The sequence below is a fragment of the Spirosoma arcticum genome, from assembly GCF_054779955.1.
Map to the genome: position 1 here is coordinate 286,769 of NZ_BAAGXG010000009.1, position 53,783 is coordinate 340,551.

Annotated in this window: 50 protein-coding genes (1 of these 50 cut by a window edge); 30 read left to right on the forward strand and 20 right to left on the reverse strand. The window is 54.2% G+C overall.

Features of this window, described 5'->3' with window-relative positions:
• Nucleotides 1-1,729, forward strand: the 3' portion of a protein-coding gene (locus ACYVHB_RS21475; protein WP_461053846.1) for a pyruvate dehydrogenase complex dihydrolipoamide acetyltransferase. 167 nt of this gene lie to the left of the window's left edge; the window shows 1,729 of its 1,896 coding nt (coding positions 168-1,896); its start codon lies off the left edge, out of view; the stop codon is at nucleotides 1,727-1,729.
• A 156-nt stretch (nucleotides 1,730-1,885) separates the two neighbouring features.
• Here ACYVHB_RS21475 and trxA read toward each other — a convergent pair whose 3' ends face one another.
• Nucleotides 1,886-2,230, reverse strand: a complete 345-nt coding sequence (trxA, locus tag ACYVHB_RS21480; protein ID WP_461053847.1) for a thioredoxin — start codon at nucleotides 2,228-2,230, stop codon at nucleotides 1,886-1,888.
• A 111-nt stretch (nucleotides 2,231-2,341) separates the two neighbouring features.
• Nucleotides 2,342-3,541: a molybdopterin molybdotransferase MoeA gene (locus tag ACYVHB_RS21485; RefSeq protein WP_461053848.1), complete on the reverse strand. Its 1,200-nt coding sequence runs from the start codon at nucleotides 3,539-3,541 to the stop codon at nucleotides 2,342-2,344.
• 121 nt (nucleotides 3,542-3,662) lie between these two features.
• Here ACYVHB_RS21485 and moaC point away from each other — a divergent pair, with 121 nt between their 5' ends.
• The 8 genes from moaC (at nucleotide 3,663) to ACYVHB_RS21525 (ending at nucleotide 13,097) form a co-directional block, all read left to right on the forward strand.
• Nucleotides 3,663-4,163 carry a cyclic pyranopterin monophosphate synthase MoaC gene (gene moaC / locus ACYVHB_RS21490; protein ID WP_461053849.1) on the forward strand — a complete coding sequence of 167 codons (501 nt, stop codon included), beginning with the start codon at nucleotides 3,663-3,665 and terminating at the stop codon, nucleotides 4,161-4,163.
• Nucleotides 4,135-5,079, forward strand: a complete 945-nt coding sequence (mobA, locus tag ACYVHB_RS21495; protein WP_461053850.1) for a molybdenum cofactor guanylyltransferase — start codon at nucleotides 4,135-4,137, stop codon at nucleotides 5,077-5,079. Before moaC ends, mobA begins: the two co-directional genes overlap by 29 nt.
• 30 nt (nucleotides 5,080-5,109) lie before the next feature.
• Nucleotides 5,110-5,718, forward strand: a complete 609-nt coding sequence (locus ACYVHB_RS21500) for a DUF6992 family protein (RefSeq protein ID WP_461053851.1) — start codon at nucleotides 5,110-5,112, stop codon at nucleotides 5,716-5,718.
• 64 nt (nucleotides 5,719-5,782) lie between these two features.
• Complete coding sequence (locus tag ACYVHB_RS21505; RefSeq protein ID WP_461053852.1) at nucleotides 5,783-6,604, forward strand: nucleotidyltransferase domain-containing protein; 822 nt, start codon at nucleotides 5,783-5,785, stop codon at nucleotides 6,602-6,604.
• 107 nt (nucleotides 6,605-6,711) lie between these two features.
• On the forward strand, nucleotides 6,712-7,374 hold the full coding sequence (locus ACYVHB_RS21510) for a thiamine diphosphokinase (protein ID WP_461053853.1): 663 nt from the start codon (nucleotides 6,712-6,714) through the stop codon (nucleotides 7,372-7,374).
• A 173-nt stretch (nucleotides 7,375-7,547) separates the two neighbouring features.
• Nucleotides 7,548-7,892 (forward strand): PadR family transcriptional regulator, encoded by a 345-nt coding sequence (locus ACYVHB_RS21515; RefSeq protein WP_461053854.1) that lies wholly within the window; start codon nucleotides 7,548-7,550, stop codon nucleotides 7,890-7,892.
• Nucleotides 7,889-10,486, forward strand: a complete 2,598-nt coding sequence (locus tag ACYVHB_RS21520; protein ID WP_461053855.1) for an ABC transporter permease — start codon at nucleotides 7,889-7,891, stop codon at nucleotides 10,484-10,486. The genes ACYVHB_RS21515 and ACYVHB_RS21520 overlap by 4 nt, the downstream gene beginning before the upstream one ends.
• A 4-nt stretch (nucleotides 10,487-10,490) precedes the next feature.
• Nucleotides 10,491-13,097 carry an ABC transporter permease gene (locus ACYVHB_RS21525; RefSeq protein ID WP_461053856.1) on the forward strand — a complete coding sequence of 869 codons (2,607 nt, stop codon included), beginning with the start codon at nucleotides 10,491-10,493 and terminating at the stop codon, nucleotides 13,095-13,097.
• 35 nt (nucleotides 13,098-13,132) lie between these two features.
• On the opposite strand, the gene ACYVHB_RS21530 is transcribed toward ACYVHB_RS21525, so the two are convergent.
• Nucleotides 13,133-14,374, reverse strand: a complete 1,242-nt coding sequence (locus ACYVHB_RS21530; protein WP_461053857.1) for a hypothetical protein — start codon at nucleotides 14,372-14,374, stop codon at nucleotides 13,133-13,135.
• Nucleotides 14,371-17,751 carry a putative type IX secretion system sortase PorU2 gene (porU2, locus tag ACYVHB_RS21535; RefSeq protein WP_461053858.1) on the reverse strand — a complete coding sequence of 1,127 codons (3,381 nt, stop codon included), beginning with the start codon at nucleotides 17,749-17,751 and terminating at the stop codon, nucleotides 14,371-14,373. Before porU2 ends, ACYVHB_RS21530 begins: the two co-directional genes overlap by 4 nt.
• Before the next feature lie 347 nt (nucleotides 17,752-18,098).
• Between porU2 and ACYVHB_RS21540 the strand changes: the two genes are divergently transcribed.
• The 3 genes from ACYVHB_RS21540 (at nucleotide 18,099) to ACYVHB_RS21550 (ending at nucleotide 22,119) form a co-directional block, all read left to right on the forward strand.
• Nucleotides 18,099-20,018: a helix-turn-helix domain-containing protein gene (locus ACYVHB_RS21540; RefSeq protein ID WP_461053859.1), complete on the forward strand. Its 1,920-nt coding sequence runs from the start codon at nucleotides 18,099-18,101 to the stop codon at nucleotides 20,016-20,018.
• The gene (locus ACYVHB_RS21545; protein WP_461053860.1) at nucleotides 20,015-20,908 is read left to right on the forward strand and encodes a TniB family NTP-binding protein; all 894 of its coding nucleotides are present in this window, start codon (nucleotides 20,015-20,017) and stop codon (nucleotides 20,906-20,908) included. Before ACYVHB_RS21540 ends, ACYVHB_RS21545 begins: the two co-directional genes overlap by 4 nt.
• A gap of 155 nt (nucleotides 20,909-21,063) precedes the next feature.
• Nucleotides 21,064-22,119, forward strand: a complete 1,056-nt coding sequence (locus ACYVHB_RS21550) for a TniQ family protein (RefSeq protein ID WP_461053900.1) — start codon at nucleotides 21,064-21,066, stop codon at nucleotides 22,117-22,119.
• Nucleotides 22,120-22,210: 91 nt separating this feature from the next.
• Here ACYVHB_RS21550 and ACYVHB_RS21555 read toward each other — a convergent pair whose 3' ends face one another.
• Nucleotides 22,211-23,239, reverse strand: a complete 1,029-nt coding sequence (locus ACYVHB_RS21555; RefSeq protein ID WP_461053861.1) for a TniQ family protein — start codon at nucleotides 23,237-23,239, stop codon at nucleotides 22,211-22,213.
• A gap of 474 nt (nucleotides 23,240-23,713) precedes the next feature.
• Nucleotides 23,714-24,280: a hypothetical protein gene (locus ACYVHB_RS21560; protein WP_461053862.1), complete on the reverse strand. Its 567-nt coding sequence runs from the start codon at nucleotides 24,278-24,280 to the stop codon at nucleotides 23,714-23,716.
• A gap of 133 nt (nucleotides 24,281-24,413) precedes the next feature.
• Between ACYVHB_RS21560 and ACYVHB_RS21565 the strand changes: the two genes are divergently transcribed.
• Nucleotides 24,414-24,701 (forward strand): helix-turn-helix domain-containing protein, encoded by a 288-nt coding sequence (locus ACYVHB_RS21565; protein WP_461053863.1) that lies wholly within the window; start codon nucleotides 24,414-24,416, stop codon nucleotides 24,699-24,701.
• 451 nt (nucleotides 24,702-25,152) lie between these two features.
• Here the strand turns inward: ACYVHB_RS21565 and ACYVHB_RS21570 are convergent, their stop codons facing one another.
• The 3 genes from ACYVHB_RS21570 to ACYVHB_RS21580 are packed head-to-tail and all read right to left on the reverse strand — an operon-like array spanning nucleotide 25,153 to nucleotide 28,759.
• Complete coding sequence (locus tag ACYVHB_RS21570) at nucleotides 25,153-25,992, reverse strand: NmrA family NAD(P)-binding protein (protein ID WP_461053864.1); 840 nt, start codon at nucleotides 25,990-25,992, stop codon at nucleotides 25,153-25,155.
• A gap of 45 nt (nucleotides 25,993-26,037) precedes the next feature.
• Nucleotides 26,038-27,129, reverse strand: coding sequence for a response regulator (locus ACYVHB_RS21575; protein ID WP_461053865.1), 1,092 nt, complete (start codon nucleotides 27,127-27,129; stop codon nucleotides 26,038-26,040).
• The gene (locus tag ACYVHB_RS21580; RefSeq protein WP_461053866.1) at nucleotides 27,107-28,759 is read right to left on the reverse strand and encodes a sensor histidine kinase; all 1,653 of its coding nucleotides are present in this window, start codon (nucleotides 28,757-28,759) and stop codon (nucleotides 27,107-27,109) included. The genes ACYVHB_RS21575 and ACYVHB_RS21580 overlap by 23 nt, the downstream gene beginning before the upstream one ends.
• A 212-nt stretch (nucleotides 28,760-28,971) precedes the next feature.
• Here ACYVHB_RS21580 and ACYVHB_RS21585 point away from each other — a divergent pair, with 212 nt between their 5' ends.
• The 8 genes from ACYVHB_RS21585 (at nucleotide 28,972) to pstB (ending at nucleotide 35,278) form a co-directional block, all read left to right on the forward strand.
• The gene (locus ACYVHB_RS21585) at nucleotides 28,972-29,304 is read left to right on the forward strand and encodes a thioredoxin family protein (RefSeq protein WP_461053867.1); all 333 of its coding nucleotides are present in this window, start codon (nucleotides 28,972-28,974) and stop codon (nucleotides 29,302-29,304) included.
• A 97-nt stretch (nucleotides 29,305-29,401) separates the two neighbouring features.
• Complete coding sequence (locus tag ACYVHB_RS21590) at nucleotides 29,402-29,845, forward strand: 5-fold beta-flower protein (protein WP_461053868.1); 444 nt, start codon at nucleotides 29,402-29,404, stop codon at nucleotides 29,843-29,845.
• 36 nt (nucleotides 29,846-29,881) lie between these two features.
• Complete coding sequence (locus ACYVHB_RS21595; RefSeq protein WP_461053869.1) at nucleotides 29,882-30,700, forward strand: universal stress protein; 819 nt, start codon at nucleotides 29,882-29,884, stop codon at nucleotides 30,698-30,700.
• A gap of 32 nt (nucleotides 30,701-30,732) precedes the next feature.
• Nucleotides 30,733-31,743 (forward strand): 2-hydroxyacid dehydrogenase, encoded by a 1,011-nt coding sequence (locus tag ACYVHB_RS21600; RefSeq protein WP_461053870.1) that lies wholly within the window; start codon nucleotides 30,733-30,735, stop codon nucleotides 31,741-31,743.
• A 61-nt stretch (nucleotides 31,744-31,804) separates the two neighbouring features.
• Nucleotides 31,805-32,797: a PstS family phosphate ABC transporter substrate-binding protein gene (locus ACYVHB_RS21605; RefSeq protein WP_461053871.1), complete on the forward strand. Its 993-nt coding sequence runs from the start codon at nucleotides 31,805-31,807 to the stop codon at nucleotides 32,795-32,797.
• Nucleotides 32,798-32,801: 4 nt separating this feature from the next.
• Complete coding sequence (pstC, locus tag ACYVHB_RS21610; protein WP_461053872.1) at nucleotides 32,802-33,686, forward strand: phosphate ABC transporter permease subunit PstC; 885 nt, start codon at nucleotides 32,802-32,804, stop codon at nucleotides 33,684-33,686.
• Nucleotides 33,680-34,522 (forward strand): phosphate ABC transporter permease PstA, encoded by an 843-nt coding sequence (gene pstA / locus ACYVHB_RS21615; protein ID WP_461053873.1) that lies wholly within the window; start codon nucleotides 33,680-33,682, stop codon nucleotides 34,520-34,522. Before pstC ends, pstA begins: the two co-directional genes overlap by 7 nt.
• Nucleotides 34,523-34,525: 3 nt before the next feature.
• Nucleotides 34,526-35,278 carry a phosphate ABC transporter ATP-binding protein PstB gene (gene pstB / locus ACYVHB_RS21620; protein WP_461053874.1) on the forward strand — a complete coding sequence of 251 codons (753 nt, stop codon included), beginning with the start codon at nucleotides 34,526-34,528 and terminating at the stop codon, nucleotides 35,276-35,278.
• Between the two features lie 377 nt (nucleotides 35,279-35,655).
• On the opposite strand, the gene ACYVHB_RS21625 is transcribed toward pstB, so the two are convergent.
• The 5 genes from ACYVHB_RS21625 to ACYVHB_RS21645 form a co-directional block, all read right to left on the reverse strand.
• Entirely contained in the window at nucleotides 35,656-36,210 is a 555-nt protein-coding gene (locus ACYVHB_RS21625) for a DUF1003 domain-containing protein (protein ID WP_461053875.1), read from the reverse strand.
• A gap of 64 nt (nucleotides 36,211-36,274) precedes the next feature.
• Nucleotides 36,275-36,718: a hypothetical protein gene (locus ACYVHB_RS21630; protein ID WP_461053876.1), complete on the reverse strand. Its 444-nt coding sequence runs from the start codon at nucleotides 36,716-36,718 to the stop codon at nucleotides 36,275-36,277.
• A 17-nt stretch (nucleotides 36,719-36,735) separates the two neighbouring features.
• On the reverse strand, nucleotides 36,736-37,851 hold the full coding sequence (locus tag ACYVHB_RS21635; protein WP_461053877.1) for an Acg family FMN-binding oxidoreductase: 1,116 nt from the start codon (nucleotides 37,849-37,851) through the stop codon (nucleotides 36,736-36,738).
• A complete protein-coding gene (locus ACYVHB_RS21640) occupies nucleotides 37,848-38,480 on the reverse strand; it encodes a hypothetical protein (RefSeq protein ID WP_461053878.1) in 633 nt (210 codons plus the stop codon). The genes ACYVHB_RS21635 and ACYVHB_RS21640 overlap by 4 nt, the downstream gene beginning before the upstream one ends.
• A 10-nt stretch (nucleotides 38,481-38,490) precedes the next feature.
• Nucleotides 38,491-39,096, reverse strand: coding sequence for a hypothetical protein (locus tag ACYVHB_RS21645; RefSeq protein WP_461053879.1), 606 nt, complete (start codon nucleotides 39,094-39,096; stop codon nucleotides 38,491-38,493).
• A gap of 162 nt (nucleotides 39,097-39,258) precedes the next feature.
• On the opposite strand from ACYVHB_RS21645, the gene ACYVHB_RS21650 reads away from it, so the two are divergent.
• On the forward strand, nucleotides 39,259-39,519 hold the full coding sequence (locus ACYVHB_RS21650) for a hypothetical protein (RefSeq protein ID WP_461053880.1): 261 nt from the start codon (nucleotides 39,259-39,261) through the stop codon (nucleotides 39,517-39,519).
• A gap of 86 nt (nucleotides 39,520-39,605) precedes the next feature.
• Here ACYVHB_RS21650 and ACYVHB_RS21655 read toward each other — a convergent pair whose 3' ends face one another.
• The gene (locus ACYVHB_RS21655) at nucleotides 39,606-40,433 is read right to left on the reverse strand and encodes a DUF6544 family protein (protein WP_461053881.1); all 828 of its coding nucleotides are present in this window, start codon (nucleotides 40,431-40,433) and stop codon (nucleotides 39,606-39,608) included.
• Nucleotides 40,434-40,720: 287 nt separating this feature from the next.
• On the opposite strand from ACYVHB_RS21655, the gene ACYVHB_RS21660 reads away from it, so the two are divergent.
• The 4 genes from ACYVHB_RS21660 (at nucleotide 40,721) to ACYVHB_RS21675 (ending at nucleotide 44,316) form a co-directional block, all read left to right on the forward strand.
• Nucleotides 40,721-42,145 carry an alpha/beta hydrolase family protein gene (locus ACYVHB_RS21660; RefSeq protein ID WP_461053882.1) on the forward strand — a complete coding sequence of 475 codons (1,425 nt, stop codon included), beginning with the start codon at nucleotides 40,721-40,723 and terminating at the stop codon, nucleotides 42,143-42,145.
• A gap of 197 nt (nucleotides 42,146-42,342) precedes the next feature.
• Nucleotides 42,343-43,242 carry a DnaJ C-terminal domain-containing protein gene (locus ACYVHB_RS21665; protein ID WP_461053883.1) on the forward strand — a complete coding sequence of 300 codons (900 nt, stop codon included), beginning with the start codon at nucleotides 42,343-42,345 and terminating at the stop codon, nucleotides 43,240-43,242.
• Between the two features lie 12 nt (nucleotides 43,243-43,254).
• A complete protein-coding gene (locus ACYVHB_RS21670) occupies nucleotides 43,255-43,560 on the forward strand; it encodes a chaperone modulator CbpM (RefSeq protein WP_461053884.1) in 306 nt (101 codons plus the stop codon).
• Nucleotides 43,561-43,968: 408 nt separating this feature from the next.
• Entirely contained in the window at nucleotides 43,969-44,316 is a 348-nt protein-coding gene (locus tag ACYVHB_RS21675; RefSeq protein ID WP_461053885.1) for a hypothetical protein, read from the forward strand.
• 242 nt (nucleotides 44,317-44,558) lie between these two features.
• Here ACYVHB_RS21675 and ACYVHB_RS21680 read toward each other — a convergent pair whose 3' ends face one another.
• Both ACYVHB_RS21680 and ACYVHB_RS21685 read right to left on the reverse strand, forming a co-directional pair.
• Nucleotides 44,559-45,332 (reverse strand): CPBP family intramembrane glutamic endopeptidase, encoded by a 774-nt coding sequence (locus ACYVHB_RS21680; protein WP_461053886.1) that lies wholly within the window; start codon nucleotides 45,330-45,332, stop codon nucleotides 44,559-44,561.
• A gap of 9 nt (nucleotides 45,333-45,341) precedes the next feature.
• Nucleotides 45,342-47,948, reverse strand: a complete 2,607-nt coding sequence (locus ACYVHB_RS21685; protein ID WP_461053887.1) for a cation-translocating P-type ATPase — start codon at nucleotides 47,946-47,948, stop codon at nucleotides 45,342-45,344.
• A 133-nt stretch (nucleotides 47,949-48,081) separates the two neighbouring features.
• On the opposite strand from ACYVHB_RS21685, the gene ACYVHB_RS21690 reads away from it, so the two are divergent.
• Nucleotides 48,082-48,744, forward strand: coding sequence for a BON domain-containing protein (locus tag ACYVHB_RS21690; protein ID WP_461053888.1), 663 nt, complete (start codon nucleotides 48,082-48,084; stop codon nucleotides 48,742-48,744).
• A 131-nt stretch (nucleotides 48,745-48,875) separates the two neighbouring features.
• Here the strand turns inward: ACYVHB_RS21690 and ACYVHB_RS21695 are convergent, their stop codons facing one another.
• Nucleotides 48,876-50,006 carry a L,D-transpeptidase family protein gene (locus ACYVHB_RS21695; RefSeq protein ID WP_461053889.1) on the reverse strand — a complete coding sequence of 377 codons (1,131 nt, stop codon included), beginning with the start codon at nucleotides 50,004-50,006 and terminating at the stop codon, nucleotides 48,876-48,878.
• A 185-nt stretch (nucleotides 50,007-50,191) separates the two neighbouring features.
• On the opposite strand from ACYVHB_RS21695, the gene ACYVHB_RS21700 reads away from it, so the two are divergent.
• Genes ACYVHB_RS21700 through ACYVHB_RS21710 form a run of 3 tightly spaced genes read left to right on the forward strand, consistent with a single transcriptional unit; the run spans nucleotide 50,192 to nucleotide 52,714 of the window.
• The gene (locus ACYVHB_RS21700) at nucleotides 50,192-51,001 is read left to right on the forward strand and encodes a universal stress protein (protein WP_461053890.1); all 810 of its coding nucleotides are present in this window, start codon (nucleotides 50,192-50,194) and stop codon (nucleotides 50,999-51,001) included.
• Nucleotides 51,002-51,034: 33 nt separating this feature from the next.
• Nucleotides 51,035-51,904 (forward strand): universal stress protein, encoded by an 870-nt coding sequence (locus ACYVHB_RS21705; protein ID WP_461053891.1) that lies wholly within the window; start codon nucleotides 51,035-51,037, stop codon nucleotides 51,902-51,904.
• Between the two features lie 57 nt (nucleotides 51,905-51,961).
• Nucleotides 51,962-52,714 (forward strand): SDR family NAD(P)-dependent oxidoreductase, encoded by a 753-nt coding sequence (locus ACYVHB_RS21710; protein WP_461053892.1) that lies wholly within the window; start codon nucleotides 51,962-51,964, stop codon nucleotides 52,712-52,714.
• Nucleotides 52,715-53,212: 498 nt separating this feature from the next.
• Here the strand turns inward: ACYVHB_RS21710 and ACYVHB_RS21715 are convergent, their stop codons facing one another.
• Nucleotides 53,213-53,512 (reverse strand): hypothetical protein, encoded by a 300-nt coding sequence (locus tag ACYVHB_RS21715; RefSeq protein WP_461053893.1) that lies wholly within the window; start codon nucleotides 53,510-53,512, stop codon nucleotides 53,213-53,215.
• On the reverse strand, nucleotides 53,509-53,783 hold a 275-nt coding region (locus ACYVHB_RS21720; protein WP_461053894.1), incomplete at its 5' end, for a hypothetical protein. The genes ACYVHB_RS21720 and ACYVHB_RS21715, both read right to left, overlap by 4 nt.

Here is a 53,783-nt window from a genome sequence, read left to right on the forward strand (position 1 = left end):
GCTTTATATTGGTGTCGAAAAAGGTGCGTCGGTGCCGGTCGATGGTGTTCTGGCCATTATTGGAGCCGATGGCGAAGATTACAAAGCGTTGCTCAGTGGTTCGAGCGGAGGCAGTCAGGAAGCCCCTGCCGCCGAAACACCTGCCGCCCAAGCGCCGAAAGAACAGTCTAAACCGGCACCGTCGGGAACTGCATCTCCCAATGGCGCTGCTCCCGCGCCGAGCGGTGGCACGTCCGGCGAGGTAGCTACAAATCTGCCTGACAAAGAAGCCATCTCGGCCTCACCTGCTGAGAACGTGAATGCGTCGGTCATCCGAATGCCCAAGATGAGCGATACCATGACCGAGGGTACGCTGGTGACCTGGCACAAAAAAGAAGGCGACACGGTGAAGGCAGGCGACGTTTTGGCGGAGGTCGAGACTGATAAGGCCACGATGGACCTCGAAGCCTACGAAGAAGGAACGTTGCTTTACGTCGGCGTGAAAGAAGGCTCGGTCGTGGCCGTGGACGAAATCATTGCCGTTGTTGGCGAAAAAGGGGCGAATTTCAAAGTATTAGTCGACAGCAGCGGCTCGTCGGGCGCACCAGCCGCGTCACCGGCTTCGTCCGCTGATGCTCAGCCTGGTCCGGCTCAGCCCGCAGCGAATGGCGCTTCGGGTTCGGAAACTGCTGAGCAAAATCCGCAGGCTAACGTACCGGCCAATGCGGCCACTGATTTGTCATATGGCGGAGAAGTAGGCGACGGTGTTAGTGATCCGGGTCAAGCCAATCCAGGCGGAACCGAAGGAGCGAATGGTCGTGTGAAAGCATCGCCTTTGGCCAAACGCATTGCCGAAGAAAAAGGCATTAGCCTGGCGCAGGTGCACGGTACCGGTCCCGAAGGACGCATTGTCAAGAGTGATGTCGAGTCGTTTGTGCCGGGAGTGGCTGCTCCCCAAGCTAAACCAGCTCCTCAGCCCAACGCATCAACGCAGTCGGTTGATCAGCCTGCACCAGCAGCTCAACCCGCGCCAGCCGCTCCCCAGCCTTCACCTGCTCCAGTTGCGCAGGGCGACTTTGAGGACATCCCGTTGAGCCAGATGCGCAAGACCATTGCCCGTCGGTTGGGCGAGAGTATGTTCTCGGCTCCGCACTTCTACCTGACTATGGAAATCAACATGGACAAGGCGATGGAACTGCGCGGAACGGTCAACGGCGTTAGCCCGGTCAAGATTTCGTTTAACGATTTCGTGATCAAAGCCTGTGCGCTGTCGCTGAAACAGCACCCAAACGTGAACGCGTCGTGGCTGGGTGACAAGATCAGAAAATATAAATACGTCAACATTGGCGTGGCCGTGGCTGTCGATGAAGGGCTGTTGGTGCCGGTGGTGCGCAATGCCGATCAGAAAACGCTGTCGACCATTTCGGGTGAAGTAAAAGACCTGGCCGGACGGGCGAAAGACAAAAAACTTCAGCCGAAAGACTGGGAAGGTAGTACGTTCTCGATCTCAAACCTCGGCATGTTCGGCATTGACGAGTTCACGGCGATCATTAACCCCCCCGACGCGTGTATTCTGGCGGTGGGAGCCATCAGGCCAACCGTAAAAGTTGAGGACGGCGAAGTAAAACCGACTAACGTCATGAAAGTAACACTCTCCTGCGACCATCGTGCGGTTGACGGGGCTACAGGCGCGGCTTTTCTGCAAACGGTGAAAGAACTGCTGGAAAATCCAATGCGGATGCTGGTGTGAGGATGATGAATTGTATCCTGGACGGCCACGTCCGGGCGTGAAAGCAGCATATTGCGCGTTGCTTTTACGCCCGGACGTGGCCGTCCAGGATACGAATATGCAAAAAGCCGTCTCTGAACGTTCAGAGACGGCTTTTTTACTCTATATCATCACGAATTACAACACCGCCGGTTCCATAGCGGCCTGTAGCTTCTGCTCCAATACGTTCTTGGGGACAGCGCCGATTACTTTATCAACCAACTGACCGTTCTTGAAAACCATCAGTGTTGGGATGCTCCGGATGCCAAATTTAGCGGGTATCTGAGCGTTCTGATCAACGTCCATTTTGGCGATGATGGCTTTGCCTTCGTATTCGCCGGCGAGCTGCTCAACAACGGGGCCGATCATTTTACAGGGACCGCACCATTCGGCCCAGAAATCGACTAAAACGGGTTTATCAGACTGGATTAATTGCTCAAAATTAGCGTCTGTTGCTTCAACGGCATGTGATCCTGCTGCCATGATTGAAATCTGTTTATTAGTTGAACTTGTTTCTCCCTCATAAACCGTTTCGGGGGGTATTAGTTCCACTATTCGCGCCAACGGGCACCCGCTTCGTTGCCAGCTTGTGGCTTAAACGCCAGTCGATAACCACACCCGAAATGCGTCGCCGGTGCCAAAATTGGCTTGGTTAGCGGGCAATTCCATGAAGCCATCGGCGTCGAGGAGGTTGGCAAAATCGGCGGAGCCGGAGCCGGGTAAGGGATGGGCCAGCATTCGGCCGTCGGGTTCGGAACTGAGCTGCACGGGCAGAAAATACGTAATGGCGGGCTGGAACGTAACCGGCGAAGCCAACTGAGCGTAGTAGGGTTGAGCAGGTGATAACCCCAGCGACGCCCGCAAATAGGGTAATACGTAGCGGTGGGCGCACAGCACCGTGGAAACGGGGTTGCCGGGCAAGGCGAAGACGGTCTTATCCGACGTCGTGCCAAACCAGAGCGGTTTTCCAGGGCGTTGCTCAACTTTATGAAACTGTTTCTGAACGCCTACCCGCGCCAGCACGTCGGGCACGAAATCGGCTTTACCCGCCGAAACACCCCCGCTCAGAATCAGCACGTCGTTTTGGGCCAGCAACGCGGACAGTCTATCGGCCAGTATTGCTTCGTCGTCGACAATGTGGTGCAGCGTGGCCGTGATACCCAGCGTTGCCAGAGCCGCCCGGAGCATATACGTATTCGACCGCCGGATTTGGTGGGGTAGGGGCGTGTCGGCTACGTCGACCAATTCATCGCCGGTCGAAATAAGCGCCACACGGGGCAGGGTTGTAACCGCCAGCTTTGTTTGCCCCACCGAAGCGGCAACGGCCAGCTCTGCCGGACCCAGCCGCGTTCCGACCAACAGCAGTTCGTCGCCCGCCCGGCGGTCGGTAGCGCGGTGGTGAATATGCTGACCGCTCTGAACATCGCCGATGGTGATTTGGGCTACGCCGTCCAACATAGTAATGTCTTCGTACCGAATGATGGTATCAGCGCCAATGGGCAGCATTGCCCCGGTCATCACTTCCAGACAGGTGCCCGAATCCGTTAGCGTGAGCGGAACCTGCCCCGCACGCTGCATACCAACTACCCGGAATGAGGTCATTCCAGCCGCGAAGTCGGAAAACCGGATGCCAATGCCGTCCATCGCCACGCGGTCGAAGGGCGGAAAGTCGCGGTCGGCACGGACCGGCTCGCGCAACACACGGCCGAGCGCGTCGTCCAGCGAAACACGTTCAGTTGGCAGCGTTAGTTTATGCTGTTGAGTAATGGCGAAAGCGTCAGCAACGGAGAGCATTTTTTAATGGACAATGGTTAATGAACAATGAATAATGTTTGTGAAGTTACACCTTTGCCTTTGGAAGCACGTTGTGCATTATCCATTAATCATTCGGGGCCGCCCGCGCGGTTCATTAAAAATGTCTCTCTCTCACCTCAATTCCGATGGGAACCCCGCGATGGTCGACGTGGGTGCGAAAGCTGTCAGTCAGCGGACGGCCCGCGCCCGAAGTATCGTTGCGCTCGGTCCCGATATTATGCAGCACCTGAGCCGGTCTGGATTGAACCAGTCTGGATTGACCGGTGCCGACATTCAGACCCGCAAAGGACCCGTGTTTCAAACGGCAATCATTGCCGGAACGATGGCCGCCAAACGCACCGACGACCTGATTCCGCTCTGTCACTCGCTGGGATTAGACAATTGCCAGATCACGATCACCGCCGAAGGCAACGACGCGGTTGTCGACTGCTTTGTGTCGACGGAAGGCAAAACCGGCGTCGAGATGGAAGCACTCGTGGGGGCGTCGGTGGCGGCCCTGACCATCTACGACATGTGTAAAGCGCTTTCGCACGACATCATCATTCGGGAAACGAAACTCATGGAAAAAACCGGTGGCAAACGCGACTTCAACCGAACGTAAACCGAATGGGTTAGTGCTGATAGGCGGACGCAGCACCCGCATGGGACAGGACAAATCGCGGCTTGTCTACCACGGCAAACCCCAGCGCGAGTACCTGACCGATCTGCTCCAGTTGCACTGTGAAACTGTTTTCTGGTCGGTCAATGCCGATCAGGCGGCTGAATTATTTAATTCAGAACAGTCCTGTATCGTGGATGCGTTCGAGGTGCCGGGTCCACTGAATGGTATTCTGTCGGCGTTCCAGCACGACCCCGCAGCGGCCTGGCTCGTGGTGGCCTGCGATATGCCGTTTTTGTCGGATATTGACTTGGTCCGGCTGATGTGGGAGGAGCAGTCCGACAGTCGGATTGTGGCAGCTTACACCGGTACGGACGGCTTGCCCGACCCATTGCTGAGCCTATGGGAGCCGTCGGCATATCCGCTCTTGCTGGCGTTTTTGGCAAAGGGGGGCTACTCACCCCGGCAGTTTCTGATTGAGCATCAACGGCGGGTGAGGTTACTGAAATCAGGCGATTCGATGACCCTGTTAAACGCGAATGATTGGGAAACGATGGCCGAAAGCAAGCGTAAAATCGACCTGCAAAATTCGTATCCGCCCCTAACCTTTTACGCGGCCGGTTCCGATCCATACGATGTGAGTCATCCGTGCCCCATTTGTGGGGTTGGACAACCGGCCAGCCCGCGTTACAGACACTATGTTTGTGGCCGCTGCGTTGACCGGGCCGCCGACGAAGCTGGCAATCGGCTGCTCTTTTATAATTACGATATGTCGGGTGGGCTGCTCGTCAGGCGGGCTGACACCAACGAAACCGTCGATACCACCGTGTGTTGGATTGATGGAGTGCGTTGCTTTGTTCAGGAGGGGCGTTTCGGCGGGTTTGTCGTTCAACCGGGCGACGACCTAACAGTTTCCTGAAATACGGGTTCATAAGTCAAACAAAGGTGCATGCATTCCCTCCGAAACGTACTCTACACCGCCGGTTCGCTGTTGCTCAGCACCGTAGCCACGGCCCAGCGCGTGACACCCTCCGCTGAACTGCGCGACTTCAGCGAGCAGCGCATCTGGCATCAGAAAGTGCTTGGTCTCGCCCTTGGCGGCTACGCGCTCGCTACTATCGCCGTGGGCAGCATTGCCGCTAAGCAGTCGACTGGCGAAGCGAGGTATTTCCACCGGATGAATGTTTACTGGAATCTGTTTAATCTCGGCATTGCGGGGGCGGGTTTGCTGGGATCGCGCAAACGGAATGCCGATGGCGAAACGCTGGGCGAGGCAATCAAACAACACCAGAACATGAAACAGGTGTTGCTGTTCAACGCGGGTCTGGACGTTGCGTACGTCGTGGGTGGGGCGTATCTGCGCGAACGGGCCGGGAACAAACCGGATAAGGCCGACCAACTACGGGGCTATGGCAAGTCGGTGATGGTGCAGGGCGGCTTTCTGTTCGCGTTTGACGTTGTTAACTACTTTATTTTCAAAAACCGGGGCGATAACCAGCAACTCCGGCTCGTTTCAGCCGGGCCTCTGGGCGTGGGTGTGGCATTGCCGATAAGATGAAGCGAATGGCGAACCAAATGGAATGCTGAGTCGTTCTGCGATAATTTACTAACCGCAACGAGCGATGAAGCCTACTTTACTTCCTTTCCAGTCATTTTTAGAAAATACAGTTCGTGTTGTTCGGGACGACGCCGAAACCATCGGTTTGGCTGTCGGCGGCTCCCACGCGTCGGGCAATGCGGACGCCTATTCAGACCTCGATCTGGTACTGGTTACGGATGAGTCGATTGCTCCTGACACGCACCGAATGCGAGCGTACGCGTCCCGGCTGGGCCAACTGCTGGCTTCGTTTCGGGGCGATCACGTAGGTGAGCCTCGTTTGCTGATTGCCTTGTACGATGCGCCGTTGCTGCACGTGGACATTAAGTTTCTGACGCTTGCCGAATTTCAGGAGCGCGTTGAGAACCCGGTTGTTCTCTATGAACGTGACGGAGCGCTGACGACGGTTATTGAGCAGTCAACGGCCTATTACCCTGACTTCGATTTCCAGGGAGCCGAAGATCGTTTCTGGATCTGGGTCCATTATGCAGCGCTGAAGATTGGCCGGGGGGAGTATTTCGAAGCACTCGACTTTCTGGCATTCCTGCGCGGTGCCGTGTTGGGGCCAATGACACATCTTAAGAATGGAAATGAGCCACGAGGGATACGACGAATCGAAACGAAAGTTGATCCGAACGACCTGATACAACTCACCAAAACCATCGCGTCGCCGGATCGGAATGCGTTGGTGGAAAGTACCGAATCGGCCATGCGTTTGTACGAATCATTGCGCGACAGGCTGGCACCCGCTGCGTTGCACAGGAACGATGCGGCTCAGTTAGCCGTTCGGGCTTATCTGGATGCCATCAGAACGCAAACCGCACCTCAAATCAGTAATCATCAGTGAAACAGGAGGAACGTTTTTTGCGCGAGGCTATTTAATTGGCCCGCAACGGTATGACAACCGGGCAGGGCGGACCGTTTAGTGCTGATGGAAAAACGAGTGAACTACTAATGTCATCCCACCACATTGTCCGCGACGAGCAGGAACCCGCGCTGCTGATTGCTAATGGCGAATCCTGCCACCCCGAACTCCTCGGCCAACTCCTCGAATGGAGTCCGGTAGTGGTGGTGCTCGACAGCGCAATCTGGCGGGTACTCGACCTCGGCATAAAAATAGACGTGCTGCTTGGTGACTTCGATAGGGATCTTGATCTCGATACCATCCGGGCGCAGCAGTACCCGCTGGAGGTGGTGCACACGCCCGATCAGGACAAGACGGACCTCGAAAAAGGCATTGAATACCTTATTAAGCGCGGCTTTCCGGCCGTCAACATCATCTGGGCTACGGGTCGGCGGGCGGATCACAGCCTGACGAATATGACCAACATCGTGCGCTACAAAGACCAGATCCGGGTCGTGATGCTCGACGATCATTCCCGCGTCTTTCCGCTCGTGGGCCGCTATGAGAAGTGGTACGAAGCCGCAACGCCCCTCTCGCTCATCCCGGTTGGGACGGTGTCGGGTATCACGACGGCCGGGCTGAAATACAACCTCCACAACGAAACGCTCACCCTCGGCTACCGCACCGGCAGCAGCAACGAAGCGGCTCAGGACGGCTTTGTGCGCATCGAAGCCCAAACCGGCGACCTGCTGATTATGGAGTGCTGGGACTGACGTGGTATTCTATTTATTGCTCCTTCAACGTGTCCATAGCCGTACATAAGGTGTCCGATTCTGGACACTAAACTTGTATGCCTACCCGTCAAATGGGCCTCCGCTGCTCAGGAAGCCACTCGCTCACGTTTGGCAGGGCATTTGCTCAGCAACTATAGAACTAATCGAAACCCATGAAACGGGCTTACCTGGGCGAGTTTGAAGAAATCGTATTGCTGACCGTTGTTGCGTTGGCCAGCGGGGCGTATGGCGTGGCCATCACGCACGAAATTAATGAGCAAACGGGCCGCTCGGTTCGGCTTAATCAAGTACACGCGGCCCTGCACCGGCTTGAAGAGAAAGGCATGGTCAGTACGCACCTGGGCGGGGCCACGGCCGAACGTGGTGGTCGGCGCAAACGCTTGGTCACAATCACCGCTTACGGTCAGCGGACGTTGCAGGAAATTCAATCGGTACGGGCGCACTTGTGGAGTCTGGTTTCTAACCCCGGCGGGCCTACCCCGGCCACTGCATTATGAAGAAGTCAACGAACCCTTCTCCCCACCCGAATCGTCGGACCGCGCCCCGTTTAGCCGACCGCCTGCTGGAATGGTTCGTCGCACCCCACCTGCTGGAGAGCTTGCAAGGTGATTTGCACGAGGAATTTGCCTATCAGGTTGGGCGCATCGGTGAGCGACGTGCCAAGTGGCGCTACTGGTGGGACGTGCTGGGATTTGTACGGTCCTTTGCGATGAAGCGTCAATCGAATGAGTATTCTTCACCTTTTTCACTAAATCCAGATATGCTACGCAACTATTTCAAAATCGCCTGGCGGAGCTTATTGCGCAACCGCTTGTTAAGTTTTATTAATGTCGCGGGATTGGCATTGGGCATGTCTTGCAGCTTAGTTATCTGGCTTTGGATCAACGACGAGCTTAGTTTTAACAAAGGTTACAAGGATGCTGAGAAAGTCTATTTTGTCAGACAAAGCGATGGTACTTACACAAATTGGATGACGCCCGGTCCACTCGCCGAAACCTTGAAAAAGGACATTCCCGACGTAGAGAAAGCAGCCAGGTTCACCGTCTGGTCCAACAATTACCTGATAAGGGTGGGGCAAACGTCCGATAAAGAAACGGGCATCTACGCATCCAGTGATTTCTTTGATATTTTCCAGCCGCTAACCCTGCGCGGCAATGCGAGCGCGGCTATTCAGTCACCCAACGCCATCGTCATCACCCGCAAGGTGGCCGAAAAATTTTTTGGCACGACAGATGCCGTTGGCCGTACGCTTCGGCTTAACGACGATAAGAACTATCAGGTAGGGGCAGTCATTGAGAACGTACCCAGGAACACATCTATACAGTTCGATTGGTTGGTCAACGCTACTGTTGCCGAAGAAGACTGGATGAAGGGCTGGGGAAATAATTCCTTTTACACGTACGTGAAACTGCAACCGAACAGCAGTCAGGCCCAGGCTGAAACCAAAATGAAAGGGCTACTGAAGCGCTATAAATCAGACGCAACTGAGAACCCAATTTTACAGCCCATTGGTGATACCTATCTCTACGGCGAATACGTCAACGGCAAACCGGCAGGCGGTCGAATCAGTTACGTGCGGACATTCGGTTTCGTAGCCTTGCTGATCCTGCTGATTGCCTGCGTCAATTTTATGAATCTGGCAACGGCCCGTTCGTCGCTGCGGGCCAAAGAAGTAGGGGTTCGCAAAGTTGTTGGAGCCAGGCGCTCATCACTGGCGGGGCAGTTCATGGGCGAATCCATTCTGCTGAGCACGCTTTCGGCACTGCTGGCTATTGGCTTAGTGGCGTTGTTGATGCCTACCATCAACCAACTTGTTGACAAGCACTTAGTGGTTGACATCTCGACGCCAACGTTTTGGTTGCGCGTATTTGTACTGATTGGTTTTACGAGTCTGGTCGCCGGTAGTTATCCCGCCTTGTTTCTGTCGGCCATTCAGCCAGTTCAAGTGCTCAAAGGTGCGCTCACATCAGCGCCAACGGGTGCCATGTTCCGTAAGTTGCTGGTTGTGTTTCAGTTCTCAATTTCCCTTTTTCTGATTATTGGTATGCTGGTGATTGGACGGCAAATGCACTACATCCGTACTAAACAGCTTGGCCTTGATCGCGAAAATCTGCTCAGGGTGCCAGTGGAGGGTAGTTTACTGCCGAAAATGGAAACGTTTCGCCAGGAGTTGCAACGGGCAAACGCCATCAGTTCCGTAACAACAGCCGGTGGCTCACCCATTCAGATCGGTAGCAGTTCGGGTGACCTGACATGGCCGGGTAAGGACCCGAAGCTGGACGCAACGGTTTACACGATGAAGGTGGGTTATAATTTTACCAAAACAATGAACATTCGCCTGTTGGCGGGTCGCGACTTTACGTCAACCGATAGTGGTGCTTACTACTTGGTCAACGAGTCGGCAGTCAAGATGATGAAACTGAAAAAACCGGTAGGCACAGAAGTTAACTTTCAAATTGGCAAGGGCCGCATTGTTGGCGTGATGCAGGATTTTCACCTAAACTCATTTCACGAACCAATCCGACCGGTAGTGCTTTGCCTGTACCCAAAATGGACCGACTCATTTCTGATTAAAACTCGTCCCGGCCAAACCGCTGCTGCCATTGATGCCGTTGAGAAACTCGCGAAGCAGCTTAATCCTGGCTACCCATTTACGTACCATTTTGTCGATGAAGATTACGAGAAACTCTATCACAGTGAAACCATAGTCAACACGTTGATCAATTACTTCGGGTTGCTGGCTATCATCATCTCATGCCTTGGTTTATTTGGCTTGGTTACCTTCACCGCTGAGCAGCGAATTAAGGAAATTGGCGTCCGTAAAGTCCTCGGCGCATCCGTAACCAACATTGTGGCGCTGCTAAGCCAAGACTTTCTCAGACTGGTGTTTATCGCTATTCTAATTGCAACCCCAGTAGCCTGGTACGCAATGAGTGAATGGCTGAAAGATTTTGAATATAAGATTGGTATTGAGTGGTGGGTACTCGCTCTGGCTGGACTACTCGCTATTTGTATTGCACTTTTAACCGTGAGCTATCAAGCGATCAAAGCCGCCCTGATGAACCCGGTCAAGTCACTCCGTAGCGAGTAAGCGAATGAAACACCCTCTTCCACCCCGCTTAGCCGACCGGCTTTTGACCTGGTTCGTAGCTCCCCACTTGCTGGAGTCCTTACAAGGCGATCTGTACGAGGAGTTCGCTTACCAGGTCGAGCGCGTGGGTGAACGCCGGGCGCGGTGGCGCTACTGGCGGGACGTGCTGGGGTTTATCCAGCTCCGATTTATCCAACGCCGACCGAGTGACTATTCAACCCCAACCAACACGGGTATGTTACAGAATTATATCAAAATTGCCCTTCGCAATCTGATCAAAAACAAAGTCTATTCGGTCATCAACATCGGTGGACTGGCCGTTGGCATGGCGGTGGCCATGTTGATTGGGCTATGGCTGTGGGATGAACTCTCTTTTAACAAATACCACCCGAACTACGACCGCATTGCGCAGGTCATGGATACACAAACGTTCAACGGAGAGACGACGACCAGTGGAGCGGTTGCCATTCCGCTGGCCAACAAACTCCGCACCGACTACGGCAGTTCGTTCAAACGCATGGCCCTCGTTTTTCCACCTTTTCCCCGCATCCTGACCGTGGGCGATAAGCAGGTGACGCAGCCCGGTGTGTGGGCGCAGCCGGATTTGCCCGACATGCTTGGTTTTACGATGCTGCACGGGCAGCGCAACGCCCTCCGCGATCCTTCGTCAGCCCTGCTTGCCCAATCGCTGGCTAAAGCCCTGTTTGGTGAGATTGACCCAGTGGGGAAGATCCTGAAATTAGACAACCGAACGTATCTGAAAGTGGGCGGTGTGTTTCAGGATTTGCCCGCCAATACCACTTTTCACGATACTAAACTCTTTCTGCCCTGGGCTAAGGTCATCAGTGACTTGAGTTGGGTGAGGGAAGCCCAAACTCAGTGGGATACGCAGCACTGGCGACTATTCGTCGAACTGGCCGAGCCGGTCGATCTTGGCAGCCTGAACGCCCGGATCAAAGACATTGCTAAACCACACCGACCGGAGAACAAGCCCGAAATAGCCCTGCACCCAATGGCCGACTGGCATTTGCGCAGTGAATTCAAAAATGGAAAAGTGGCGGGTGGTCGTATTGAGCTTGTCTGGCTGTTTGGTATTATTGGCGGATTTGTCTTGCTGTTAGCCTGCATCAATTTCATGAACCTGAGCACGGCCCGCTCCGAAAAACGGGCTAAAGAAGTGGGTATTCGCAAAGCCGTCGGCTCTCGGCGCGGGCAGTTAATCGCCCAATTCCTGGGTGAATCGCTGTTAGTGGCTTTACTGTCTCTTGTGCTGGCTCTGCTGCTGGTTCAGATGGGTCTGCCGTTCTTTAACGGGCTGACCGACAAGGTGATGGTTATCCCCTGGACCAGTTCCTTCTTCTGGCTGACTATGTTTGGATTCACCGGGTTCACGGGGTTGATTGCGGGTAGTTACCCGGCCCTGTATTTATCGGGCTTTGCCCCCGTGAAAGTCCTGAAAGGTGTTCTGACGACGAGCCGGTTAGCGGCCTCACCCCGCAAAGTGCTGGTTGTGGTTCAGTTTACAGTATCAATCACGCTAATTATTGGGACGATTATCGTGTTCCGGCAGGTTCAATACGCCAAAGGCCGGTCGGTGGGTTATACCCGTGCGGGGCTGATTACGGTGCAGAAGAACACCCCGGCGCTGTTCAGTGCGCCTTACAATGCCCTTCGAAACGATCTGATCCGGACGGGTGCCGTGGAAAACATGTCATCTTCGTCAGCTCCGTCCACCGAAACACCCGTGGGTAACCAAAATTTTGACTGGAACGGCAAAGATCCCGGCTCGGTCGTGCTGTTGCAAACGGTGGGCGTCACCCACGATTACGGCCAAACAATGGGCTGGACGGTAGTGGCGGGCCGGGATTTTTCGCGCAGCTTTCCGGCTGACTCCGGGTCGTTGATCGTGAACGAAACAGCGGTCAAACGCATGGGCTTCACGCGTCCAATTGGCGAAATTGTCCGGTGGGACGGTAAACCCCACCGAATCGTGGCGGTGGTGAAAGACATGGTCATGGAATCGCCCTATCAGCCCATTCAGCCCTGCCTGTTCGTGTTGGATTACGAATGGGACAATTTCATTACGGTGTGCCTGAAACCCCATCTGTCCGTACGTGACGCCTTGGCGCAGACCGAAGCGGTATTCAAAAAATACAATCCTAACGCTCCCTTCGACTATAAATTCGTGGATCAGGAGTACGCCCGAAAATTTGCTGACGAAGAGCGCATTGGTAAACTGGCGTCGATCTTCGCCGTTCTCGCCATTTTTATTTCCTGCCTGGGCTTATTTGGCTTGGCCATGTTCACCGCTGAGCAACGCACCAAAGAAATTGGCATCCGCAAAGTGCTGGGTGCATCCGTAGGCAACTTATGGAGCCTGCTCTCGAAAGACTTCGTCGTGCTGGTTGTCATTGCCTTTGGTATCGCCACGCCAATCGCGTATTATTTTCTGTCCAACTGGCTTCAGAAGTATGCCTATCGTACTGATATCTCGTGGTGGATTTTTGCGTTGGCAGGTGCCGGAGCGTTACTCATCACGCTGGTAACAGTCAGCTTTCAGGCCATTAAAGCGGCCTTACTGAATCCGGTCAAAAGTTTGCGGTCGGAGTGAAAAATAGAAGAGCACAACTGGAGAAATTACGCTGATTATTCAGTGATCGAAATCAGCGCCCGTACCCGCGCCAGCTTAGCGTTGAAATCAGCCTGTGGCAATAGTTGAAGCCATGAACAAACCAACAGGCCCAACCAGTAAGGGCGTAGTTTTCGTTGCCATGCACCATCGGCCAGACCTACCCGTAACAGACCCGCTGTCAGGAAACAGAACGTAGCGGGAGCCATCAGTCGGGCATCCGGCCCGTTGAACGGACTAAGTAAGCGCAGCCCGAACAAAACGAGTATGTACAACCCGCCAGCCAGCACAAACAGACGGATCAGCGTGTTCGTTGACGATGGGTCGGGCGGTTGTGAAGCTGGTTTTGAGGATAAATGGCGAAACTGCCGACCCAGCAGCCACAGCCAGGCCATCTGAACTACTACGCCCACCCAGGCCAGTTCGTTGGTGCTGCCGGGCAGAAAATCCCGGATTAGCAGTAGTTCGTTGCCAATCGACCGCGCGAACCGGGCAATCAGCCAACCGGCTGACGCAGTAGGCAGCAACCGCTCGCCACCGTACAGCGAACCGGAAAACAGGTAGTTGATCCAGCTATACACACCCATTCCGGCAAGGACTATCCCCGAAACACCCAGTAATGCGCCAGCCGTTTTTGGCCTGACACTAACCCGTAACAGGCATTGCACCTGGTTAGGAATCAGGTAGATGGCCACCGACAAGAGCAGCATGAGGCCAACTGCGTAACCGCCTACATAGCGCACCAGGAATAAGCCCGAACTTAGCAATATCAGGCGAATTGCCCAGCGTAGGGTGGGCGTTTGAAGAAAGCTATTTAATTCCCAGATCCATTCGGCCAGCAACACCAGAAATAGCGTCTCGGACCAGGTGTAGGCCAGAACTCTAAGAAAACCACCCGTCCACCAAACCGACAGCATCCAGATTGTCCGCCCAGGCCCGACCCGACGAAGCCACAGTAACGCCGACAGGACCAAAGCCGCACCATTGACTAATTTAGAAGCCCATAGAACCGGCAGATCCGTTACGCTGGAAAACACGGCGATCAACGCTGGGTAGCCAATTGGAAACGTGCCGTTCCATACCCACTGTCTGTCCTGTTCGACCACGTAACCCCGCCCCGCCAGCAGATTAGCGGCCGATTGCAGATAATAGCCCGAATCAACGCTGGTGAAATGCGTTGAATTGAGCCAGACCAATGTAGTGAGTCCGGCACCCGTCAGTACAAGACACGTTGCTAACCAGGGCAGCGACCGGCTCATCGGTTCAGAATAATAGGCCCCGTCAGGCGAACGACGCCCGCCAGCGGCCGGTCGACCCCCGCGACGGTGTACACGTACAGACCAGTTGGCAAAACAGCGCCCGCGTCGGAAGTGCCGTCCCAGAACCACTCGTTTAGCCCCACCCGTGCGGGACTGCGCAACGTTCGGACCAGGTGGCCGGTTAGGTCGGTGATGCGGATGCTTAGGTTGGCGGGGGGCGTTTGGCCGGTTAGCGTCACGTAAAAGCGGGTTTGCCCGCCGAAAGGATTGGGGTAGACACCAGCACTGGTCAGCTCGGGCGTTGTCAGGACGGAAAAGCGAATCTGGTATGGCATGGCCCGGTTGCCGCTCAGGTCGCTGCCAATGGCCAGAAAGCTATAGCGGCCATCGGGCAGCGCAGTGGGCTGGTAGCGGAGCCGGAAGGCATTGTCCAATCCGGCGGGTATCCATTGGGCGTTACTGCCGTGCAAACGGAGCCGCTCGTAGGGACATGGTTCGGCCCGGCAGGGGCGTTGCAGATACAGTTCCAGACCGGTGGTGTCGGTACGCAGCAACCGGGTGTTTTCGTCCTGCACCAGCACGTCGATCACGGGTTGGGGAGCCACCACGTCGCCATCGCCGATGCGCTGTCCATCAAAAGCCACTTCAATGAGCGGGGGCGTCAGGTCGGCCGGGAAGGGTAGCGTTGTGTGCCCGGTTGTGCCGATTTCGGCTTTGTTGTTGGTTTCGACCCCTTCGACAATCCGGTTGTTGGGGTCAAGCATTAACTCAAAATAGGTTTCGCCAGTGGCCAGGCGGTCGTTGGGAAGCCGCCAATGCAGGGTATCGGCGTAGAGCGGTGCCGGTTGGAAAAATTGACTTTCCTGCAGTAACCGACCGTCTGCGGCATACCGCCGGATACGCACGGAGAGGGGGCTTCCGGTCACGCGCCCGTAATTGACGACCACCGCCGAAATAACTACCGAATCAGACCCGGCCGTGAGCGAGTCCCCGTTGGCGCTGCGCAGGGTTAACGTACCGGCTCCGAAGGCGAAATCAGGGTTGGAAAATGGAAAAATGCTCACCGCCGGATCGCCCTGCAAGGTCATCTGCTGAGCGGTGGTGATGTCGTATATCGATGTGTTGGATTTTAAATACCGCCGAATGGCTTCCCGCTGTAGCACGGCTACCGGTTGAGTCACGTAATTGCTGTCGGTGAGGAGCGCGTAAAACGCATCGGAATAGCGTTTGAGCGCCAGCGGGAAGCCATTATACGTGTGCGCCATGAACAACACCGCGCCCCGGTCGGGGGCCAGCATCCAGTCGGTGCCGAACGTGGGCCGACCGAAGTAGAAATTTCCGGCCGCGCATCCGTTAGCGAACAAAAACGGATACCGCCCTTTGTTGCGGTAGCCCAGCCGATCATCGCTGACAAACCCGATGTCGATGTCGGCCACGTCGAGACTCGAATGCCCAAACATGGAAATCATCCCGACTCCCTGGTTGATGAGGGGAGCAACGGGCAGGGTCTCAACGGGATTATCCGTTTGCTTGGACAGCGTCGTCACGCGGGCACCAACGTACTGCTTCTCAACAACGTTTTGAAAATCATGCACATACGCGCGAAACGATTGTAGTTCGGTTGCTGAGCGGCCTCCGCTGAGGTGCAAGACGTTTTTGCGCCACAGCGCTGGCTCGGTTACGTCTTCGTGCTCTCTGACTTTGTCTAAATAATCCAGCACCTGCTGCGGCTGCCCGGCGTTCAGTCGGCCAATGGGGAGGGCCGGTACGTTGGCCGGTTCGTCGTTCAGGCCAGCCACCAATCCCAGGTCGGAACCGGGCCAGCCCGCATTGGGAATCAGATCGAGCAGCGAGCCGTTGGCGGCTTTGCGGATACCCTGCGGATCGCGCGACTGACCAATCAGAAACAAAAAGGTGGGACGGGAGCCTTTGCTGCGCGTCATGAAATCGGCAAACCGGCGGATGGCCAGCGGGTGACGTTCGCCGTAGCTGAACTGGTCGAAAAGCTGGCCAATGTCCACCGTCAGCGTATCGTAGCCCCCGCCCGCTGCCGACGCCCGGTAGGCAGCATACGCCCGAACCGGATCGGGCACGTTGCCGACGGGCTGACGCAGCAGCGGATGCGTCACAATCAAATAGTTGTGCCGACTGGATTCGACAGCGCGAAATTTGATCAGTTGGATCGACGTCACGGACAGGGGCTGGCCCGTGGTCAGCAGCGTTCGGGCGGTTTGGCTGTTGCGTATCACACCCCGCCATTGATTGCCCAACTGCTGACCACCCACCCACCCGACGTTGGCGGGATCGGTGACGTCGAACACCCGACAATTATCGGGGACGTTGCCGAGGCTGAGATATGACCGACTCCCGGCGCTGGTTCGCAGGCGCAGAAGCTTGGATAAAGAGCCGCCGAGGTCCGTCCGTTGCGGGTAACGTAGTTTCAGGTGAGACACTGATACTTCTTCGCCGGGTTGCGTTGGGAGCAGGCTAACGACCACCGTGTTCGTTTTGGACATATCGGCGGTGGTCAATTCGGCTTCGAACCGAACAGGGGTATAGTCCTGAAATTGCCCCGTACCGAGCGTTCGCAGGTTAGCCGTCGATGGCCCGGCTACGTAATCGACGCGGTGTTGGTGGGCATTCCGCCCGACCAGCCCGTAGCTGACAACCGGAGAGACGCCCACGATGGGCAAAAAATTGGTGAGTGAAAACGCCTGATCGAAGCGGCTGTTGGCCTTTATTACCGGACCCGTCCAGCCTTCGCCGGTATCGTAGTCCGTTAAAATGGCCCCGTCCTCATACCCCGCCCCCATTGGGTAAATATTGCCTGCCGAATACGTATCCGTGAATACCCGCAACTCTTCCGCCCAGTGATACGGCTCCGGCGTCAGGCCCGCGTAGGTGGTATCGGCGTACGAGATCATCCGTTTGCCGGGTTTGCCCGTATTGGTGCGGGATTGGTCGAGCCGCCACGTCAGGAAGTAGGCCGTGGTGTCGCTGAACAGGCTATAGTGGGGGTGGGGGTAGCTTCCTGCTGGTTTATACAGTAGCGAGTCGGGCGCACCGTCGTTACCCCGGCCGTAGAATTCCAGGAAGTCGGTCGGGTCAAGGCGTTTGTCAGATTCACCCGCCACATAAATCGCCTGCTCCACGCCCCGGTGAAAAAGCTGAATTGTCGTTGGGTCGACCGTTGTGGTGGGTAACCCGGCGCGTTGCAACTCGGCCGGAGTGATGCGGTAGATGCCCGACTGCGCAACGGGAATTTTTAGGTACGTCTGCTGGTAGTTGATCCATTCGTTGCCCAGCGGCTGAAACTGCGCCCATGCTGCTGTAGTAAGCAGCGTTATGAACAGAAGAAAAGGACAAATACGGAGCATACGGTTGGGCAGGAACTTGTAAATGTACACTACTACCCGGCTAACCACACGCCATATGTGATTTACGATACTAAATGCGACACTTTCACCTGTTTTGTTCGGAATTTCCGCAAACTAATTGCGACACTTTCTGATACTAACTGCGACAAACTCGTTTTTTCGCATACTATCTGCGAAATATTGCATTTTTAAGAAGTTCATCTTACCTTCGGTCTACCACTTTGATTATAACCGCTGATCGTTAACCGATTTAATTTCATTCACAAGCGGCTGGCCGGATTCGAATCTTCCCCTACTTTCAATCCGTGCTTTATCTTAGTTAGTTCAGTTGTTGGTTTCTCTCAGTCATGGGCTTGCTTAAAGTCAGACCTGGTGAAGAGGCTCTGTACGCCGGTCGAGTGGTCATCATCAAACGAGTGGAGCTTGCCACAGAGCATGCTTTGTGTGACTACGTGGACACGGGCGAACAGGTGCGGGTATCGTTTGCCCACCTGAATACGATACGGCCTAAGTTGTTGGCTAATTCCGCTCTGTCTACGCTTCCTGCTCTGGACTTAGCTGAAATTCCGCCCGAACGATTGGCCAAAGCGAGCCGCAAAAAACAGATGGTCCTGGCGGTCGAGGTCAATGCCAACCCGGCGTTGACCCCAGTAGCCGACAAAAAGTCAGTTCGTCAACTGGCTCAGTCGTTCGACGTGCACCCTTCCACGGTTTATCGGCACATCAATACCTACAATCTCCATGGTCGTGAAGAGCGCTATTTAGTCGAGAAAGTGCGCGGAGGCAAGGATCGCAAACGCATCACACCCGAAGCAGAAAAAGCCATTGAGCAAGCCATTGATCGCATCTATCTCACGCCCGAACGCAATTCTATAGCGGCTACTTACGAGGAAGTGAGACGACTCTGCTACCGCAATCAGATCAAGCCGGTACCCAGCTACGACACGGTTTGTCGGCGCATCAACGCGCTGGCGGATGGTACAATCGTCCGCCGGCGGGAGGGTGAGAAACGTTACCGCGAACTGTACCACGTGTCCAACGGGTCCGTTTGTGACGAAGACGACATTCCGTATCCCCTGCACACGGTGGAGATTGACAGCACCATCGTGGACGTTATCCTGGTGGATGAACACTTCCGCCAACCCTTGGGGCGACCTAACCTGACGCTGGCCGTAGATGTCTATTCGCGGATGGTTCTGGGCTTTCATCTCTCGTTTGATCCCGTCTCAGCCGACAGCGTAGCCCAGTGCATTGCCCATGCCGTATGCACGAAAGAGTTGTGGCTGAAACAAATTGGGGTGGAGGGCCAGTGGCCCTGTTGGGGCATCCCAGATCGGTTCCGGGTGGATAATGGCAAGGAGTTTAAGAATGATGCCTATCAGGTAGCCTGCAACAACTACGACATCCGTATCGTCTGGCGGAACTCGGTAGAAGACGGTGCCATCGTCGAACGGCTCATTGGCACCTCCATGCGCAACGTCCATTCCCTACCGGGCACGACTCAATCGAATGTGCAGGAGAAAGGAGATTACGATGCCGAAGAAAAGGCAACTCTAACCTTGAAAGCGTTCGAGATATGGTTTACATGGTGGGTCATCAAGTACAACAATCAGGTGCATACCGGCATCGGAATACCGCCCCTGTTCAAGTACTTGCACGCATTTGATCCGCCCGGGGGCGGCCCCGCACTGCGCGCCACCCCGGATTACATAACCAACCCGCTCGCTCTGCGGCTCGACTTTGCGCCCTACGAGCTACGAACCATCCAGCGCAAAGGGGTGGTGTTTGAGCACATCTGGTATTATGATCCCCTGCTCAAGTGGCTTCATCACCAGGACCGGAGTTGCAAGTACGTCTTCCGTCGGCTACCCGAGAAGGTGGGGAGCATCTGGCTGCGCGATCCAACCACGGGCGAGTATGATGAAATCAAGTGCGCCAACGTCAACCGACCAGCCATATCCCTTTGGGAACTCCGAGCTGCCAAAAAGCGGCTTAAGGATCGACTGGTTACGCCCGATGAAGAAACCATTTTCAAGGCGGTCGAGGTCATGCGGGCCATCGTCCAGCAGGAACTGGCTAAACGCAAAACCATCCGGCTTACGGTATCCCCCAACCGCATCATTGATCTACTCAATCCTACCCCGCGCCGGGACACGCCGGATCCGCTGAGCCGTTCGACGACCAGCGTCGCCCAAAAACTGGAGCTGACCACTCCATCCATCTCGGATGACGATGAAGTGAAACTCTTTGGATTCCTGACCCTATGAATCATCTGCAACCCGAGAGTCAACAAATGCTCAATGCAGACGTAGCGAGCCGAATAGAGTTTATTAGACAAGGTTGCCTGCTGAGATACCCGGTGGCTGAGCGGACGATCGAGCGACTCATTTACATCATTGAGCAACCTGATTCCCATCGCATGATCGGTACGTTGCTTCACGGCCCCAGCAACAACGGCAAGACAACCATCCTGCAGTATATTGTTAAGCGATATGGCCAGGTGCAAAACCCGGACACAGGCGAATGCAGCCAGGCGGTGGTCTACGTGAGCGCTCCGATCAATTGTGACGAGCGACTATTTCTACTGCTGATTCTGGAAGCGATTAACTGCCCGGCGGGGCACAAGAATCGGAACGACCTGTTTATACAGGTCGTTCATGTCCTGCGGCACCTGGAGATTAAGCTGCTTATCGTTGATGAGTTTCAGCAGCTCTTGGACGGCACACCCCGTCAGCAACGTACGCTGCTAACGACAATCAAAATGCTGTCTGACATGGTGCGGGTTCCCATCGTCGGCGCGGGTTTAGATACAGCTAAAAATGCGATTAACTATGATCCCCAGCTCTTCAATCGGCTCCGGCCCCGTCCGTTGCCGCTCTGGACAACCAGCCCGGAAGGTCTGGATGACTACCGATCCTTGCTGAAGACATTTGAAAGCTGGCTTCCGCTGCGTCAGCCCTCAAATCTGAGCAACCCGGTGATGGCCAAGAAGCTAAACGAGTTAACCCGTGGCCTGTTGGGGGAACTGGCCGAATTGCTCAAAATAGCCGGCACGTATGCTGTCGAGTCGGGGGAGGAGCGCATTACATCCGCGCTATTGGACGAAATTGTGAAGGTCAGGCAGCTCTATCAGCCGCCGGAAGCCTCGCTTTATTGACCGAATACCCAAGGCTTAAAGGTACTGGTTAGCGGAGCGCCCGTCTGTCCAACCAACGCCCCACCAAGAGGCCATAGACTCGGACGAGGTAGATTGTTAGAGATTATTGTTTACCTTAAGACGATCCCTACACGATACACTCTAACCTGCTCCCTCTGCTTCCCGGCAGTTGTTATCCGCAGCCCGATGAACTGTTGTCGAGCTGGGTTAGCCGCTTAGCCCTCAACCATGGCATGGCCCCGCTCGTGTTTTGGCAGAGACTCTCTCCGTCGGCAAAACCTAAACACCCGTCAGGATATTACGTTCACTTTGACATGGATCGCTACCAGCTACCGGAAATGCTCAACTTACTGGCTGCGCGTACGGCAACTCCTCTGGAACGGATTCACGACACGACGTTATGGGATTATGCGATGTTTGTTAAAGAAAAACCGCGCAATAGTCGTCGTACCTTTTTATACAACTGGTGGCTTTCTTTCAGCAACCCATTCGGGACCGTCGTTGGTCCCTCGTTCTGCGCAAGCTGCTTGCGGAAGGATGGTGCCCATCCGTACTTTCGCAAGCCGTGGCGCTTTTCATACACGGTGGCCTGTCTGGATTGCGAGGTGCTGCTGGCTAACGGCTGTCCTATCTGCCGGTCGAGCATTGACTACCGACAGCTCAACGCTAAGCTTTCAACCCAAGCCAGTTTGACGAATTTGGCTCCCAATCTCGCCACTTGCCGATCTTGCGGTTACGATCTGGCCCAGACCCCCGTGCAGCTGGCCGCGCCCGTCGTTTTAGCGCTGCAACAAAGGCTGCACCGGATCTGGCGAGAAAGCCCAACGGCTAGTTGCAGACAGGCGAAGCTTTCCTTTTTGTGGTTAGAGTCTATCATTAGTACCCTAGTCGACTTCAACGGATTTCTATTACAGGATAGGGCTCCGGCTTGCTTTCTGGTTCGGGGTAGCCGGAGCGAGCCGTCGCTAAATATGTTTGACGACTTGTCAGTAGATCTGCGGGCGCGACTGCTCTACCAGGCGATGGTATTTCTGGGCGAGGGTTGGGATGAATTTAGTCAATTGTACGCCCAGTACGCTCACCGATATAGACCGATGTACTTTTACGAAGAATCGCCCATGTTGGGGTTTCTTACTTTCCTTTTAAAGTCCATGCCCCCTGACTGGATGGCCAAATGGTCGGCGTTTGCACCGGACGTGAGAGATTCATAACCTAAGGCCCCTGCTCCCAACCAAAGGTCTTGCCTGGCTCGCTTACCGATCGCTGGGTCTACCCCGTATAGACTGGGTTCATACCCGACGGCTACCCGTTGACCACCTTCCGGGGTGAGTGCTCGCCGAATAGCGGCTTTAGCTCCTCGGCGGACCGATCCATTAATAGCGCCCGAAAGTACTGGTTGATTCGGTCAGGAGGGTAAGGCGACCCGGTATGGGCTCGAGGTCTGACGTAGACCAACCGGTGCACCTGGTCATAGGGAACTCCCGTCTGCAGTAGCCGAATCGTCCAGTGCAACCACTCCGATCGGACCCCGACTGGCAAGTGTTCGAATCGCCCGTTGAGAGGCCACCCGCGTAGGACGTCCACTGACAGGGGCGGATAAGGCAAGCTTCCCCGACGCGCCAACGAGAGAAGAACGTGTAACGCCTGGTATAGCACTAGAAAGTAGGGAGGTTGGTGTCGTTGACTGGCTAACGGGGACTGGGCGAGCTGATCGAGCAGGTGTTGCTGGCTGGCCAGGCAGTCCGGTGACGCGGTAAGCGCCGGGACGGTCGCCAGATCCGTGTGGCAACACCAACAGGTGCTTAAACGGGGCGGATTACGCCACTTAATCAACGAAATCGACAAGTAAGATAGTGGCCGCTGGCACACTGGACAGCGGTCCAATAACATCCGCTGGCATGTCAGACAGGCGACCCAGAACGATAGCTGCCAAGACTGGCGAAAGTAGGGTCGTTCCCCATCGAGGGCCAGGCACTGGGGGCAGTACTGCAGGCCAGCTCTGGGGGCGTGAGTATTCAGTTGAACGGTCGGTAACAGCCAGGCGTCCTTTCGACGGGGAATCCGCGATTGATGATAGGGGGTGGTGCTGGTTATCAAGGTTTGCTGGATGCGTTCGGGCGAGGTTAAGGTACGTTGCGCCAGTAAGTTTAGTAGGGATTCGGCCGGTTGATCCAGCCCGTGAGCAAGCAGGGGTGGAAGGGGCTGATCAGCCGTTAGGTGCTGGTACAGCTGGTGGGGTGTTAGCCAATGGTTATAAGCCAGACGGGCAAACCAACTCGAAAAAATCTCTTCCGGCTGAGGTGACAAACAGCCTGGTAACCGGCTCATCATGGTCGGAGTGGTGACTGGCGATCGACAATTGCTGGCCGATCGTTAGTGGTTTTTTACCCGTTCTCCGAATACGGTGGATAGCTACTCCCGCAGCAAGGCCCATTTGCTGATGGCTAAGCGGTACTTAGCCAAAGCCGATTAGTCCGTATACAAAGCTTTAAGCAGTTCGGTCTGGGTGTGCATATCCCGTTGACTTGGACGGACTGGCGAACCAGTTCTTCATAGATGACAACTGACTTCGTTAGTTTTAGCCTGCGCAAACTTGGTATAAATGGCTGTTCCGATTCGATCAATAGTCAAATCGGTTTCCTTCTTTTTTTTATCGCTCGTTTTACTGACTGCATATCAGCCCGAAGAGCGCTGAGGTCAATAGAACTGCCCTCGTCTGGATTCATTACTCCGGTTGGTAGCTGCAGGTATACTTCATGGAATAGGAAGATGACTGCCGGCAGAGTATTTAACGGGTAGGTGTAGTTAGATCGGCTGGACAATCTTCTGGATGTCTTTATCGGACGTTGTTTCAAAGCAACCGGCCGGAAAGTGAAAATTAATCTGAACGACGCCATACGTAACAATGGGGTCTGTAGTATCTATACCCCGAATATAGCGGGCGGATGCGATCAGATTAAGTGGACGTTCTTCCGGTAGGCTCGACTGAAGGACGGCCGCGAACCGGCTCGGTGTAAGCTCCTGCTGAATTTGGTGGAAGTCCACGCCGAAGCCCATGTGGAGTTCGTCAGAAAAATGAACGTCCAGCTTCATTTCAATTGTGAGCCACTCGTAAAAAAGCAAACTTAGGGTAACCCGCTTCTCATAAGGCTTACCCTCGGGCGTTGCAACTAAGTAATGCTGTTCGACAAGCATTTCACCCTCCCAGGAAGTATACTCGCTTTCGCAGGAAGCCTTCAGTTGAACAGTAAAAAAACGGATGATCTGTTCGTTAAGCAGATGGATGTCACCCAGTTGATTTTGGCTAAATCGGATGTAATTCTTGAAAGCCTGTAGCCTGAGATAAGCAATGGGGGGTGGAATAATGAGCATGACCGTCGTATGCCTGCGCTTGCGTGTATATTCTTTTACGCTGACCGGAATTACCCGAATCTGGCAAAGCTTAGTTACTCACAAAGTTAGCGTAATAAAAGATTAGGGCAAATTTGCCCTAACAACTTTTAGTTTGGATTTCATCCTTTACCGGGTGAAATATATCCGTGACCAGGAAGGCCTTAACCAGTTTGGCGCTCGCCTGCGCCAAGTACGTATGCAGAACGGTCTTACTCAAGAGGAGTTGGCCGCCCGGTCTGGAATGGAGTTTAGTCAGATTGGCCGGATTGAGCGGGGTGTGATCAATACCAGTTTGAGTACTGTCTTCGTGCTGGCTAAAACGCTACAGGTTGATATCCGCGTATTATTCGATTTTACTAACGATGCGTCACGGGGTAGCGCCGGTCCAGAGCCGCTTTGATGCAGGTGTTCATGTGGAATAAAGAACTACAGTCAACAACGGGTGCATCTACGAAAAAGGACAAAATACGTCACTATTCACATAGGTGCGTCTCAACAAACGGACGTTTTTCTGAACGATTTCCAGCGGAAACTGATCGTAACACAACTAATTCATTGATAGCCAAATAAGGAGTTCATTAAACAGTATTCGTTACCTCTTTTTTGGACGAAAACGGCCAGTTGAGTAGGAGGGGGGAGGGGAGCCTGTACGGATTTAAACAGGTTAGTCGCGTAAAGAAAACGTTTCGTAACCTATACCAGAAGCTTTACCAGGGGTTATCAAGCTATTTTCGCATGAAGGAAACGGTGCAGTACTGTAGGCCAACAATCACTTGATTGTAGCAAGACAAAGATTCATTTTTTGCCAACCCCTTTTAGAATGGTATAAATTATCGATAAAATAGTAGTGTTCAGTCCCAGATTGATTGGTACCGGTCGATAAACTTAGTCAGGCTATTGGGTTGCCGACCGGTCAGATGCGTAAAGTCCGAGCTGATGCGGGGGGCCTTTTGGAAGCGGGGCAGAAAATGAAGCAGAATCATCACCAGCACTAATCCCGATGCCATACCCTCCCGCCGTTTAACCAGATAATAACGAATGGGATTAGGACTCTCGTAACGCACCGGGTACCCAATGCGGGCACTGAGTAACACGCTCACCTGACCGAACGTCAGTAGTTCGTTGCCAGTAATCGTGTAGATCTGGTTTTGGTGCTGGGTCCAGTTAGTGAGGACTACCGCAATAGCCCGGCCAATGTCGGACACATCGACCCACAGGAAAGGAGCGTGGCCAGCGGGTAGAAATAGCCGATGGTGCTTGACGATGTCTTCCCGTAATGTCGTCGTCAGATTCTGCATGAAATAAGACGGACGAATGAAGGTATAGACCAAACCACTCCGGCGAATCAGCTTTTCGATTTTGGCGTGAGGGATGAAGGCAGCCTGGTCGGCTCCCTGCACCGACAAAAACACGATGTGTTTCACAACGGCCCGCTGACAGGCGGCAATGAACGGAGCGAAATAGGGATTGACATCGGCCAGTTGCGGTGGCCGTAAGAAAAACAGAACATCAATTTGTCGTAAGGCAGCCGGAAACGAATCAGGCTGCTCAAAATCCAGCCATCGCTCGGTTTCACTGATCGTGTTTTTCTGCTTTGTAGCCGTATAAAGATGGTGCTCATCGGCCGACAAATGCTCCAGCACAGCCGCCCCCACATTGCCGGTAGCCCCCGTAATAAGAATTGTACTCATAAAATAAGGGAACGTACGGTTCGGGTTGTCATCTGGTCGATCAGCTCACCACTTCGCGGAACGCAACTTATCCGGCTCCCCGATCCGAATGCCGCCCGATGCCGTCATCTCAATAAAGTTGGCACCCTTAAACTCAGTCAACGTCCGGATCAGCGACTCGGTTGCCGTGCCGACCATGGCCGCCAGATCATCCCGCGAGAGTTGAATGAGTCCGCCCGATTGTTGCCCGTGCAGGTTCAGCAGCGTATCCGCCACCCGTCGCCGAAGCGAGTTGTAGGCCATTCCCAGCAACTGGGCTTCGCGCTCAGCCACCCGACCGGCCAGCAACTTGATAAACTGTTGACTGACGACTGGATTGGCCAGCAGTAATTGCCGGAAGTCGGCTTTGGGTATATACACCAGTTCGGCGTCATTCACCGTCACGGCCGAGTCGGTGTAGTCGCTGTCTTCGAGCAACGGTACGTAGCCGAAAAAATCGCCGGGCTGGTAAATACCCGTAATCAGTTCTTTCCCGTCGGCATTGCCCCGCACGGTTTTAACGGTGCCCGACTTGAGAAAATAGAGCCGGGTCGGGTCATCGCCTTCTGAGTAAACGTACTGTTTCCGGCGCACGGCGTGGACCTTACGGTCGACCGACAGGCTTTGTAGGTTGCCCACCTGCCGGGCATCGGTTAGGAACTGCTCCAGTCCGTCCTGGTGAATGTCGTACGCTGACTGTAGTAGGGGCTGGACAGGTTGCTGCGGACGGTTCGCGGTATCGCCGACGTTTCGGAAGCGGTTCAGCCGCCCTTCGATGGCACTGAGCAGTTCCGATTCATCAAAGGGTTTGGTCAGGTAATCATCCGCCCCCAGTTCCATGCCTTTGCGAAAGTCACTACGCTCGATTTTGGCACTCAGGAAGATGAAGGGTACGCCCGCCAGATTCGGATTTTTATTGAAGATATGGAGTACCCCGTAGCCATCCAGCACGGGCATCATAATATCACAAATGACCAGGTCGGGTTTTTCAGCGAGGGCTTTTTCGACGCCAACCTTCCCGTTTTCGGCCCTATGTACGGTGTAGCCGGTGAGTTCGAGGATGTCCGCCGTATTGTTGCGGATCAGGTCATTGTCTTCAATCAGCAGGATCGTTGTCATACGGCAGGGTTAAGGTAACGGTCGTGCCCTGGTCCAACACACTGTGCAGGGCCACCGAGCCACCCATCAGTTCCACGTAGCGACCCACGATGTGAAGCCCCAGTCCGGTTCCGGCGATATTGGCGACGTTTCTGGCCCGGAAGAACCGCTCGAAGAGGTGTTCCTGGTCGGCCTTCGGTATACCGACCCCCTGGTCCTGCACAATTAGGGTCAATTCTCGATTCGTACACGTCGCCTGAACGGTTGTGGTTGATCCCGGCCCCGAGTATTTAAGGGCATTGGCCAGCAGATTGATCAGAATCTTACGCAGCAGCGACGGGTCGATCCAGACGGGAGACGGGCACGACGGGTGGGTTTGTACCGTTTGGCCCGGTTTCAACAGTCCCTGTACATCCGCGACAATTTCGCTCATTAATTGCGCCATATCGACCTCGGTGGGGTGGCTCCCGACCCGGCCAGCCTCGATCAGGCCCACCGACAGAAATTCTTCGAGGATGTCGTTGAGGTGTTTGACCGACGCTCGGATGTGGTCGAGGTGCTCCTTGCGCTTAGCCTGCTGGTCGGCCCCGGCGTATTTTTCGACTAAGGTGGCCGAGGTCAGCAGGGCCGTCAGCGGGGTGCGGAACTCGTGGGAGGCCATCGACACGAAGCGTGACTTGAGTTCACCCAATGTCTGTTCAGCCGTTAAAGCTTTGGCCAGCTCATTTTTCGATTGCTCCAACTGATCGAGCGTGTTCATCAGGGCGTGAGTACGTTCAGCCACTTTTTGTTCCAGCTCCGCGTTAACAACGCGGAGTTTTTCGTTGGCTCCGGCCAGCTCTTTGTTCAGCGTCTGGATTTGCTGGCGGGCCAGCACCTGCTCGGTGGCCTCGGTAGCCACCACCGTAACGCCCGTGATTTGGCCGTCTACCGCACGCAGGGGCTGGTACACAAAGTTCCAGTATACGGTATGCTGATGACCGTGACGGTTGATGACTGAGGGCAACTCGTGCGCCACGTGCGCCACGCCCGTGGCCATCACGCCGTCGAGCAACTGCTCGAAGCCCTGGCCACTGACTTCGGGCAGCAGCGTAAATAAGGGCGTGTTTCGGGCCTGCTCCGGGGTGCGGCCCCACATGGCGCACACGGCTACGTTGGCCCACTCAATCACGTACTGGGGTCCCCGAAGTACGGCCACGCCCACCGGGGCCTGCTCGAAGACGCGCTGCAACTCAACCCGCTGAGCCTCGGCCAGCACGTGAGCCGCCTGCTCCGCCCCCGGCCCCTGATCGATGAGCCGGACCAGCGCGAAGGGACGGTCGTGATCGGCAAACGCGCTGATGACCAGTTTTCCCCAGAACGGTTGACCGTCCTGCCGACCAATTTGTACCGTTTCCTCGTGTTGCCCGGCCTGAATGACGCGCTTGATCAGGCGGGCCCGGTACTCGTCCGCCAGGGGTGGTACCCGTAGCGACCGGGATCGGACAGGATCGCTCAGCAAAGCCTGTTCCGACGAAAACCCCAGTATCCGTATTCCGGCCGGATTAACCCGGACAAACCGCTCCTCGCTCAAATCGAAAATGCCGATAAAGTCGTTGCTTTTCTCGAAAAGTAAGTCAGTTAAGGCACTCGAATACAGTGCGGTCAGCATACAGCGTGAACTCGGTACTGGCACCTGCCAGCTGAGTTACAGGCTAAGTTACCCGGAATTTTCGGTAACGGGTCAGTAATCAGGCAGGCACCTGACGAATATCAGTTCGTTTGGCTGGCCGAACCGCCACTTTTACCCCAATTAGTGGGTAACTGACCGTCTGCCCATAGTGCTTTTCTTTTTAACCTTTCACGTACGGAAAGACACCACGTATGAAACTCGATGATCCTTATCCCGTTTTGCGTTCGGCCCAATCGGCCGTGCTGCTGATCTTTTTCATGCCTTCGGGAGGGGCTAACCGCCAGCAGCGGGCGTTGCTGAGCGCCTTAGCCGATTCCCTGCAGAAGCAACTGGGTGGCCTGCTGCGGATTCTGAGGATCGACGAGACCAACCACCCCGACGTGGTGCAGAGTTTTGCCATTACCCAGACCCCTGCTTTTGTGCTGGTTCGGCGGGGCATTGAACTGTGGCGGCAGGAAGGCCTGTCCGACGAAGCCACGCTGGTGGGGCTTATTCAGGATTTGCTCACCGAAAAGGTCCAATAAGAATCAGTTAAAGAGCTGATTGGCGTCAGGATAAATCTACGTGTACTCCTGTTGCTTTGTATTCAACTACGTAATCAATAGTTTACCCATTAGTGCCATGAAACAACTACAACCGTTTATTATCGCTTCCGCTTTGTTGCTGATGCCCTCATTAGGTTTTAGCCAGTCGGCTAATTATAAACAGCCCATGACGATCAGTGCCAGTGGTCAAATCAAAGACAGCAAAGGCACCGCCATCGGGTTGGTAACTAAAGATCACATGATTAACGATGCCAAAGGCAGCAAAATAGCCTTTGTCGATGGCCAGGGCAATTTGATCGACGCGAAGACCGGCAAAAAAATGGGCCGTATGGGCAAGGACGGAAAAACATACATGGATGCCAACGGTGATCTGATGTTCACCCTAAAAGATAATCCGGATGCGACGTGTGACATCTTCGACGCGAAGGGCAACAAAATCGGCAATGTGCATGATAGCTTTAAAGGAGCGGCCTGTGCGCTGCATTGCTTCCAGGCGGGTCATACCCACATGAATCAATGAATGTCACCCGTAGTGTTTACCAACAAGGTCTCAACCGTGAAAACGATTGTTCTGGCTACCGATTTTTCGCCCAACGCCAACCGGGCAGCCCGCTTCGCTGGTCAACTGGCACTTGATCAGCAAGCCCAACTGATTTTACTACACGCCTACCAGGTCTGGCCCGATAACCCCGCTAAAACGGGTGACTTCCCACTGTCGGCAGAAGCCACGCGGGAAAGCAGCTTAACGGCTTTACACCAGTTGGCAGATAAGCTAAGTGAAGAGGTTGGGGCGGCCGTACCGATTCGGTGCATCGCCCGGGAAGGCCATACCATGAACGCGATTCGCAGCGTAACTAAGGACGAGCACGCCGACTTGCTGATCATGTCTACGGTTGGCACGGCTCCCCAAAGCGCCCAGTTGATGGGAAGCATAGCGACGGGAATGGTTGCCGAGACCCAGGTGCCGCTCCTGTTGATTCCGCCCGGCATTACCTATGCCGGGGTAAAAAACGTGGTGTTGGGTATTGACCTGGCAGCCGCCCCCAACGCCGTATCCCTGGACACGGCCCTGAGTTTTGCCCGGTCGTTCGGCAGCGTAATCAATGCGCTATGCATTAGTGATAACCCGGATGACGCCAGTACGCGGCATCAGGCTGAGCATATTCGGCACCTGTTGAATCCGCAGCCCCACACGCTGACCATCCAGACCGGAGACGAAATCTACGATACCCTACTCGCCTTCGCTCATGCCAACAAAGCGGACCTGATAATGATGCTGCCGCAGATGCGGAACTGGTTCCAGCAGTTGATTGGTGAAGGGGAGACGCAGCGCATGGCTCGTCTGACCGATATTCCGCTGCTGGCGGTTGTCTAATTCTGACCTTTCTCCACAAGAACGGTCTTACCATGAACATCGCCTTTTTTAGTTGCCATCCCTACGAGCAGACCTTTCTGGAAGCCGCCAACGGCAACCACCGGCACGAGTTGACCTTTCTGCCCCAGGCACTGACGCCCGAAACGGTTCCGCTGGCGGCTGGCCACCAGGCCATTTGCGTCTTTGTTAACGACCAGCTTACCCGCTCGACGCTTCAGGCACTGGCCGGGCAGGGCATTCGGCTGGTGGCCCTGCGCTGTACGGGCGTCAATCAGGTCGACATACCGACGGCGCGGGGGTTGGGCATTCGTATCCTGCGCGTACCGACCTACTCGCCCCACTCGGTGGCCGAACACGCCGTGGCCCTGCTGTTGTCGCTGAATCGGAAGACCTATTTGGCCTACCAGCGGACCAAACAGAACAATTTCACACTCGATGGCCTGATGGGTTTCGACCTGTATGGCAAGCGGATTGGCGTGATCGGCACGGGCAAGATCGGCGCGGCCTTTGCCCACATTTTGCTTGGCTTTGGTTGTCACGTACTGGCCTATGACAAGATGCACTCGGCCGTGTTGCAACAGCTTGGCGTGGAATACCTGCCTCTGGATGATTTGTTGAGAGAGGCCGATGTTATCTCGCTGCATTGTCCGCTGACGCCCGAAACGCACCACCTCATCGACGCCCCCGCGCTGGCCCGGATGAAATCCGGGGCCTACCTGATCAATACCAGCCGGGGCGGTCTGCTGGATACGCCCGTAGTGCTGGACGCGCTGCAAAACGGTCACCTGGGTGCATTGGGTATCGACGTGTACGAACAGGAGGATGACTTCTTTTTTGCTGACTGGTCGGGTAAGGAGATGCCCGATGCGGATCTGAACACTCTGACGCATTTGCCGAATGTGCTGGTCACGGCGCACCAGGGCTTTTTCACCCACGAAGCGATGGAGCAGATCGCCCGTACCACACTCAACAACCTGACGTATCTGGAACAGGGACGCCTGCCGCAGGAATGTCTACCGGCGGATGCCGTGGTGGTTGGATGACAACAATTTGGTAATAAGGCTAATAACGGGGTTGGCTTGCGCAAGTCGTACCTTGACGTTGATGTGGACAATCAAAGCGGTAAGGAATGCGGTGGAACACCGATTACGGTCACCTGGTTACGTCCTACTGCTGGGGCTGGCGCTGGTCGACTGCCGTTCCAATCCTGCCAACCCGGATACGATTCACATCGACGGGTCGAGCACCGTGTTTCCGTTAACGGAGGCCGTTGTCGAAGAGTACGGAAAGCAGAACGTCGACCAGAAGATCACGGTTGGCATATCGGGTACGGGGGGCGGGTTCCAAAAGTTTTGCCGTGACGAAGCTCAGATCATTAACGCATCACGGTCGATTACCGAACCCGAACGCACCCGTTGCGGGCAGAACAACGTCCGGTTTCTGTCCGTCGAGGTAGCTTACGATGGCTTAGCCATCGTGGTGAACCCCGCCAATACGTGGGTCACGAGCATCACCGTTGCCGAACTCCGGCGGCTGTGGGAACCGGCGGCTCAGGCCAGAATTACCCGCTGGAACCAACTTCGCCCCAACTGGCCCGATGCTGAGATCCATCTGTTTGGCGCGGGTGTTGCGTCGGGTACTTACGATTACTTTACCGAAGCCATCGTCGGCAAAGCCCACGCCAGCCGGGGCGACTACACCGCCAGCGAAAACGATAACGTGCTGGTGCAGGGTGTCGCCACTGACCGGTTCGCGCTCGGTTTCTTCGGGCTGGCCTACGTGGAGGAAAATAAAGCCCGGCTCAAGGTGGTAGCCGTTGATGATGGCAACGACCAAAATGGCAAAGGACCTGTGCTCCCAACGGTCGAAACGGTGCGGAACAAAACCTACGCCCCCTTGACCCGCCCCCTGTTTCTGTACATCAATCAGGGGGCAGCCCGGCAACCGGTGGTGCGAACGTTCGTCACGTATTATCTCGACCACATCGCTCAACTGGCGCAGGAAGCTGGGTATGTACCCTTAAGCCGGTCCGAAAGTAACCAGCAGCGCGCCCGGTTCGAGCAATTCGCCGGTCTGCCCACGCCACCCGTTCCCTGACCCAATGACGACCCGCCAACTCCGCACCGAACGAATCATCGAGGGTACCTTAGCAGCCTGTGCGCTCCTGACCGTACTGATTACCATCGGCATTATCTGGACCCTGTTTTCGGAAACGGTGTTGTTCTTTCAGTCAGTCCACTTGTTCGACTTTCTGACCGACACCGAGTGGACACCGCTGTTTACCGACAAGCATTTTGGGATTCTACCCCTGCTGACGGGTACGCTATTGACAACTTTTATTGCCCTGCTGGTAGCGATGCCGGTGGGCGTCATCATTGCCGTGTACCTGCGTGAGTACGCCACGCTCCGGTTTCGACGGGTGATGCAGCCCCTGCTCGAAGTGCTGGCTGCCGTACCGACGGTAGTCTATGGTTTCTTCGCGCTGACTGTGGTGACCCCGTTTTTGCAGCAAATCATTCCCGGTCTGGCGGGTTTCAACGCGCTGTCGGCGGGGATCGTGATGGGCATTTTGATTATCCCGCTGATTACCTCGTTGAGCGAAGACGCGCTGATGGCTGTACCCGAACCCATTCGCCAGGCGTCCTACGGACTGGGGGCTACCCGGCTGCAAACCGCCTTCCGGGTCATGGTTCCGGCAGCCTCGTCGGGCATTCTGGTGTCGCTGATTCTGGCTTTTTCGCGGGCCGTGGGCGAGACGATGATCGTGGCCGTAGCGGCTGGTCAGCAGCCCCGCCTGACGCTCGACCCGCGCGTACCCATCGAAACCATTACGGCCTACATCGTACAGGTGAGTCAGGGCGACGTGCCGCGCGACTCGCTCGAATTTCGGACGATCTACGCGGCCGGTACAGCCCTGTTCCTTGTTACGTTCGCCCTCAATAACATCGGCTACTGGATACGCACCCATTACGGAAGATCATGGTGACCAATCGAAAAGACAGGCTATTCCAGATTTTGGGCATCGGCTGCACGTTCCTGGGGCTGTTGCTGCTCGGGCTGTTTCTGGTGGACATTTTCCGACAGGGAGCCGGGCGGCTGAGCGGGTCGTTTTTGACCCATCTGCCGTCGCGCTTTCCTGAACAAGCGGGCATCTACACGGCGTTGGTCGGTTCGTTTTACATTCTGGCACTGACGGCGTTGCTGGCCGTTCCGGTGGGCATTGGGGCGGGGCTTTATTTAGAAGAGTACACCAAAAAGAACTGGTTAGCCACGCTGATAGAAATTAACATTCTGAACCTAGCTGGTATCCCCTCGATTATTTACGGTCTGCTGGGTCTGGGCTTATTCGTGCAGACGTTACACTGGGGCAGCAGTGTGTTGTCGGCAGCCGCTACGCTGGCCCTGCTGGTGCTGCCCACAATCATCGTGGCCACGCGCGAAGCGATCAAAGCCGTTTCGGGTTCCATCCGCGAGGGGTCGTATGGGCTGGGCGCTACGCACTGGCAAACGGTGTGGTTTCAGGTGTTACCAGCCGCAGCGGGCGGCATCACCACGGGCGTAATTCTGGCCCTGCTCCGGGCCATCGGTGAAGCGGCCCCCTTGGTCGCTATCGGTGTGCTGGCCTACGTACCGTTTGCTCCGACGAATCCGTTTGATGCGTTTTCGGCCCTGCCCGTTCAGATTTTCAACTGGATCGACCGGCCGCAATCGGGTTTCCGGAACGCAGCCGCAGCCGCCATCATCGTGCTGCTGGGTATCACGTTCCTGCTCAACGGCATCGCCATCTACCTCCGCAGCCGCTGGCAACAGAACCGACCCTAATCTATGGCGATCTTAGAAAGTAAATCCGTGAACGTTTTCTACGGCCCTAAGCAAGTAATCGACCAGGTGTCGATGGGCATCGACGAACACTGCATCACCGCCCTGATTGGCCCGTCGGGTTGTGGAAAATCGACATTTCTGCGATTGTTCAACCGGATGAACGATTTCATCGGCGACTTCCGAAAAGAAGGTGACGTGCTGGTGGAGGGGAAAGAAATTTACGCGTCTGCTGTATCAACCGAAGACCTGCGTAAACGGGTCGGCATGGTGTTTCAACAGCCCAATCCGTTTCCCAAGTCGATCTTTGAGAATGTTGTCTACGGCCTCCGTTTGCAGGGTGTTTCGCAGAAGTCGGCTCTGAACGAAAAGGCCGAACACGCCCTCCGGCGGGCCGCTTTATGGGATGAAGTAAGCGGGATACTAAATAAGTCGGCGTTGTCGCTGTCGGGTGGACAGCAACAACGATTGTGCATTGCGCGGGCGTTGGCGGTGGAACCGGCGATCTTGCTGCTCGATGAACCAGCCTCGTCCTTAGACCCGATTTCAACCGCTAAGGTGGAGGAATTGCTGCTCGAACTCAAGCAAACCTGTACACTGGTGATCGTGACGCACAACATGCAGCAGGCGAGCCGCATCAGCGATAAAACAGCCTTCTTCAGTCTGGGCAAACTGGTTGAATACGACGACACCAAACGCCTGTTCGATCAGCCGCACGAGGGCGAAACGCAACGGTATCTGGCGGGAAAATTTGGCTGACAGACCAGATCATTTAAAGTTCATTTACTCCCTCGTTGGGGCTAATATTAATCAGGTAGTTAACTGACCAAAATAGGGTTTGTAAGCGGTAGCGGCCGCCATCTTTACGGTGTGCTCTGGCCACGGTTTCTATCGTTGACGGCTACTGGCGGCATAGCTCACATTACCGTTCTGGTTGTGGGGGGTACTGGCTCGGCCAATTGTTTTCCGGATTAGAACAGTACATTGAATACATCTTCATTGGCGTTGTCACCCTGGCAATCGGTACGCTGGCCGTGAAAGCGGGGCAAGAGTCGCGCAGTTCAGTTGGGTAGCAATAGTCAAGGTTAACCGCTTACCAAGCATGAGTTCCTGCTCACGCCTTTTGTGTTCAAGAATTACGATTTGACCGTAACGTTTTCGAGTCTGGCATTTATCTCCTGAAGCAGAACGAACTGTTTTTCCTGCGTGTCGAATAGCGTTTTGATTTGTTCTTCCAGCAATAAGTCTATTTTCTGATTCAGGCTGCGAATTTGCATTTCTGCCTTCAGATTGATCAGGTAATCATTCTCGCTCCGCATCCGGTCTTTTTCTTCCTGCCGGTTCTGGCTCATCATGATAATGGGAGCCTGCAACGCAGCAATACAAGACAGGATCAGGTTCATCAAAATGAATGGATAGGGGTCGAACTTGTAGTGTCCGATGGCTAGTACGTTGAAAATAATCCAGCCCGTCAGAATAATGCCGAACAGGATAATAAACCGCCAGCTTCCGCCAAATCGAGCGACCCGGTCCGACAGTTTTTGCCCCTGTGTCAGAATTTCCAGCGGGGGATTTACGAGATTGTGAATGATGAGTTCCTCGGCCACAAGCGTCTCCCGGACAATCTTATGCAGCTTTTCGAGGTGCGCGCTTTCATCCGACAAAAGCTGGTCTATACCAGTGTTGTTCATCTTCGTGTTTTCAGAGAGTTGGTGAGCATATTATAGATTATGGAACGCGACCAACGCGACACATTTACTTTCTGTATACGCTTCTGACAGTCGGTAACAGCGTAACAAAGAGTATAGCAATGGCCAGAAACATATAGAGGGTGTGCAGCCAGCCTACGGCCTGAAGAAACATCATTTCGGCTTGTAGCCAGACAATGAGCGCAAAAGCCACGTAAATACTGCCCGTCCATGCCCAGTGCATATCGGAAAAGAAATTGAACCGTTCGGCCCATTTACTTACCGGCTTTTTCAGCAAGGCAATGACCAGCCCACAGGGAATTACCCCCAGCACGATGAACAGTATAACTCCGGGGATCAAAAAGTTAGTGAAAGGCGACTTGTCTAACATAGACAAGGGCATCCCGAACAGGTTGCCGGAAGGCGAAACTATAAATACGCCCCCGCCCCCGACAGCCCCCAAACCAAGGAAGCCCAGCAAAATCATGAGAATAGTTCGACTTGTTTTCATCGTGTGACATGCGGTTTTTAGATGTGAGCAAACTGATCGACTGACCGCCGAAGCGAAACCGGTTCGGGATACGTTTTTAAATAGCCGGTACGCAGAATAAATTGAACTGGATCGCTGATGCCGATGGATTGGTTTACAGTTTGATTCGTCGGGGATTCTTCAAGAATCTGCGTCATCGGGTGAAGGGCAATGCCCCGATCCCGCACCCTCAGAAACAGCCGCTGCATCCGTTTGCCGGCTTCCAGCAGGCTCGTTACGGCATTGTCTTTGCTGCTAATCAGCAGCCAGCCCGCCGATTGGGCTACCTGCTTCTGTACGCTATCAATGCTTTGGTCCCGGAAAGCGGGCTTCATCACGGCTGATTTCCCGTAAAAGTTGCGCAGCACCCAGCCGGGAATTCCGTCTATTTCCATGCCTGCCGTGGTAAGTCCGTCCCGATGGGCAGCCGCGTCTTTACTCGAAAATCGAATCCAGTCGGCCAATTCCTGCTGGGCCACATCCCGATACGACTGAATCCGGTTCGCTTCAATGGTTTGTTCGTTGAGCCAACGGTGTTCTTTTGCCGTATTCGGTACAAACTGGATACGATCTGCTTCGCCGTTGACTACATATGCAAGGTCCGCTTTTTGCAACCCGTCGGGGAGGTAGTTGGACCGTACGGTTCGGCGGCTGATTAGTTTCTGACGATCAAAAGCTGGTGCATTGCCCGACTTGCGGAGGTTGACCGCTACGATTTCTTCATCCTGATTGCTCGTCGCCAGGGTATCGAACTGGCCGGTATAACCTATGCTACTGGCGGCATACTCCATGTTCTGCAAGAAAGCTCCAATCGACAGGATAGTTTCGCGCTGGGTGGGATCGACGCCCGGAAGCCACCGGCTTTTATCGTTGCCGACGATCCAGTGGTACGGTTCAACGCGTTTCACGAACCAGGGCTGCGTATTGTGGCCACTGGGCGCGAGGGACGCCAGATATAAAATCGTCCGTTCATCAGAGGTTAATTGAACTCTTCCGGTACCGGTTTGAGGGCTGTCAGCACGCGTAAAATTATGTTTGTCGCTCAGGCCGTAGTACGTGCCTCCGGCAAGTACTACGGTACCTCCCGCAATGCCTAAAAACTGCTGTCTGTTCATGGCTGCTTTATTGGACTCAACTGGGCCGAAACCGCTGAAGTGGTCAGGTGGCGCTTCGCAATTTCTTCCCCCCACGAATACGCCATCGACACGGTGACGGCGATTTTAGATTCTTTGCCGCGTGATTCGTCATTGGGTCTCAAAAGCCACAGCGAACGCGAATCCAGAAGATTGGCTTTTTTGTCCAGAATCAGGGTTTCTAATGCTTTTTGGGAGGCCCCCGTCGAGCCGCCCCCGACCGTAATGGCCACCACCGATTTACCGTCCAGATCCACTTGTTTCTGGATAAAATCACTCACAGCCCAATCAGGCCGCCAGTTGTAGGTGTTGGCGCAAAACACATACAGATCAATGGGCTGATCGTCAACGTCGGGGGCTGCTTCGACGGTGGCAACCGTCACCCGCGTACCCTGATCGGCTAATCCCTGACCAAACGACCGGCTTACCTGTTCGTCCAGACTGTAAAAAGGGTCGGGGTCGTACACAATCAGGGCGTTTACCCGCGACGCCTGAGCGCCCAATTCCCAGCTTCGTTTTGGGCCGACACTTTCCGTCCAAAAGGTTAGGACTGTCCAGACGGTGGCTAAAACAAGGGTGGTAATACCCGTTATTCTGAATAGCTTTTTCACGATTCCCAAGTTAATATTTCCGCCAAAGCCTAGCCCCGATCCGTATCACGGGTGAAATATCAGCATTGGGAATGTTATACCGAATATCGCCGAAATCTGCGCTCTTGTTACGCCGTAAATACAGGTGCACACCCGGTTGCACATAAAAAACCCTGCCAATAAAAAACTGGTAGCTTAGGCCCAACCCGGTATCAATACTCTTTATGTTTTTTGTGATCCCCGTGCTCTGCTGTTCGATGCCGAAGGTGTGGCTTTCGAGATAGGTGTAGAGTTCGAGGTTTTTCCAGACGTTGTAGCCAAAGAATATGCCGGGCGACGTGTTGTAGAACCGTTTGAACGCTGGTGACGAATTGTTCAGCCCAACCGTTTCCGCGTTGTAGGTGCCCCCGTTGATGACACTCGCTCTGACTCTGAATTTACGGTAGCGGTAGCCAACGGCGAAGTGATACCCGCCGGTAATAAACATGGGCACCAAGCTCTCCACCTCCAGGGCCTGCTTCACTTCGTAATTTCGCGGGTTGGGATGCCAGAATGAACTCGTCGATGAACTGCTTTGGGCAAAGACGCTTGTTGCCGTGAGTGATACTACCGCCCAGAAAATCGCTACTTTTTTCATGTGTCCTGCCTGTTTAGTATTCGTTTAGATTTCAGACAAAGCTATTTCAAGGCTTATCCCCCTGACATGAGCAGAATCAGCACAACGTATGATTTTCGGCCTAACCGCCCACGATGGATCTGGGTACCTTGGTGGTCTGATTGCACGGTAGAAGAACCGGGGATGGATAACGCGCTCAAGTTGTTTTGGGTAAAACAGATTCACACGGCGATATGGGCAATTTTCGTCACGGTTATCATCTACGTCCTGTATTGTGGATTAGCCGACGATGTAAATCGGTACACCTGGATTGCCATCGGGCTGGTCATTGCAGAAAGGCCTAACATTACCGTGTTCGGCGGTCGTTGTTCAACGACGATACTGGCCCGAGAATACGCTGAATCGGACCGGGATAACTTCACTGTATTTCTACCCAACTGCTGACACGTTACAACAAAGTGATCTTCTCCACCGCGTACGTCGTCAGCCTGACAGTGGTGGAATATCGACGGCTGCACCGGGCTTAATGGTCAATACGCATACGGCTGATCGTATTCGATGTCGCGCAGGACGAAACGGGCATACGGTTTTTCTTCACCTTTAATTACCCAGGCGGCTTCGATCCGGGTTGGTACGCGCAAACCGTGCCTGTCCTGATAATTGGATAAGTGGCCAACCCAAGTTTCGATGTGCGTCACGTCGCGGTACCGTTGGGCCTGGCAACGCACGAGTTCGCCCCGTTCGTTAAAGCTCATCAGGCAGGAGACGGTTTGGCCGTGATCGGTCAGGGTGAGCGTGGCCGAGTAGTCATCGACGGGCGACCAGATCACCCGCCCGCCGGGCAGCAAGCTGGTGGGAAACCAAACGGCTTCGGGCAGCCAGCGCAGCAGTTCGCCCTGGTCGTAACTGGGGCCACGGCCCTGCACAATGGGCAACGTACCCAGAAACCACACCGTCAGGCTTCCCCGCCCCGCCCCGTACTGGTCACGCGCCGTGAACCAGGTTGTGGTGCCGATCCAGACGTAGCCTGGCTTGTTGGCCAAAAAGTATTCCTCACCGGTAATTGGCATCCAGTCTTTTTTTAGGTCGGTTTTGAACTGGCCGTCGTGCCGAAGCCGAACCGAGCGCAGGTAGGGCTGGCCCGGTTTAAGCACATGCCAAAAATATCGCTGCACCGGCGCGGGCAGGTCAGTCAGTTGAACGGGGTCGTAGGTGTCAACCGGGCCGGTGTCGGCCAGCGCAAACAAATCGGCCACATTCCGACGTAGCTGATGGGCTACGAGCCACCGTCCAGTCAGTAATGCGATAACCGGAACGGTGAGAGCCGACAGAATCAGCATACTGGTTTTGCGTGTCAAGGCTGGTGTTGATTAGGGGGGTAGCTAGTGCCGAAGGGGACCGGCATAGTTCGCCCGTTTAACGATGCCCCAAAACTAACGGCTACCCAATTTCAGCACCCTAACGAGAATCAGTCAGCGGGCTGACTTACACCGGTCAACCCGGCTTGGAAATAATAAGCAGGGGTCGCTTCGTGGTCAGCGACAGGTGGTGAATCCGGGTTTGTACCAATTGACGTGGCCGATGCATTAGATTATAGTATATTGCCTTACAGATATTGCCGGGTAGAGAGCTGATAAATTACAAAATGAGATTAGTTGAACTGATATTGCTCGCCTTTAATTGGTTATTATTTATAGTATTCCTGTATCCAGAAAGTCGATTTTTAAATCTGATTTTACGTGTAATGCCGATTGCAATACTGCTACTGATTGCTGCTACATTCATTGAAGGGCCCCGCTGGCAGATGCAACCAGCCTATATACTCACGATAGTTCTCGTTATAAGTTGCCAATTAAAACGACACGTTGGCGTAGAATTTTTTAAGATCAAATTCTTGAAAAGCCTCTTATTCGTTTTGGTCGTAGTACTTCTGTTAGTTTCTACTGTACTGCCAACTTTGGTTCCGGTCTTTCGTTTTCCTAAACCCAGCGGCTCCTACGGAATAGGTACCTTGGCTTACCATTGGATAGATAGCAGCCGACAGGAAGTCTTTAGTAAGCCTATAAACAGGCATCGCGAACTCATAGTGCAAATCTGGTATCCTGCCGAAAAGGAAACACGGTCGACTAAGGCAGGCTACCTGCCTGATGCGAATAGTGTTGCAAAGGCAATGGCTAAACTACTGGGTAAATTTCCTGCCTTCTTTTTGACACACTTAAAATATATTGGGACGCATAGCCGAGAATCGGCGCCTGTGGCGGTTGACCAGCCTGATTATCCGGTGCTGATTTTTCTTGAAGGCCTCACAGGTTATCGTCAAATGAATACGTTTCAGGTAGAAGCGCTTGTCTCAAACGGCTATATCGTGGTAGGCATCGATCAACCAGGAGTCGCATCGTCAGTGACATTTCCGGACGGCCATGAGATTCTTAGCCCCGGGCGGGGGCTGAAAGAATTTCATATACCTTATTTCGCCAAAGACGTAAGTTTCACCTTAGACCAGCTTATTCAGCTAAATGCCTTAAGCGCTGGAGAAATGCTGTCGAATAGATTAGATCTCAGGCACATAGGCATATTTGGCGTTTCATATGGGGGCATAGTTGCAGCCGAAGCCTGCCTTAAAGATACCCGTTTAAAAGCATGTTTGGTAATGGAAGCCTTTATGACAACGGACGTCGTGGAACATGGCTTGGACCAGCCAACCATGTGGATAACAAGGGATGCTACTAGTATGCGGCTGGAGAGACAGGGTTTGGGCGGCTGGGCCGAAAAGGATATTGCACGACATCAGACGACCATGCGAGGAGCATATAATAAACTTCACGGAACCGGTTATTTTTTACAGATACCAGGCATGTTCCATATTGATTTAACAGATTTGAATTATCTATCGCCGGTTTTGCCGTATATCGGATTTAGCGGTCCGGTAGGCAGCCAACGGGCACACGATCTCATCAATACGTTTTCGCTAGCCTTCTTTGACAAACACTTAAGAAGCCAGGCTGTCCAACTACTTAATGGTACACCCAGCCCGTATTCGGACGCGACTTTAGAGAGTCGTCGGCCATGATTTGGCCTTCAGTCTCGGTTCATATTGGCTTTGAACTGATGGATTAATTCAGAGCAGCTAGCGTGGACTGCTGCAAATCAGGCGAATAACTGACCATCGTCATGAATTGGCCGGAGCAGAGCGGCCACCTTTGTCTACAGAAAATAGGGCAATTAATTGTCGCTCACCGGTCAACAGAAAACCCTTTTGCATGCCGTATGGACTTTATTGATTATTACAGCATCCTGGGGGTGGCGACCGATGCGTCGCCGGAAGTCATTAAAAAAGCCTATCGCAAACTGGCCCGCAAGTATCACCCCGACGTAAATCCGAACGACGCGGAGGCCGGTACTAAATTCCGGCAGCTCAACGAAGCCAACGAAGTACTGAGCGACCCGGAGAAACGGAAGAAGTACGACCAATACGGCAAAGACTGGCAACACGGCGAGGAGATGGAACAGGCCCGGCACCAACGCCGACAGGCCGGGGCTACCTCAACCGCCGACGGAAGCCGATTTTCGGCCGACGGGGACGGAGCCGATTTTTCGGATTTCTTTTCATCGATGTTCGGCCAGCAGACAGGCGGGCGCGGCAGTGGGCGGCAAACCCGGTTTCGGGGCCCCGATTACCAGGCCGAACTGCACCAGAGCCTGGTGGAAGCCTACACAACCCACTCGCAACCGTTGACCCTCGATGGCCGCACCATTGGCATCACGGTGCTGGCCGGGGTGGAGCAGGGCCAAAAAATAAAACTGACGGGCTACGGCGCACCGGGCGAAAACGGCGGGCCAAACGGTGATCTGTTTATCACGTTTGTGATTGGCGAAGACCCCCGCTACCGACGCAACCGAAATGATCTGTACGTCACCGAAGTAATTACGCTTTACACGGCGGTGCTGGGCGGAGAGGTCGTTATCGAAACGCTGGCGGGTAAGGTAAAGATGCAGGTGGCACCCGGCACCCAAAATGGCGGCTCCGTGCGGCTGAAAGGCAAGGGCTTTCCTGTTTATAAGCAGGAAGGCACCTTCGGCGACCTCTACGTGCAGTGGCAGGTCACAATCCCGACCAATCTGACCGATGCCCAGAAAGACCTGTTCACCCAATTAGCTGCTCTCTAATCATAGCCCCGTATGCCGACCGATCCCTTAATTTCTGCCCACGAATTTTTTACGTATCACCAGCTTGAGATGGGCTTCGTGGTTGCCCTTGAAGAGCAGGGTATGTTGGAAACAATCACCATCGGGCCGGTTCGTTACCTGCATCCTGACCAGCTGGGTCCGCTCGAACGGCTCATCCGGCTGCACCGCGAGTTGGCCGTTCACGTGGAGGATTTAGACATTGTCATCCATCTGCTGGAACGTCTGGAGCAGGCACAGGAGCAGGTCGATCAACTACAAAACCGGCTGGCATTTTATGAGCCGACCATTGGAATTTAAGCAGTACGGCTTTTTGATAAAATTTATATATTAAAAGAAATTTAAATGGAAGCTATACGATTCATTATTCAAATTATTGCAACTGTTTCAGGCTCTTTGGCGGCTCTAATGAGTATTCTGATTTTCCTTCGGTTACAGTGGCCTGCGCCGACTTTGTGGATAGTAAAGCTGTTTGTGTTCTTTTTTGGAGTGGCAAACAGCAAAAAGATAGATAAGCAGAATTTCCTGAACGCTATCTCATAATTTAAAACAGTAGTTTAAAATCACCTCAAAAAATACTAATAAATTCGAAAACAGCGGACATGACCTTCGCATTGATACTTTATATGACACTATTCTTAATGAGTAAATTATTTAGACGGATTAATTTACTCAATCAAATGAAAACAAGACCCCTTTAGAAATTAAATGGAAACTTCAAAAAATATTGCAGGGCTGATAGGACCAATTCTTATGGTTCTTTCAGTATCCGAGTTCTTAAATTTTCGCATCTGGACAAAAGTAGAAGCAACTGTTGTTTATCTGAACGGTTTGCTTTTATTCACAGGCGGGCTTGCATTGATTCGTTCCCACAATAACTGGACTATTGACTGGACAATATTAATTACTTTAGTCGGATGGTTATCTCTAGCACTTGGACTATACAGAACATTCTTTCCACATGGCAAACAACTTAGGAGAAACGCTTTCTTGTATGTTACTCTTGGAACTTTATTTATTGTCGGAATTTCTTTGACAGTAAAAGCCTATTTCTAAACGACCTCGAAATGAAATCGGCAAAGAATAATTAACCGCCATTAGCGGTTTGTTAATATGACGGGTGATGTGCTTGGTATGAACTTTAATGCTAAAAATCCGCCACATCGCCAAGCCGCAGAACGTTATAGCACAACCCTTACACAAAAAAATCAGCTTCCAAATCGGGGCTGATTTTTCTTTTGAATACTACACACCCAGCCAGCCGTTCGTAGCCGAGTCAGGTATGAATAGCCTTGTAATCAGGCGTATCTGTACCGGGCCAATGTTTTTGAACCCCATAGAAAAATGATGGTTATAACTGTCATTGTCAACAAAATACACGTAATAAATGGGTCATAATGTCCACCCTGATTCAGAATCAGATACGGACTGATGTTAATCATCGCGTGAAAGAGAACCATAGCAAACACGCTTTTGCCCGTATTGTTGAAAAGCCAGACCATGACAACCCGCAACAGAACAGTGCTGACCGATTGCCACACTATCCAGACCGGCGTCTGATGCGTCTGACTCCAGGGTATAATGTGCCAGATGGCCCAAAACCCTCCCAAAATCAAACTTGCTTTTACCGAGCCATACCTGTTTTGCAACGGGTCAATCGCGTAGCCGCTCCAGCCAATTTCTTCGCCGATTGCACCAATAAAATAGATACCGAAAAAGATGAGTATAGATAAAACGGGTGTCTGGGATTCGGGGCTCAATGCGCTCGTCAGTTCCATATACCCATAAGAAAGTACAGCTATAACAGGCATCAGACAGACAATAGGCAGATACCACCGTTTGTCCTTAATTTTTTTGAAATCGAAGGTTTGGCTCAACAGTTCTTTAACGTCCTGGCTGGTTCGTTTTCTGTAAACCAGAATAATTGCCGCTATCAACGGGCAGAAGGTCATCAGCGCACTGATCGGAAGTTTTATGGGGAAAATGGTTGTAAAATCCGGGGCAACGGCTCCCAGTATCCAGCATGGAACAGACAGCAGAAAAACTAACCCGAAGAATGGTTGAACCTTCATGATCAACGGCTAAGTACGTTTCTCTATCAACTTGTACCCCTCGATCCAGCCCACCCCAACCAGCGCGGCCAGCGCACACCCCCCCAACTCTGGGGCCGATACGGGCGCAAAACCAAACAATTGCCGCACGTCCGGCACAAACAGCGTGGTCAGCAGCAGCCCCAGCGTCAGGCCCAGCATCATCGACAGCACCGGGTTGGGCACCCGGAACGTTTCAAACACCGACTGCGTAAACGACCGGTTCACCAGCGTCAACAGGATGTTGCTCAATACCAGCGTCGTAAACGTCAGCGTTCGGATTATCTCGACAGCCTCGCCCTCTTGCATGGCCACGTAATATACCCCCAGCACCGCTCCCGAAATTCCCAGACCCTGCGCGATGCTGCGGCCCAGCTCCGGCCCGGCCAGAAAGGTGTCGGTCAGTCGGCGGGGTGGTTGCTGCATCTGTCCCGCTTCGGCGGGTTCGTTCTCGAAGGCGATGGAGCAGGTCGGTCCCATGACCAGTTCCAGAAAAATGACGTGAATCGGACTGAACAGGTTCTCCCATTTCCAGCTCGCCAGCAGTGGCACGGCCACCGTCAGAATGATCGGAATGTGGATAGAAACGATGTAGGCAACCGCCTTTTTGAGGTTTTGGTAAATGCGCCGACCCTGCGCAATGGCATCGACCATACTGCTGAGATCATCGTTGACCAGCACGAGCGAGGCAGCTTGTTTGGCCACTTCCGTCCCGCGCTTGCCCATCGCCACGCCGATGTGGGCCGCTTTCAGGGCGGGGCCGTCGTTGACGCCGTCGCCGGTCATGGCCACCACTTCGCCATTTTGTTTGAGTGCGTTCACGACCCGCAGTTTGGCTGCGGGAAACATCCGGGCGAACACGGCCGTTTGGGCAGCCTGCTGCCGGAGTGAGGGTTCGTCCATGTCCATCACCTGCTGGCCCGTCAGCAGCGTATCGGCATCCGGCAACCCCACCTGCCGCGCAATAGCCTGCGCCGTTTCGGGGTAATCGCCGGTTATCATTTTCACCCGGATACCCGCTTCCGTAAAGGCCCGAATGACCACAGCCGCGTTCGGCTTGGGCGGATTTTCGAGCGCGACCAATCCCAGAAAAGACCACACAAAATCGTCCTGTTGCGCCGGAAAGTTCGACGAGCCGTACGCTCCCCGCGCCACCCCCAAAACCCGATACCCATCCTTCGAGAGTTGCCTGGTAACCCTCCTAATGGTGTCGGCCACCGTTCGGTCGGGTCGGCAAACGGCCAGAATGTGCTCGACGGCTCCTTTTCCGGCAATGATGAATTCGCCCGTTGGTGCCTGCCGGACGTGGGTCATCATGGGGGGCGTGCCGGCCAGGGGGTATTCGTGAATCATCGGATAGGGAGTGGCAGTGGCAGATGGGTCCGTTTTGACGAAGGCTTCGACAATGGCTTTTTCCATCGGGTCGAAGGGATCGGTTTCGCTGGCCCAGCGGGCATATTCCAGCACGGATTTGGCCGTTTCAGACATGATGCCCGGCCGGTCCCGCTCCGGCCGGTACGCCGGTGCGAGACCGGCCGGAGCGGTGGATTTGCCCGGCGTGGATTTGCCCGGCGTGGATTCGCCCGGCGTGGATTCGCCCGGCGTGGATTCGCCCGGCAATGATATCAGGGTGTCGGTAGAACCGTCATACACTTGCCGGACGCTCATGCCGTCCTGGGTGATCGTACCGGTCTTGTCGGTGCAGATTACCGTGGCCGAGCCCAGACTCTCGACCGTCTGGGGTTGTTTGGTCAAGACGCCCATCCGACTCAGGCGGGCGGCTCCCAGGGCCATAAAACTACTGAAGGCCACCGGAATTTCTTCGGGCAAAATCGACATGGCCAGTGTCAGGCCGAAGAGCAGGGCCGTAATCCAATCACCGGAGCGGGCGTAGTTGACGCCCCACACGATGGCGAACGCGCCCAGACCGATCCAGGCCATGCGGATCACAAATTGATTGATCTGGCGTTGCAGGGGCGTTTTTTCGGTTGGAATGGTGGCGAGGCTCCGCCCAATCTTACCAAGTTCGGTTTGTCCGCCTACCGCCGTGACGGTGAGCCACGCGCTGCCCGTGGTGGCGGTGGTGCCCGCAAAAACCCCGTCGCCGGTTGTTTTGGTGACCGAAACCGACTCGCCAGTCAGGATGGATTCGTCCACCGAAAAATCGCTGGCTTCGTCAGTCGTACCATCGGCCGAAACGCGCCCGCCTTCTTCAATCAGTACCACGTCACTTACCACAATCGTTTCGACGGGGATGGTGGTCAGCGTACCATTGCGCCGGACCTGCGCCCGGGGCTGGGTTAGTTCGCGGAGGGTACTCAGCGCCCGGTCGCTACGGATGGATTGATAGATCGAAATGCCCGATACCAGCAGCAGGGCCACGCTGAGGGTGATGGCTTCCTCGGTTCGGCCCAGCCCGACATACACCGCGCAGGCCACCAGCAGCAATAAAAACATCGGCTCCAGAACGACTTCTTTCATTGTCGTTAGCAGTGGCGAAGGAGCTTTGGTTGTCAAAACGTTACGTCCGTGTGACGCCCGCGACTGGGCAACGGCTTGGTCGGTCAGGCCCGGCAATGGACGTTGAGTGGTCAGCATAGCTGGTACAAACTAAACAGCTTTAAATCAACCATCACCTGAGCTAAATCATGCCGTTGTCTGAGTTGAATCAGGGGCGGGCAAACAGGGAGCCGGTAGTTTTGTCCCGGTTTTAAACAAACCCCAAACAGTTATGAAAACCAATGAGATGTTGCAGAAAGACGTTCAGGAGGCCATCAAATGGGAACCGCTTCTGAACGCAGCCGAGATCGGCGTAACGGCTAAAGATGGTGTAATTACCCTGACGGGCGTGGTCGACAGCTACGCGAAGAAGCTTGAAGCCGAAGATGCTGCCAAAAATGTAGCCGGGGTCAAAGCGGTGGCCGAGGAAATCACGATTGAGTTCAACGGCGCGGCCAAACACAATGACAGCCAGGTGGCCACCGAGGTTGTCAATGCCTTCAAATTCAACTGGGAAGTTCCTGAAGACAAGGTCCGCGTGACGGTCGAAAACGGCTGGGTGACGCTGTCGGGCGAAGTGGAATGGAATTACCAGAAGGAAGCCGCCCAGAAAGCCGTCAGGCATCTGGCCGGGGTGAAAGGCGTAAGCAACAACCTCACGATCCGGGCGAACCTTCACGACGCAATCGAGAAAATAGATATTGAGCGGGCGCTGAATCGCAACTGGTCCATTGACGCCGATGACATCAAGGTAGCCGTGTCGGGCAATCACGTCACCCTAAACGGCTTCGTCGATTCAATCTACCAGAAAGACGAAGCCGGGCGGATCGCCTGGAATGCCCCCGGCGTCAGGACGGTTGACAACGAGTTGGTGATTGACTACGATCTCATCTGACGGAATGGATTAGACCAATAAAAAAACGGGAGGAGATGTCTTCCCGTTTTTTATTGACTCCTGCCTGACTGATTCGCCGATCTGACCCCAACTAACAGCTTGTGGATATTTGACCCAAACCCAGCAGTAAATTACAATGCCAACTGCCACCAGCCATACACGTCCGGGTACACCTGTACGGCTCCGGCTTCGTCCATATCCACTAAGTTATAGGTTATAATAATCGGCACGGCAGCCGGTAGGGGTATCGTTTTAGGGCGAGCATTTACAGGGCAACAAGTCAAATAGTCCGCGCCGAAACGGGTGTACCCCAGCAGCAGATTAGCCAATTCGGCTGGCTTTTCGACCCGGATGCACCCGTGGCTCAATTGCCGGTCCTCCTTCGTAAAAGCTTGCCGGGTATTGGTATCGTGCAGGTAAATATCGTAGGGATCGGTCACGTTGAATTTCAGTATTCCCAGCGCATTATCGCAGCCGGTCGATTGCCGCAACCGATACGGAAATGAGTTAGTTGCCCAGTTTATGGTAGTCGGGTCTACAACCTGCCCCTTTGTGTTGATGACATGTAACTTCATAGCCTCCAGCAGCGCGACCGGGTTTTTACGAATCTTAGGCAGCAATTCCTTTCCTGTAATTGAGCGGGGTACGTTCCAGTACGGGTACGTCACTAAACTGGGAATAGAAGCGGTAAACAGGGGCGTTGGTGTGTCCCGCTTTCCGACCACAACCCGGCTACTAAGCGACGTATTGCCCTGCCGGTCGATGAGCCGCAGCGTGGCCGAGGGAATATTGACAACAACCCGTTTATCGGCGGGAAAGCGGTTGAGCCAGCGGTAGGTATTGAGGGTTTCCTGCACCTGCTCGATGGTGAGCGAGTCGGCCATGTAATCATCGACTAAGCAGCGCATACAGTAGGCGATCAGTTGCCGGTAGTGTCGATCCTGAGGTTCGAGCGAATCCAGTAGCGGGCACCAGTCGGCTTCGGCCGGGCTGCGCTGGGACAGAAACTGATGGGTGAGCCGGTTGATGCCTGCCGTATCGACGCGCTCCGGTAAACCCTGATAACTCATCCGGCGGGGCGTTCGGCCATAGATGATTTGGGTAAAATAACGCGTCAGGCAAGCCGAGTCGGGCTGAGCGCACAGACTGTCTACGCCGATGGCATGAGCGTACTGACGCAGCCGGGACCAATCGTCGGCCATCTGAGCTTCCACAGACCGGGTGGTTAAATACAGCAGCGAAACAAGCAGGAGCGTACGCATAATCGACGGGTGATGAGCTTAAGAATGGTTGTGGCAAAGGTGCAGCTAGCCCAGTGGACCGCCCGTGATGGCCATCAGCCCCCGGCCTGAGTTCAATCACCCCTTTGCCTGACAGGCGTCATGCATTGGCCCGCCCTTTATGATCACTTTTGTGGTGTTCCCTCACCTTACGTTCTCTCCCTGCTATGACCACGATTTTAGTTGCCACTGATTTTTCGGCGAGTGCGCACTGGGCTACGGATTACGCCCTCGAACTAGCCAAACAGCTCGACACGCGCTTAGTCCTTGTTCATGCGTACGACCTGCCTTCCAACGGTTCTCCCGACCGAATGACCCCAACGGACGAAGGACAGTATGAGGGAGCACTGCATCAACTCAGTCGTTTACGGGACCAGATGCTGGAGACCACTAACTGGTCCGTTAATGTATCGGTGGTGGCCCGGCCCGGCTCACCTCTCGCCAGTCTCGTCGATGAAGCTGCTAAACAGCAGGCCGATCTGCTGGTGATGAGTCTGGTGGGCGATGAGCCGGTAAAGGCCCGTCGCTTGGGCAGTTTAGCCACCGACATGATTCCCCACACCTCCGTGCCGCTGTTGCTGGTGCCCCCCGGTGCCATATTTCATAAACCCCAAAACATGGTGTTGGCGGTGGATCTGGCGCAACCCGTCGATGTGCTGGCCATCGACATGGCCCAGCGATTTGCCCATCTTCTGCAAACCACATTGGACGTCGTGTGTGTCGAAGACGAGCCGGACGAGTCACTGCTGGAAGCCGCCCGCCACATTCGGGACTTACTCCGGTATCAACCGCACACGTTCAGCTTCATACCCGGTTTTGATGTGGCCCTGGCCTTAGATGCCTATCTAGTCGAGCACCGAGCCGATCTGCTTATTCTGCTGCCAAAGCCGCATAGTCGGCTCCGCACGTTTCTGCTCGAATCGAACACCCAGGAAGTAGCCCGCTTAGCTACCTTACCCGTACTGGCCGCTGTTTGATACCCTCACATCTGTTTAACGGCCCGATCCCATATGAAAAAGATACTCCTGCTGACCGATTTGTCGGAAGCTTCCCACAACGCACTTCAGTTTGCCCGTTCGTTTTTCAGCGATACTCTTGTCGACTTTCACCTGCTCTGCGCCCATCCGGTAGAGTCCGGTAGCCAGCATAATCCCCTGCTCGTTGTCGAAACGCCCCGGTCCGCCTGTGCTGATCAACTTACCGACGTGGTGAGCAAGCTGCGCCGGGAAGCCACTAACGACTGGCATACCTTCCGCTCGTCGGCCTGCCCAGGACAGTGGATTGAGGTCGTTCAGCGGTCGCTCGAAGCGGAGGTGTATGATTTTGTGGTCATCGGTACGAACGCTGATGACACGAACGGGTCGTTTAGCAACGGGGCCATTGCCCTGATGCGCCAGCTCAAAGCGAACGCCCTGGTGGTACCTTTGGATGCGCGTGCCGGACTGATGCGGCAGGTGGTGCTGGCGGCTGATTTCGGCAATCTTGACAATGCCAAACTACTCAGCCCCGTCAAAGACTTGGTAACGCTCAAAGGGGCGGTTCTTGTCCTGCTGACCATCGACACACCCGGCAAAGACATCATTTACATCGAGCGGGAAGCCCACATTCGACAGTTTCTGGCTCCTGTAGTACCGACTATCGCCCGCTTACAGGCAGATAGTGCCAAGCAGGGGATAGATACTTACTTAGCTGGGCATCCGGTCGATCTCCTGGTAACGATTCCCCATCGCAACGGTGGGATAGACGCGCTGGCCGGGAATGATTCAACCCACGCACAGCCTTTCTCGCCCCCCGTACTGTTGCTGACGCTCTACGACGATGGCAGCGATGACCACCCCCAGCCGATCAACGAGCTATTGGCGATGGAGTATGCTCATTAACCAAAATGGCCGGGCATCGCAACTATTTTGACCCATATACTCAACGTTTCATTTAGTATGGATAAAGACTTTCAAGGAAAGACCGCCCTGATAACCGGAGCCGCTTCGGGTATTGGCAAAGCCGTTGCCCTGCTGTATGGCCAGCACGGAGCGAATGTGATGGTATCGGATGTGGACGAAGTGCAGGGCCACCAAGTTACTGAACAGGTGAAAGCGGCCGGGGCCAACGCCCGGTTTTTCAAGGCTGATGTCGGCGACCCGGTTCATTGCCAGGAGTTGGTGCAGGAAACCGTCCGGGCGTTCGGCTCGCTCGACATCGCCTGCAACAATGCGGGTATTGGTGGTGAGCTGAATCTGACCGCCGATTATAGTCTGGAGGGCTGGCAGCAGATTATCAATGTAAATCTCAATAGCGTCTTCTTTTGCCTGAAATACGAATTGGCCGTGATGCTCAACCAGGGCGGGGGCGTGATTGTCAATATGGCCTCGATCCTGGGTCAGGTTGGAACGCCTGCTTCACCGGGCTACGTAACGGCGAAGCACGGCATGGTCGGACTGACACAAACGGCGGCTATTGAGTATGCTTCACAGGGCATACGGATCAATGCCGTCGGCCCCGGCTACATCGACACGCCTTTGCTGAGTCAGCTACCCCCGGAAGTTATTCAACAATTAGTAAGTCTGCACCCGATTGGCCGGTTGGGCAGAGCAGAGGAAGTCGCTGAGTTGGTCATCTGGCTGAGTTCCGACAAAGCGTCTTTCGTCACCGGGTCGTACTATCCCGTTGATGGTGGCTATCTGGCTAAGTAAACCCTATTGACACTAGTGCACGAAGGGAAAGTATTTTAGTGATTAAGTTTCCTGTAAATTAAGACAGGTGATTTCACCGGTACACTAAACTGAACCAAAAAGACGCGTTCAGTCCCTCTGCTGGTGGGGCTTTTCAGCGGACTGATTGTTTCGGTACAATTGGTTGGAAAGGGTATAAAAAATCTGCTTCATTCCACTTTCACATCCTGACCAGCCCCGGCTGCAATCGGAGGTTTAACTGAACGATTCTCATGTTGACCCGTATTGGAAAGTGTTGCCAGTCGCCAGTATTGATAGTAACCTTGTCAGGAGAAATCAAGCGCACCCTCTAACTGTCGAATATGCAGATTGGGATAGTTCATCAGCATAAACTGGATGGATTGGTAACAGACTTTTATTCGATATTGATCTCTAATTCATGTTTAGCCTCCCGAACTGGGTTGAAGTCTGTTCATAAGTTGACTGTTTACGGTCAATATTATTCAGGACAAGTCAGTGTTACAGGAATGTGTTTAACGATACTGGTTTATGCACTTTTCTCAACGAGAATACTACGATTACTGAACACAGAAACACGGCACAACCCGAATAAAAACGCTGGTCGATGGTCCAGGCTTTACCCGCGATAAAAGACAATATAGCGGCTATTAAAAATACGACATAGATCGCCGTCGGCGTTGTCCGTGGCTTTTTATAGGTAGTTACCATTTGGGGGATACTGGCCACGACAACCGCTAGGCTGCTGGCAATCAGTCCGGCTTTTTCTCCAGCCACGAACCAGACAATCAGGCAGATCATACGAGAATGGCGGTCATTGTTTCAATCCACGACCACGAAATTTGTTTTTTTACGGCCAGCAAACCGGTAATGGCAGTCGATCCAGGAGCATTTCCGAGGGCAAGCCAATAATTGCCATCTTCCAGAATTGTCGTTATCGTGGCAATAATATCGAGCATGGCCCACAGCATAAAGGCGGCAAAACTCTGCTCGATTTTAGTTTTCAGCAGGCCCACAAAAAGGAGCGCATACCCTGATAGGCCAATTATTCCGGCAATTTGCGGCAAGTAAT

What these genes read in the sequence shown, in the direction of transcription:
- trxA (WP_461053847.1), bottom strand. Translation starts at nt 2,230, where the DNA reads ATGGCAGCAGGATCACATGCCGTTGAAGCAACAGACGCTAATTTTGAG.
- ACYVHB_RS21485 (WP_461053848.1), bottom strand. Translation starts at nt 3,541, where the DNA reads ATGCTCTCCGTTGCTGACGCTTTCGCCATTACTCAACAGCATAAACTA.
- moaC (WP_461053849.1), top strand. Translation starts at nt 3,663, where the DNA reads ATGTCTCTCTCTCACCTCAATTCCGATGGGAACCCCGCGATGGTCGAC.
- ACYVHB_RS21500 (WP_461053851.1), top strand. Translation starts at nt 5,110, where the DNA reads ATGCATTCCCTCCGAAACGTACTCTACACCGCCGGTTCGCTGTTGCTC.
- ACYVHB_RS21505 (WP_461053852.1), top strand. Translation starts at nt 5,783, where the DNA reads ATGAAGCCTACTTTACTTCCTTTCCAGTCATTTTTAGAAAATACAGTT.
- ACYVHB_RS21510 (WP_461053853.1), top strand. Translation starts at nt 6,712, where the DNA reads ATGTCATCCCACCACATTGTCCGCGACGAGCAGGAACCCGCGCTGCTG.
- ACYVHB_RS21515 (WP_461053854.1), top strand. Translation starts at nt 7,548, where the DNA reads ATGAAACGGGCTTACCTGGGCGAGTTTGAAGAAATCGTATTGCTGACC.
- ACYVHB_RS21520 (WP_461053855.1), top strand. Translation starts at nt 7,889, where the DNA reads ATGAAGAAGTCAACGAACCCTTCTCCCCACCCGAATCGTCGGACCGCG.
- ACYVHB_RS21525 (WP_461053856.1), top strand. Translation starts at nt 10,491, where the DNA reads ATGAAACACCCTCTTCCACCCCGCTTAGCCGACCGGCTTTTGACCTGG.
- ACYVHB_RS21530 (WP_461053857.1), bottom strand. Translation starts at nt 14,374, where the DNA reads ATGAGCCGGTCGCTGCCCTGGTTAGCAACGTGTCTTGTACTGACGGGT.
- porU2 (WP_461053858.1), bottom strand. Translation starts at nt 17,751, where the DNA reads ATGCTCCGTATTTGTCCTTTTCTTCTGTTCATAACGCTGCTTACTACA.
- ACYVHB_RS21540 (WP_461053859.1), top strand. Translation starts at nt 18,099, where the DNA reads ATGGGCTTGCTTAAAGTCAGACCTGGTGAAGAGGCTCTGTACGCCGGT.
- ACYVHB_RS21545 (WP_461053860.1), top strand. Translation starts at nt 20,015, where the DNA reads ATGAATCATCTGCAACCCGAGAGTCAACAAATGCTCAATGCAGACGTA.
- ACYVHB_RS21555 (WP_461053861.1), bottom strand. Translation starts at nt 23,239, where the DNA reads ATGATGAGCCGGTTACCAGGCTGTTTGTCACCTCAGCCGGAAGAGATT.
- ACYVHB_RS21560 (WP_461053862.1), bottom strand. Translation starts at nt 24,280, where the DNA reads ATGCTCATTATTCCACCCCCCATTGCTTATCTCAGGCTACAGGCTTTC.
- ACYVHB_RS21570 (WP_461053864.1), bottom strand. Translation starts at nt 25,992, where the DNA reads ATGAGTACAATTCTTATTACGGGGGCTACCGGCAATGTGGGGGCGGCT.
- ACYVHB_RS21575 (WP_461053865.1), bottom strand. Translation starts at nt 27,129, where the DNA reads ATGACAACGATCCTGCTGATTGAAGACAATGACCTGATCCGCAACAAT.
- ACYVHB_RS21580 (WP_461053866.1), bottom strand. Translation starts at nt 28,759, where the DNA reads ATGCTGACCGCACTGTATTCGAGTGCCTTAACTGACTTACTTTTCGAG.
- ACYVHB_RS21585 (WP_461053867.1), top strand. Translation starts at nt 28,972, where the DNA reads ATGAAACTCGATGATCCTTATCCCGTTTTGCGTTCGGCCCAATCGGCC.
- ACYVHB_RS21590 (WP_461053868.1), top strand. Translation starts at nt 29,402, where the DNA reads ATGAAACAACTACAACCGTTTATTATCGCTTCCGCTTTGTTGCTGATG.
- ACYVHB_RS21600 (WP_461053870.1), top strand. Translation starts at nt 30,733, where the DNA reads ATGAACATCGCCTTTTTTAGTTGCCATCCCTACGAGCAGACCTTTCTG.
- ACYVHB_RS21605 (WP_461053871.1), top strand. Translation starts at nt 31,805, where the DNA reads ATGTGGACAATCAAAGCGGTAAGGAATGCGGTGGAACACCGATTACGG.
- pstC (WP_461053872.1), top strand. Translation starts at nt 32,802, where the DNA reads ATGACGACCCGCCAACTCCGCACCGAACGAATCATCGAGGGTACCTTA.
- pstA (WP_461053873.1), top strand. Translation starts at nt 33,680, where the DNA reads ATGGTGACCAATCGAAAAGACAGGCTATTCCAGATTTTGGGCATCGGC.
- pstB (WP_461053874.1), top strand. Translation starts at nt 34,526, where the DNA reads ATGGCGATCTTAGAAAGTAAATCCGTGAACGTTTTCTACGGCCCTAAG.
- ACYVHB_RS21625 (WP_461053875.1), bottom strand. Translation starts at nt 36,210, where the DNA reads ATGAACAACACTGGTATAGACCAGCTTTTGTCGGATGAAAGCGCGCAC.
- ACYVHB_RS21630 (WP_461053876.1), bottom strand. Translation starts at nt 36,718, where the DNA reads ATGAAAACAAGTCGAACTATTCTCATGATTTTGCTGGGCTTCCTTGGT.
- ACYVHB_RS21635 (WP_461053877.1), bottom strand. Translation starts at nt 37,851, where the DNA reads ATGAACAGACAGCAGTTTTTAGGCATTGCGGGAGGTACCGTAGTACTT.
- ACYVHB_RS21645 (WP_461053879.1), bottom strand. Translation starts at nt 39,096, where the DNA reads ATGAAAAAAGTAGCGATTTTCTGGGCGGTAGTATCACTCACGGCAACA.
- ACYVHB_RS21650 (WP_461053880.1), top strand. Translation starts at nt 39,259, where the DNA reads ATGGATAACGCGCTCAAGTTGTTTTGGGTAAAACAGATTCACACGGCG.
- ACYVHB_RS21660 (WP_461053882.1), top strand. Translation starts at nt 40,721, where the DNA reads ATGAGATTAGTTGAACTGATATTGCTCGCCTTTAATTGGTTATTATTT.
- ACYVHB_RS21665 (WP_461053883.1), top strand. Translation starts at nt 42,343, where the DNA reads ATGGACTTTATTGATTATTACAGCATCCTGGGGGTGGCGACCGATGCG.
- ACYVHB_RS21670 (WP_461053884.1), top strand. Translation starts at nt 43,255, where the DNA reads ATGCCGACCGATCCCTTAATTTCTGCCCACGAATTTTTTACGTATCAC.
- ACYVHB_RS21675 (WP_461053885.1), top strand. Translation starts at nt 43,969, where the DNA reads ATGGAAACTTCAAAAAATATTGCAGGGCTGATAGGACCAATTCTTATG.
- ACYVHB_RS21680 (WP_461053886.1), bottom strand. Translation starts at nt 45,332, where the DNA reads ATGAAGGTTCAACCATTCTTCGGGTTAGTTTTTCTGCTGTCTGTTCCA.
- ACYVHB_RS21685 (WP_461053887.1), bottom strand. Translation starts at nt 47,948, where the DNA reads ATGCTGACCACTCAACGTCCATTGCCGGGCCTGACCGACCAAGCCGTT.
- ACYVHB_RS21690 (WP_461053888.1), top strand. Translation starts at nt 48,082, where the DNA reads ATGAAAACCAATGAGATGTTGCAGAAAGACGTTCAGGAGGCCATCAAA.
- ACYVHB_RS21695 (WP_461053889.1), bottom strand. Translation starts at nt 50,006, where the DNA reads ATGCGTACGCTCCTGCTTGTTTCGCTGCTGTATTTAACCACCCGGTCT.
- ACYVHB_RS21700 (WP_461053890.1), top strand. Translation starts at nt 50,192, where the DNA reads ATGACCACGATTTTAGTTGCCACTGATTTTTCGGCGAGTGCGCACTGG.
- ACYVHB_RS21705 (WP_461053891.1), top strand. Translation starts at nt 51,035, where the DNA reads ATGAAAAAGATACTCCTGCTGACCGATTTGTCGGAAGCTTCCCACAAC.
- ACYVHB_RS21710 (WP_461053892.1), top strand. Translation starts at nt 51,962, where the DNA reads ATGGATAAAGACTTTCAAGGAAAGACCGCCCTGATAACCGGAGCCGCT.
- ACYVHB_RS21715 (WP_461053893.1), bottom strand. Translation starts at nt 53,512, where the DNA reads ATGATCTGCCTGATTGTCTGGTTCGTGGCTGGAGAAAAAGCCGGACTG.